41 protein-coding genes, 1 rRNA gene and 1 riboswitch are annotated in these 43269 nt (G+C 44.0%); of the genes, 11 read left to right on the top strand and 31 right to left on the bottom strand.

Features of this window, described 5'->3' with window-relative positions; all coding sequences use genetic code 11:
• Positions 1-275 precede the first annotated feature (275 nt).
• From V6C11_RS07720 to V6C11_RS07605, 24 genes are all read right to left on the bottom strand, one after another.
• The gene (locus V6C11_RS07720; RefSeq protein WP_333530559.1) at positions 276-1376 is read right to left on the bottom strand and encodes a TolC family protein; all 1101 of its coding nucleotides are present in this window, start codon (positions 1374-1376) and stop codon (positions 276-278) included.
• A 12-nt stretch (positions 1377-1388) separates the two neighbouring features.
• The gene (locus tag V6C11_RS07715) at positions 1389-2663 is read right to left on the bottom strand and encodes an ABC transporter permease (RefSeq protein WP_333530558.1); all 1275 of its coding nucleotides are present in this window, start codon (positions 2661-2663) and stop codon (positions 1389-1391) included.
• A complete protein-coding gene (locus V6C11_RS07710; RefSeq protein ID WP_333530557.1) occupies positions 2581-3819 on the bottom strand; it encodes an efflux RND transporter periplasmic adaptor subunit in 1239 nt (412 codons plus the stop codon). Before V6C11_RS07710 ends, V6C11_RS07715 begins: the two co-directional genes overlap by 83 nt.
• Positions 3806-4489: an ABC transporter ATP-binding protein gene (locus V6C11_RS07705; protein ID WP_333530560.1), complete on the bottom strand. Its 684-nt coding sequence runs from the start codon at positions 4487-4489 to the stop codon at positions 3806-3808. Before V6C11_RS07705 ends, V6C11_RS07710 begins: the two co-directional genes overlap by 14 nt.
• A gap of 4 nt (positions 4490-4493) precedes the next feature.
• Positions 4494-5123, bottom strand: coding sequence for a hypothetical protein (locus V6C11_RS07700; protein ID WP_333530556.1), 630 nt, complete (start codon positions 5121-5123; stop codon positions 4494-4496).
• 134 nt (positions 5124-5257) lie between these two features.
• Positions 5258-6106 carry a CheR family methyltransferase gene (locus tag V6C11_RS07695; protein ID WP_333530555.1) on the bottom strand — a complete coding sequence of 283 codons (849 nt, stop codon included), beginning with the start codon at positions 6104-6106 and terminating at the stop codon, positions 5258-5260.
• A 159-nt stretch (positions 6107-6265) separates the two neighbouring features.
• Positions 6266-6829 (bottom strand): hypothetical protein, encoded by a 564-nt coding sequence (locus V6C11_RS07690; protein WP_333530554.1) that lies wholly within the window; start codon positions 6827-6829, stop codon positions 6266-6268.
• A 58-nt stretch (positions 6830-6887) separates the two neighbouring features.
• Entirely contained in the window at positions 6888-7085 is a 198-nt protein-coding gene (locus V6C11_RS07685) for a hypothetical protein (RefSeq protein WP_333530553.1), read from the bottom strand.
• Positions 7086-7107: 22 nt separating this feature from the next.
• Positions 7108-8145 (bottom strand): s-methyl-5-thioribose-1-phosphate isomerase, encoded by a 1038-nt coding sequence (locus V6C11_RS07680; protein WP_333530552.1) that lies wholly within the window; start codon positions 8143-8145, stop codon positions 7108-7110.
• A gap of 28 nt (positions 8146-8173) precedes the next feature.
• On the bottom strand, positions 8174-8581 hold the full coding sequence (locus V6C11_RS07675) for a cobalamin B12-binding domain-containing protein (protein WP_333530551.1): 408 nt from the start codon (positions 8579-8581) through the stop codon (positions 8174-8176).
• A gap of 84 nt (positions 8582-8665) precedes the next feature.
• A complete protein-coding gene (gene meaB, locus V6C11_RS07670; RefSeq protein WP_333530550.1) occupies positions 8666-9631 on the bottom strand; it encodes a methylmalonyl Co-A mutase-associated GTPase MeaB in 966 nt (321 codons plus the stop codon).
• A gap of 5 nt (positions 9632-9636) precedes the next feature.
• The gene (locus tag V6C11_RS07665) at positions 9637-10041 is read right to left on the bottom strand and encodes a cobalamin B12-binding domain-containing protein (RefSeq protein ID WP_333530549.1); all 405 of its coding nucleotides are present in this window, start codon (positions 10039-10041) and stop codon (positions 9637-9639) included.
• Positions 10042-10076: 35 nt separating this feature from the next.
• Positions 10077-11759: a methylmalonyl-CoA mutase family protein gene (locus tag V6C11_RS07660; RefSeq protein ID WP_333530548.1), complete on the bottom strand. Its 1683-nt coding sequence runs from the start codon at positions 11757-11759 to the stop codon at positions 10077-10079.
• 36 nt (positions 11760-11795) lie between these two features.
• Positions 11796-12347 (bottom strand): cob(I)yrinic acid a,c-diamide adenosyltransferase, encoded by a 552-nt coding sequence (gene cobO / locus V6C11_RS07655; protein WP_333530547.1) that lies wholly within the window; start codon positions 12345-12347, stop codon positions 11796-11798.
• A 404-nt stretch (positions 12348-12751) separates the two neighbouring features.
• A complete protein-coding gene (locus V6C11_RS07650) occupies positions 12752-13465 on the bottom strand; it encodes an ECF transporter S component (RefSeq protein WP_333530546.1) in 714 nt (237 codons plus the stop codon).
• The gene (locus tag V6C11_RS07645; protein WP_333530545.1) at positions 13466-15145 is read right to left on the bottom strand and encodes an ABC transporter ATP-binding protein; all 1680 of its coding nucleotides are present in this window, start codon (positions 15143-15145) and stop codon (positions 13466-13468) included.
• Entirely contained in the window at positions 15118-16047 is a 930-nt protein-coding gene (locus V6C11_RS07640) for an energy-coupling factor transporter transmembrane component T (protein ID WP_333530544.1), read from the bottom strand. Before V6C11_RS07640 ends, V6C11_RS07645 begins: the two co-directional genes overlap by 28 nt.
• 44 nt (positions 16048-16091) lie before the next feature.
• Positions 16092-17090: a prenyltransferase/squalene oxidase repeat-containing protein gene (locus tag V6C11_RS07635; protein WP_333530543.1), complete on the bottom strand. Its 999-nt coding sequence runs from the start codon at positions 17088-17090 to the stop codon at positions 16092-16094.
• An 18-nt stretch (positions 17091-17108) separates the two neighbouring features.
• Positions 17109-17855, bottom strand: a complete 747-nt coding sequence (locus tag V6C11_RS07630) for a DUF4430 domain-containing protein (protein WP_333530542.1) — start codon at positions 17853-17855, stop codon at positions 17109-17111.
• Positions 17856-17877: 22 nt separating this feature from the next.
• Positions 17878-21825 (bottom strand): S-layer homology domain-containing protein, encoded by a 3948-nt coding sequence (locus tag V6C11_RS07625; protein WP_333530541.1) that lies wholly within the window; start codon positions 21823-21825, stop codon positions 17878-17880.
• A gap of 157 nt (positions 21826-21982) precedes the next feature.
• A riboswitch (cobalamin riboswitch) is annotated at positions 21983-22172 on the bottom strand.
• Between the two features lie 24 nt (positions 22173-22196).
• Positions 22197-22949 (bottom strand): DUF6125 family protein, encoded by a 753-nt coding sequence (locus tag V6C11_RS07620; protein ID WP_333530540.1) that lies wholly within the window; start codon positions 22947-22949, stop codon positions 22197-22199.
• A gap of 15 nt (positions 22950-22964) precedes the next feature.
• The gene (locus V6C11_RS07615) at positions 22965-24158 is read right to left on the bottom strand and encodes a M24 family metallopeptidase (RefSeq protein WP_333530539.1); all 1194 of its coding nucleotides are present in this window, start codon (positions 24156-24158) and stop codon (positions 22965-22967) included.
• Between the two features lie 54 nt (positions 24159-24212).
• Entirely contained in the window at positions 24213-24422 is a 210-nt protein-coding gene (locus tag V6C11_RS07610) for an AbrB/MazE/SpoVT family DNA-binding domain-containing protein (RefSeq protein WP_333530538.1), read from the bottom strand.
• A 230-nt stretch (positions 24423-24652) separates the two neighbouring features.
• Complete coding sequence (locus V6C11_RS07605; RefSeq protein ID WP_333530537.1) at positions 24653-26767, bottom strand: sigma 54-interacting transcriptional regulator; 2115 nt, start codon at positions 26765-26767, stop codon at positions 24653-24655.
• Between the two features lie 710 nt (positions 26768-27477).
• On the opposite strand from V6C11_RS07605, the gene V6C11_RS07600 reads away from it, so the two are divergent.
• The 6 genes from V6C11_RS07600 (at position 27478) to V6C11_RS07575 (ending at position 32677) form a co-directional block, all read left to right on the top strand.
• Complete coding sequence (locus tag V6C11_RS07600; protein ID WP_333530536.1) at positions 27478-27927, top strand: C-GCAxxG-C-C family (seleno)protein; 450 nt, start codon at positions 27478-27480, stop codon at positions 27925-27927.
• A gap of 211 nt (positions 27928-28138) precedes the next feature.
• Positions 28139-28384, top strand: coding sequence for a DUF1540 domain-containing protein (locus V6C11_RS07595; protein WP_333530535.1), 246 nt, complete (start codon positions 28139-28141; stop codon positions 28382-28384).
• Between the two features lie 55 nt (positions 28385-28439).
• Positions 28440-30773 (top strand): xanthine dehydrogenase family protein molybdopterin-binding subunit, encoded by a 2334-nt coding sequence (locus V6C11_RS07590; RefSeq protein ID WP_333530534.1) that lies wholly within the window; start codon positions 28440-28442, stop codon positions 30771-30773.
• Positions 30770-31621 (top strand): FAD binding domain-containing protein, encoded by an 852-nt coding sequence (locus V6C11_RS07585; protein ID WP_333530533.1) that lies wholly within the window; start codon positions 30770-30772, stop codon positions 31619-31621. Before V6C11_RS07590 ends, V6C11_RS07585 begins: the two co-directional genes overlap by 4 nt.
• A 1-nt stretch (position 31622) precedes the next feature.
• Positions 31623-32105, top strand: coding sequence for a (2Fe-2S)-binding protein (locus V6C11_RS07580; RefSeq protein ID WP_333530532.1), 483 nt, complete (start codon positions 31623-31625; stop codon positions 32103-32105).
• A 41-nt stretch (positions 32106-32146) separates the two neighbouring features.
• Positions 32147-32677, top strand: coding sequence for a DUF3189 family protein (locus tag V6C11_RS07575; RefSeq protein ID WP_333530531.1), 531 nt, complete (start codon positions 32147-32149; stop codon positions 32675-32677).
• Between the two features lie 68 nt (positions 32678-32745).
• Here the strand turns inward: V6C11_RS07575 and V6C11_RS07570 are convergent, their stop codons facing one another.
• The 4 genes from V6C11_RS07570 to V6C11_RS07555 all read right to left on the bottom strand — a co-directional run bounded on the left by V6C11_RS07570 (position 32746) and on the right by V6C11_RS07555 (position 36956).
• Positions 32746-33717 (bottom strand): sulfite exporter TauE/SafE family protein, encoded by a 972-nt coding sequence (locus tag V6C11_RS07570; RefSeq protein ID WP_333530530.1) that lies wholly within the window; start codon positions 33715-33717, stop codon positions 32746-32748.
• 116 nt (positions 33718-33833) lie between these two features.
• On the bottom strand, positions 33834-34475 hold the full coding sequence (locus V6C11_RS07565) for an alpha/beta fold hydrolase (RefSeq protein ID WP_333530529.1): 642 nt from the start codon (positions 34473-34475) through the stop codon (positions 33834-33836).
• A 340-nt stretch (positions 34476-34815) separates the two neighbouring features.
• On the bottom strand, positions 34816-36270 hold the full coding sequence (locus V6C11_RS07560; protein ID WP_333530528.1) for a sensor histidine kinase: 1455 nt from the start codon (positions 36268-36270) through the stop codon (positions 34816-34818).
• Positions 36267-36956, bottom strand: a complete 690-nt coding sequence (locus V6C11_RS07555) for a response regulator transcription factor (RefSeq protein ID WP_333530527.1) — start codon at positions 36954-36956, stop codon at positions 36267-36269. Before V6C11_RS07555 ends, V6C11_RS07560 begins: the two co-directional genes overlap by 4 nt.
• Before the next feature lie 218 nt (positions 36957-37174).
• Between V6C11_RS07555 and V6C11_RS07550 the strand changes: the two genes are divergently transcribed.
• The 3 genes from V6C11_RS07550 to V6C11_RS07545 all read left to right on the top strand — a co-directional run bounded on the left by V6C11_RS07550 (position 37175) and on the right by V6C11_RS07545 (position 38911).
• Positions 37175-37537 (top strand): hypothetical protein, encoded by a 363-nt coding sequence (locus tag V6C11_RS07550; RefSeq protein WP_333530526.1) that lies wholly within the window; start codon positions 37175-37177, stop codon positions 37535-37537.
• Between the two features lie 16 nt (positions 37538-37553).
• Positions 37554-37646 (top strand): iron hydrogenase small subunit, encoded by a 93-nt coding sequence (locus tag V6C11_RS18685; protein WP_442886052.1) that lies wholly within the window; start codon positions 37554-37556, stop codon positions 37644-37646.
• Positions 37647-37789: 143 nt separating this feature from the next.
• Complete coding sequence (locus V6C11_RS07545) at positions 37790-38911, top strand: hypothetical protein (RefSeq protein WP_333530525.1); 1122 nt, start codon at positions 37790-37792, stop codon at positions 38909-38911.
• 83 nt (positions 38912-38994) lie between these two features.
• On the opposite strand, the gene V6C11_RS07540 is transcribed toward V6C11_RS07545, so the two are convergent.
• Complete coding sequence (locus V6C11_RS07540) at positions 38995-39852, bottom strand: CBS domain-containing protein (protein ID WP_333530524.1); 858 nt, start codon at positions 39850-39852, stop codon at positions 38995-38997.
• Positions 39852-40223 (bottom strand): hypothetical protein, encoded by a 372-nt coding sequence (locus V6C11_RS07535; protein ID WP_333530523.1) that lies wholly within the window; start codon positions 40221-40223, stop codon positions 39852-39854. Before V6C11_RS07535 ends, V6C11_RS07540 begins: the two co-directional genes overlap by 1 nt.
• Before the next feature lie 669 nt (positions 40224-40892).
• On the opposite strand from V6C11_RS07535, the gene pdxR reads away from it, so the two are divergent.
• Both pdxR and V6C11_RS07525 read left to right on the top strand, forming a co-directional pair.
• A complete protein-coding gene (pdxR, locus tag V6C11_RS07530; protein WP_333530522.1) occupies positions 40893-42302 on the top strand; it encodes a MocR-like pyridoxine biosynthesis transcription factor PdxR in 1410 nt (469 codons plus the stop codon).
• 103 nt (positions 42303-42405) lie between these two features.
• Positions 42406-42879, top strand: a complete 474-nt coding sequence (locus tag V6C11_RS07525) for a pyridoxamine 5'-phosphate oxidase family protein (RefSeq protein WP_333530521.1) — start codon at positions 42406-42408, stop codon at positions 42877-42879.
• Positions 42880-43185: 306 nt separating this feature from the next.
• Here V6C11_RS07525 and rrf read toward each other — a convergent pair.
• Positions 43186-43269: ribosomal RNA gene (rrf, locus tag V6C11_RS07520) — 5S ribosomal RNA — on the bottom strand; the annotation flags it as partial.

The following is a 43269-nucleotide window of genomic DNA, read 5'->3' as shown; positions in this document are numbered from 1 at the left end:
CATTTTGAAGTACCTCCTGTGTGATTAAATTAGGGGTCGGTCGCCTAGACAGCTCGACACCCAGTATATTACAGGAGGTGCTTTTCTTTTTCAAAGGTCATTTTATTTCCTTACAGGAATGCTCCTTGAATTTTTTCAGTGTGACCATGCTTATACGATAGGTCAAGAATGCAGCACAATTATCAAAGAACTGTGAAAAATTGTGTAAAAAACATTTCTTGTCAAAACCAGCAGACTGCTTATGCCTGGTCTGACGTTTGGAGCATCCGGGTTAATTAATTCATCACAATACCCTCTGCCGCCAATTTTAAAGAATGCTGGCTCAAATAAAAGCTATAGCCGGCTGTAACCTTTTGATTTTTTACGTTTAGATAGTTTAGCTCGCTCTCCAACAGAGCTAACTTGGAAAGCTGCCCCATTTCGTAGCGTTTTTGGGCCCACTCATAGGATCTTTGGGCATTGGTGTAATTGGTTAATGCCACTTGATAGTCCTGTTGTTTGGAAGTTACATCTGTCAGCAGATTATTGACCACTTCGTTTAAACTATTTTTTTCGTCAACCAATTCTAATTCCTTGGCCTTTATTTCTTGCCTTAAAACCAAATATTTGTAATAGTCAAAGTCATCTTCATCGTCCAAGTCGTCCTCCATGTCCCTCAGATCCCTTTGCAGTCGGGAAAGGGTGCTATAGGCAGAGCTGACATCGGACAGTAACGTTGTGTACTCAGGTAGTTCAACCTTTTGCGAAGTCTCAAAGGGGACCAACTGCAGCTCAGCGTCATAATCCCTGCCCAGCAAATCGTTAAACTGACCCTTCTTCGTTTTGATACTATTCGTTTGATCCATGACCTTTGTCTTTAGGGTCGTAACACTGGCAGCCAATTCATCTACCTTATATTGACTGCTGCTGCCTAAAGTAAGTTTTTTTCTTTCCAGTCCGAGCTGATATTGTTTCAGTTCCTGCTCCTTATGTAAACTGTTTAAGGAGTCCTCCTGGTTTAAAAGGGAAGTATAGATTTCTTCCACAATGTAATCCATTTGTTTACGATAATTTTCTTCATCCTGCACAGCATCATGATAATTATTCTCTGCATTTTGAATATTACTGGAAGCTGATTTTATTCTTTCATAGTCTTCGCCATTATATTTGTCAATGGCCTCATAATATTGGTAATTGGCTTGCTGTTGCTGGTACTTTGTTCTGTCTGCATTAATTTCATACTTCTTTAGGCTGCGGCTGTTTTCTTTGACCAACCCCTTAGCTTGTTCCAAGGTAATAACCTCTGTCTGGCTAACCGCTTCCGTATCCGCAAAACAGAGGGAAGCACTGCCCAGCACAAAGAACATGGCCAATAGAAGGATTCGCATTTTGCCCATAGCTATCACCCCTTATTCATAACGTAATGCTTCCAGGGGACTAAGTTCCGCAGCCTTCCAGGCCGGGTAAAAACCAAAGAACACCCCTGTCACAACCGAAAAGGTTAATCCTAGGAGAACCCCACTGATTGAAGGAAGGGCCGCCAGCTCAAAGTATTGTAATATTGGTACCGTCATAAAGCCCACGCAGACACCAATCAGGCCCCCTACTAAGCTGATAATCACCGCCTCAATCAAAAACTGGCTTAATATCTCCTTTTTTTTGGCTCCAATGGCCTTCAAGGTGCCGATCTCCTTGGTTCTCTCCTTGACCGTGACGAACATGACATTCATAATGCCGATGCCGCTCACCACCAAAACCACCACGGCCACCGCCAATAACAGCAACGACATGGATCTGGCCGTCTCTTGGGCCGCAGCCAATCTGCTGCCGGCATCCATAATGCGGAATTGATCGGCCCCACCTGCCCGGTGATTTTCATTGAGACTATTGGTAATATCCTCAATGGCGGACTGAACGGTCTCTAGGCTGGTGGCCTGCACATTAATGGTGGGGTTCGCCCTGGTTCCTAATAAAAACCTTTCTCCCACCGTATAGGGCACAAAGGCGGCATCATCATAACTCTGGCCGGAGCCGGTATCGCCCACCCGATCGTAGATACCGATTACCTCAAACCGCCTGCCACTGATGCTGATACTTTGGCCAACAATTTCTGCTGAGTTACCATCCGTCAGGGTATTGGCAAGTTCCGCACCCACCACAGCAACCCGGTTCTTTTTCGTTTCGTCTTCTTCCTCGATGGCCCGACCAGTTTCTACCATTAGGTTGTTACTGGTCTGAAAATCTGGTTGAATTGCCATAAAGGTTCCAGAAGTAGAATAATTATTGAAGTTAATATCTCCATTGCCGCGCAATAATGGATAGGCCTGGGCAATGTTTTCGCTGGCTAAAAATAGTTCGGCATCTTGTTTGGTAAGGGGATCGGCCACCCTTCCCCTTTGGGCGGGCATAACGATAATCGTGCCGACATTCAGCTTGGAGTATTGCTCATTGACCTGGGCTTCACCACCGTTACCAATGGCTACCACCAGGAAAATGGTGGCGGTTCCCACGATCACACCCAGGGTTGTCAAAAAGGTCCGCACTTTGTTTTGGGTGATATTGGTAAAGACTAATTTAAGCAGTTGTTTTAATTTCAAAGCATCACCTGCTTCTTTGGCTAAAGTTTGTCTGGGTGGCAGTGGTTGTTTTGCCTGTGCTGGCCCGTTGGTAAACAACCGTTTCATTGCCCCGCAGGCCTTCTATGACCTCTACGCTGGTGCCATCCGTAAAGCCTGTCTTGATTTGTTTTTCCACCTGTTGCCCCTGTCCATCAAGTACCTTCACCACTTGTTTACCCTGCACCAGCTTCACAGCCTGGTAGGGAACAATTAAACAGTCCTTAACCTCTTTAATGACAAAGGATACCGAACAGGTCATCCCATCCTTAAGTTCTAGCCCGGGATCATGAAGGGTCACTTCCGCCGCATAGTTAACCAAACCGTTGGACCCTTCACTGGGTAAGGCATTGACCTTGGTCACTTGACCAGTAAATTTTTTGTCTGGTACAGCTTCCACCGTTGCATAGACCCGTTGTCCCACTTTGATTTGGCCAATATCATACTCAATCACATTCGTAATGGCCTTGATGGTATTGTTTTCATGGATCGTGGCAAAGTCTTGTTCATCCGTAAGACTTTCCCCAACCTTGTTAGCAAAGTCCAAAACAACACCGGAAACCGGGGCATATAAGATCGTATCTTCTAAATTTTCTTTGGCCATTTTGACCTCTAATTCATTTTGGTCTAAGCCCCTGGCCCTTTGCAGCTCAAACTTTTGCTGCAGATTGCCATATTCTGACTCTTTGTTAGCCAGCTCTAATTTTTTTAGTTTTAACTCATTGGCTGCATAGGCATCCGCAATGGTTTCCATCTCTGTATATTCATCCCGTAATTTTTCCAATTCAGCCTCTGCTTTTTTGAGGGTCAGTTCATTGTCTAACTGATTCGTTATGTTTTGGTCCTGGGCCTCCTGCAGCTTGGCTAAGGCCAGTTGGTATTGGTCTTGATAATCCCTGTCATCTAATTTGGCGATCACATCTCCCTTTTTGACCTGATCACCTTCCTTGACTAGAATTTCAGCAATGGTCCCCCTGACATCAAAACGTAGGGTTACTTTCGAAAAATCAATGGTTCCATCCGAATCCAAACCAACCAGAATGTCACCTCTTTGCACCTGAGCCTGCTGGATTTGAACCTCTGTACTTGGCTGGCTGCCTTGTCTTTGCCACCAGTAGCCAGTGCCGCCGATCAAAACAAGGACCGTTAACAAAACAATCCAAAATGATTTTTTCGTTTTTAGTTTAGCTAAATTCTTCAACCTCTGTTCACTAATGATTTTCATATAACTTACCATCCCGTATATAAACTAACTTTTTGACCTGATCAGCCACTTCAACATCATGGGTAATAATGACAATGGTATTTCCTTGTTCATTAAGCTCCTTAAATATTTGCATGGCATCTTCACTGGATTTGCTGTCCAGGTTCCCGGTGGGTTCATCCGCCAATAACAACTTAGGGTTGCCCACAATGGCCCTGGCGATGGCCACCCTTTGCTGCTGACCGCCGGAGAGCTCATTGGGTCGATGACCCAGCCTTGCTTCTAAGCCTAATAGCGTTAGTTTTTCTCTGGCCAGGGCCAGAGCCTCTGCCTCAGGCTGCCCACGATAGAGCAAAGGGAGCATAACATTTTGCAGTGCCGTTAATCGAGGCAACAGGTTAAATTTTTGAAAGATAAAGCCTATTTCTTTGTTGCGAATCTCCGCCAATTCATTTTCTGTGGCTTTTAAAACATCGAACCCATCCAACGAGTATTGGCCGGAGGTGGGAACATCCAGACAACCCAGTATATTCATCAATGTAGATTTTCCCGAACCGGAAGGCCCCAGAACAGCCATGAAATCACCGGCAAGCACCTTGATACTGACATCATCCAGCACCTTAAGTTCCTCGGTGCCATTTTGATAGATCTTTACCAGGTTCGCAGCATCAATTACGCATTTTCCTTCCATTATATTACATCCCCGGCGGCGGGCCACCCATGCCACCCATTCCACCAGCACCACGTTGGAAGCCACTGTTCTGGTCGTTGCCCGTCCTTTCTCTTGTAGTTCTTGTAGCACTACCTCCCATCACCTGAACAAAGGAAATCTCACCATTGGTTTCCCAAATGCGTAATAGGGTATCCTTTTTAATCTGGGAAAGTCCTACCTCCGTTACCTCTTGGCTCCCCCGCTGCATACTTACAATGGGAACCCCAACCGGTATCAGCAAGGTCTCGGCTTCTTCACTGAAACTCATTCCCGGCCCTCCCTGATTACCCCTTGCCCCGGAATTTGCTGGTTGGCTACCGGCTTGATTGGCTGGCTGCTGGTTTTGGCTTTGTGGCTGGTTTGCCGGTGCTCCTTGGGGTACCTCCCCATTTGGATCTATTTCCGCTTTAAAAATAGTTGCCTCATTACCGACAATCTCCTTCACTTTCCCCATAAAGGCCGGCCTATCCTCTGGCATGGTAACTTTCTGAGTTCCTGAAGTCTCCGACTGCACCGCTTTTTCATTCGTTGCTGTTCCACCGCCGCTGCAGCCAACCATGGCTACGGCAAGGAAGATGCCTAGAAAAATATGTACTCCTTTTTTAAAACACATAACCTCCACCCCATCTGCTTCTTTTGGTAAAACTTTACTTCTGAATGCAAGTGTACAAAATAATTATGGGCAAAGTATGGCCAAATTGTGGGAAATTGTGAAATCCGCTAAATAGGGGTCAGGCTTGACCCTATTTAGCGGATTTTACGGTATAGCCTTTCCTTTGCATCAATCTCATGATAGCAGTGTGCTAATTCTGAGAGAGCAAGGGTCTCCTTATTGCCCAAGCCAAGAAATCCATGGGTACTCAGACTGTCATGAAATAATCGATATACTTTTTGTTGGAGGATTTTATCAAAATAAATCATCACGTTGCGGCAAATAATTACATCAAATTCATTAAAGGACCCATCCGTTACCAAATTATGTTGAGCAAACAACACCCTTTTGGAAAGGTATGGTTCAAAAATCGCATTCTCCCCGATAACCTTATAATAGTCGGAAAAGGCCCTAGCCCCCCCGGCCTTAATATAATTCTTGGTGTAAACCTGCATTTTGGAGATTGGGAAAATTCCTTGTTTAGCCCTATTTATTACCTCATCATTTATATCCGTAGCATAAATATTAGTTTTATCAAACAAACCCTCCTCATTTAAAAGAATAGCCATGGAATATACCTCTTCCCCAGTGGAGCATCCTGCATGCCAAATCCGAATCTGAGGTTTGTTGATTAACAATGGCAATATCTTTGTTCTAAACGCTAAGAAAAAAAGAGGGTCCCTAAACATTTCTGTCACACGGATACACAAATCATCTAATAACCTCTTCATCGATCCCGTGTCATGCAAAACCTTTTCTTGTAAACCAGATATGCTTTTTACATCTTCAGCCCAAATCCTATGCCATATTCTTCTACGAACAGAGGGATAAACATAATTCCTAAAGTCAAAGCCATAAAGCTGGAAAATTCCCTCCAGTAGAAGACTTATTTCAAGCTTCTCCAATTGACTATCATAATCTTTTTCTTTATCCTCTCTGCCCATCGTCTGCACCTAGCTTCTCGTTCCCTTCAAATGACTATAAATATGTAATAATATTTTTTCGATGGCAAACCATGGTTTCCTCTTACAAAATATTTTAATTTAGGTATTTTTTCACTATTTGTATCATAAAAAAATGCCCCCGGAGTAAACCCTGGGGCATCAAATATTTTTCTGATGTATATAATAGCCAGATTTTTTATATATCTTGTTTAACAAAGAGGCGATATCCTTTTGTTCTGGCCAGGGCAAGTCTAGTTCCTGAAAGATCAGCTTTACAAATTCAAAACCCCGTTGCACTTCTTCCTCTGTCAAGGCCTTCGATAACGCCTCTTCTGCCACTTCAAAATGGCCAAGTATAGATAGATCTAGATTATACCCTGCTTCATCAGCCAGGGAATAAAAACCATTTACACCATTAATAAGCTGCAAGCCATGGCTCAGCCCACCGGATTTTATGGGCAGGGATACTTCTGCCACCTGAACCTCTAATTGGTGGTTATTTAAGAGATAGCCCTTTAATTTCCCTATTTCAGCCTCGGTAAAAAGTTCATTTAATAATAATTGATCACACCAGGCCTCCTGATCTTGTTCATCGTAATTCTCAATTAGTTCCTCATAGGAACCCACAGGAATTTGCCTGCCTACTGCGAACCAGTCAAACTTCACCCGATCTTGTCCCCTATAATGATCAACCACTGACCAAGCTCTAAATAACCGCACCATCGTTTCTATCCCCCTACCTAGCCTTGTGCAAATACTGATTATACCAGCAGCGGACTGGCTACTCTTTTGTTTTGATCGTAACCTTGATACTTCTGCAACAATGATCATTTTGTACAATAATGCACTCTGGTTTATCAATCACCTTATATCCGCCATTGGATTCAATAACTAAATCTTCTACCTTTAGATCCCCTTGTTTGGGAATAAATAAGGGACGATTAAGCGGAATGATTACCGAATCTTTTATAATAGCCATTTATAAACCCCCATTCTAATTTTTAAACGATTGGATTTGGTAATGACCAATAGGTATAAAAATCCCCGGGAGAAAAAATTCCCCGGTCTGTGATTATTCCCGTAAGTAAATGGGGCGGTGTGATATCAAAGGCAGGATAAAAACCCTCTACCTTTTCACCACTGATCTTTGTCCCATTAAAAAATAAGATTTCCTTGGGATTCCGTTGTTCAATTGGTATGTCCTGGCCCCTTAGACATTTTTTATCCGGTCCCCCATAGCCCAAAATATAAAAGGGCAATTGATGGTATTGGGCGGCAATGGCCAATTGAAAGGTACCTACTTTGTTAGCCACCGCTCCATCCAAGGCTATTCGGTCAGCAGCAGTAAAAACCTTTGTTATCATACCCTGGCTCATACAATAGGCTGCCATATTATCGCTTATTAAGGTTACTGATACGCCCAGTTCGGAAGCCGACCAAGCCGTAAGCCGGGCACCCTGCAGATAAGGTCTGGTTTCGTTGGTGATTAGTTTTATTTTTTTGCCATGCTCCAGTGCCAGCCGCAGCATATATAAAAGGGCTGGGCCGGGAAAGCAGTGGGTCAGGAGGCAGTCTCCGTCTTGCAGCAAAGTCTCAGCCCATTGGCCCGTTAACCGAGAACGTACATCTGATTTTTTATTGATTGCGGTAAGGCGATTTAATATCTGTCCTGACCAGTTATCATCTTGCCAAATTACTTTATCTAACAATCTTTCCAAGAGAACCTTGATATGAAAACCAGTGGGACGGGTATTAACCAAGCGATCCTTGACCATTAATAAGTTTTTCCGGGCTTCTTCAATACCGATGCCCAGAGACTCCTGCCGACGCGCTGCCAAATAAAGTCCATAGCCAGCTGTAATGGCAATATCCCCTGCCCCTTGTACTACCATAGCTTCAATACTCTTGGCTACTTCTTCATAGTTATGACAAACCACCTCTAAAATTTGCTGAGGAAAATGACGGCGATCTAAAAGTACCAGACAATCATCCCTTAGATAAACATTGTGATCGATGTTCATTAACAAAGGTTCTGCCAAATAGCTTCCTCCCCTCTAAGCTATAGGATTAAAGGTTCAGATTATTATTATTAAGCCAAGCGATAATCTTACTGACGGGGGTACCTGGTTCGAATATTTCATCCACCGCGCCTGAGGCCTTTAGCTCCTGCCTATGCTGCTCAGGAATCATTCCTCCCCCAAAAACCAGGATATGGCTTGCTTTTTGGGCAGCGAGCAATTCCTTCAGCCGGGGAAACAACTCCCGATGGGAACCATTGTGTACGCTCAACCCAACAAAATGCACCTTATCCTGCACGGCTGTTTGAACAATTTCTTCCAGTGTACCATATAAACCAGTATAAATAACTTCCATGCCACCTTGATCCCTTAAACCACGAGCCAATAAACGGATTTCTTTATTTTGATGATCTAAGCCAACCTTTGCCAGCAAAACCTTAATGGTCTTCTTTTCCATATTTAACACCCTTTATACTAAATAATATTCGATGATGGGTTCGTTAATTTAACTACCCATCATCGAATCTAGGTTTAAATGGCCTTATTTAACATACTTACTGGCTATTTGATCCGCTAATGTATAGGGATCTATTTCCTTTTTCAATACCTGCTCAACCATTTTTTCAATCTCGCCATCTTTTTCCAGATTGTTTAATACTGGCTGAAGGATTGCTCCCCAGAGGGCTTCATTAATCTCCGCTGCGGTCTTACGGCGCATACGTTCGACCAGCAGGTTATTATCAACCAGATATTGATAATGCTCCTCCACCTTTTCCCGAATAGCATCAACACTTTCGGCAAATTTGTGGGGTTCAAGGACACTTTCAACCAATAGTACCGGTATATTCCAACTATTATCTGCAGCAGCACCCTTAGACATGTGTACCATATTTAAGGTTTCCTTATATAATTTGCCGGCCCCATCACGGTCCGCCTTATTAATAACAAAGATATCTGCCACTTCCATTAAGCCAGCCTTGAGGGCTTGTATTTCGTCCCCCATACCAGGTACCAGTACAACGATTACAGTATGGGCATGATTGATAATTTCTACCTCTTGCTGTCCGACACCGCAAGTTTCAACAATTATTTTCTCCTTGCCCAGGGCATCCATGACATGGATACCTTCACCAACGGCCTTGGATAGGCCACCCATCGAACATCTGGTGGCTAGGCTCCGGACAAATACTTTTTTGTCCTCAGCATGTCTCAGCATGCGGATTCTATCACCCAAAAGGGCTCCCCCGGTAAAGGGGCTGGTGGGGTCAACTGCTAATACTCCCACACTTTTATCCTTTTGACGAAAGGCATAAATAAACTCATCCGTAAGGGTACTCTTGCCGGCACCGGGTGCCCCGGTGATTCCTATGACATGGGCATTACCGGTATTATTAAAGATTTCCTGCATGGCTATATGGGTATTGGGGATTTGGTCTTCCAGATTTCTGATGAGGCGGGAGGCAGCACGGATGTCTCCGGCTAAAACCTTTTTGCCCAGTTCTTTCATGTTACTCACGCCCTCGGAGTTATGTTTTTATTAATCCACTCAACTAATGAATCAAGAGTGGCTCCCGGAGTAAAAATAGCCTTAAGTCCTGCCTCATACAGAGCATCCATATCCTGCTCTGGTATAATCCCCCCACCAATAACCACGATATCCTCGGCGCCTTCATCCTTTAGGAGTTTGGCTACTTGGGGAAATAGGTACTTATGAGCACCTGATAAGCAGCTTAAACCAACAACGTCAACGTCTTCCTGTAGGGCGGCAGCAGCTATCTGCTCTGGGGTTTGGTGACAACCAGTATAGATTACCTCAAAACCGGCATCCCGGAAGCATCTAGCCAATACTTTAGCACCACGATCATGGCCATCCAACCCGGGTTTAGCGAGTAATATGCGAATTCTTCTCTCCGACATCACGTTACCTCCTTTAGGGATTTAAAAAGATTTAATTAATAAATGCCAGGGTCACGGTATTCACCGAATACTTCTCTATAAACATCGCAAATTTCTTGCACGGTGGCATAGCTCTTAACTGCTTCAATGCAATAAGGCATCACATTGTCGCCTCTTCTGCAGGCATTTTCCAAATCCTTCAAGGTCTCAGCCACTCTGCGGCCATCACGCTTTCTCTTAACCGCAGCAAGACGCGCTAACTGTTCGTTTTCAACAGCATCGTCGATTTCCAGGAAGGGAATGTCAACCTGTTCATCGGCTTCTACATACTTGTTGACACCGATCATAACCTTTTCCTGGGCATCAATTTGCTGTTGGAACTTATAGGCCGCATCGGAGATTTCCAGTTGTGGGAAACCTTTATCGATGGCTGCAATCATGCCGCCCATTTCATCAATCTTATGGATGTATTCCCAAGCCTTTTCTTCCATTTCGTTGGTCAGTGCCTCTACGAAATAGGAACCGGCTAATGGATCAATGGTGTTAGCAGCACCGGTTTCTTCGGCAATAATCTGCTGGGTTCTTAAAGCAATTTGAACGGCATGGTCCGAAGGCAGGCACAAAACTTCATCCAGCGAGTTGGTGTGCAGGGACTGCGTTCCTCCCAGAACAGCAGCCAAAGCCTGTGTGGCGGTTCTGACAACGTTGTTGTAAGGCTGCTGAGCAGTTAGTGAACAGCCGGCTGTCTGGGTGTGGAATCTCATCCACCAGGAACGTGGGTCCTTAGAGTCATAACGGTCACGCATGGCCTTCGCCCAGATGCGACGGGCAGCTCTTAGCTTAGCAATTTCCTCAAAGAAATCGATGTGTGAGTTAAAGAAGAAGGATAATCTGGGAGCAAACTCATCTACATGCAAGCCCTTACGCCGAATGGCGTCCTCCACATATTCCATCCCATCCCTTAAGGTGAAGGCCAATTCCTGAACGGCAGTGGCTCCGGCTTCTCGAATGTGATAGCCGCTGATACTGATGGTATTCCACTTGGGAACATATTTGGTGCCAAATTCAACGGTATCACTGATTAATTTTACCGATGGCTCGGGCGGGCACATAAAGGTTTTCTGGGCAATAAATTCTTTTAACATATCATTCTGAATGGTCCCGCCGATTTTGGTAAGGGGAATTCCCTGCTCCTGTGCCGATGCACAGTACATGGCCCATAATGCCGTGGCCGGCGGGTTAATGGTCATGGATGTTGTGATTTTATCCAGGGGGACGCCTTTAATCAGATCTCTAAAGTCATCAATGGTATCGATGGCTACACCACACTTGCCGCACTCACCCTTAGCTTTGGGGGAATCCGTGTCATAACCCATCAAGGTGGGAAAATCAAAGGCGGTGCTTAGGCCGGTTTGGCCAGTTTTTAAGAGGTAATGCCAGCGGTTATTCGTCTCTACGGCAGTACCCATACCTGCAAACATTCGGAAGGTCCAATATTTTCCACGATAACCAGTTGCTTGGTTCCCTCTTAAATAGGGGAATTGTCCGGGGTAAGCAATGTCTCTTTCAAAATCCATATCCTTGATGTCTTCAGGTCCATATATCCTTTTAATTTCCAGATCAGAAACAGTGGTCCATTTTTCCTTTTGGTCAGCGCGCTTAGCAATGGTTTTCTTGACTTCATCTTCCCACTTTTGCCTTAAACTACTTGCTTGATTCAATAATTCTTCAGTAAACAAAAGGTATTCCCTCCTAACGTATATTTTGTGATAAGGCTAATACTCTATGCCCGCCCTATCTTTAATCCCTGCATTGTAGTGATGTTTTATTTCCGTAACTTCACTTACTAAATCAGCTATATCCCTGAGTTTCTCTGAAGCATATCGACCTGTTAAAACCAGATCCAATTCAGTTGGTTTGTTTTTGGCCAGGTTTAAAACGTCTTCCTCGGGAATTAAATTAAAGTCAACTGCAACATTAATCTCATCTAAAATAACCATGTCATATTGACCACTGGCAATGATCTCTTTGACCTTTTCGAAACCCTGCCTAGCCAAATCAACATCCACCGGTGCAGGATTATCTCTCATAACAAAACTGTCCAGGCCAAATTGGTGAATCTTAAGATCCGGCAGATATTTTTCAGCGGCTAAAACTTCCCCATATTTTCTCCCCTTCATAAACTGAACCAAACACACCTGATAACCTTGCCCAACTGCCCGTAAAGCCTGCCCAAAGGCAGAGGTTGTTTTACCCTTTCCATTACCTGTGATTACCATTACCAGGCCTCGTTTGGCTATGCTGGCGGTGGATTTCATCTCCCCCAACTTTTCACCCCCTATTAATTGTCCATGTGTCTAAATAAGCAATATTTTGTATCTAAAAATTCTGAATGTTTAATCTTTTAATAGCAACTTTCATGCCAGTATTAAATAATCTATTTCTGAGCAATAACTGTTTTATTCAGAACATAATTGCTCCTACCTAAGCAGCAGAGCAACACCTTTGGTTTGCAAGAGCTGTTGCATTGTTTTTCGGAATACTCCTAATCTTATGTAATCGCCTACATCTACTGTTGTTTTTTGACAATTTCTCGCAAAGAAAGGAATAGTCCCTCAGACTATTCCTTTCAATTTGGTTTTTTGTGGTTTTAACCTGTTGCTGTCTAACAACATTTGGCCTAAAAACATGCTGTTGCACATTTGGTGCACTGTTGTTGTAAAGCAATGCTTTAAGGACTCGGATCATCAATGCTGCTGACTCTTAGTTTTCTTTGAAAACGTTTTAAAATTTTAACAAAATTTGCCCCAAACAATAAACAAAAAACAATATTCCCCACAGCATGAAAAGTATCAAACCAGAAGCTGGCAGCATAGGTAAGGACAAAGGATTGCCAATTTAGAGGTTGAATAAAGGCAGCCCATGACCATAGCGTCATGATGCAGCCAAAAAGATAGCCCCAGATAAAGTTAAAAAAAGCTAATCCCTTAATCCCTATATTGGGATAAACCCCTTTGAGCAGCCCCGCTGAGGCGCCGGCCAGTCCCCAGCTAAACATTTGCCACGGTGTCCACGGTCCCTGACCTAAAAAGAAATTTGATACCAAGGCTGCCGTTGATCCAATCATAAAACCAGCGTTAGGTCCTAAAACAAACCCAGAAATGATTACGATAAAGGTTGTTGGCGTAACACCGGGCAGAGCAGCAAAGGGTATGCGCCCCACCGCAGCAATGGCCACCATCACAGTAATAAAAGCTATTTCCCTGGCTGTATCCTCTCTCTGCTCAAAGCCCCAATAAAGAAAAATCAATGCTATCATCAGTATTTCAAAGGAAAGCATGCCCCAGCCTTGTTTGGCCACAAGATTATTATTATTTATACTGACTAGCAGTAACCCCAGCACAATCACTAAAAAAATCGGCAAAGCAAATCGACGTACTCTCACCTAAATCCCTCTTTCAGCACTGGTCTGATAGGTTTTTCTCTCCTGCATCAAGGGTTGGATCTTTTCATAGGCCTGTTGAACAGTCAGGATTCCTGGGCAGTATCCCCGGAAAAGTTTACCCATCTGTGTGGAATAATAGATTGATCCGGCAAAGGTTTCACAGGTTTTTCCGTTACTAACAATCCTTCCATCAAACATCATGATAACCCGGGAGGCATATTTGGCGGCAAATTCAATATCATGGGTAACCATGACCACACTTACCCCTTGCATCGTCTGGTTGATCAAGAAATTAGCTAACTCATCCTTTAAGCGATAGTCCAGTCCACGGGTCGGTTCATCAAGAACTAAAAATTCTGGTTTGGTTACCATGATCGAAGCCAATGCCACCCGCTGCCTTTCACCGCTGCTTAAATCCCGGGGATTTACTTGCCTGTTAACGCTTAGCTGCAGCTTCTCCAGCAGTTGGTTGACAATTTGCTCATCCCGGATCTTGAAATTTTTCAAGGTAAACCTTAATTCATCTTCTACTGTATCCTGAAAAAGATAGTCGTTGGGATTTTGAGAGAGGTAGGCCACCCGGCAGTCTTTATGATTAAATATCACCTTGCCTCGCCCTGGTTGAAGCAAACCCACTAAGCTCTTTAATAAAGTAGATTTGCCGGCCCCGTTTTCTCCTAATATAACAATAAATTCTCCCTGCCGGATGGTTATATTGATATCCCGCAGTGCCTCCCCGCCATCATCATAGGCATACCATAATTTCTTTACCTCCAACAAAGTTCCTTGTCCCAAGACTCTTTCGCTGCATTGTTTTTCCCCTTGCGGCAGGTTCGTTTCGGCAGAAGCAGACTTTACTTGGAATAATTTCTTTAACTGCTTTCTGCCCTCCTTTATCGTAATAGGCACTGAATAAAAGCCTAACCTAGAAAATAATTTAGCCACCGGCGGAATAATAGAAATACCTTTCATTGCTGCCCAACGGGCAACCTGTTCCGGTTGAGCGTCCTTTACCACTTTGCCCCTTTCCATCATGATTACGCGATCGGCCAAATGAAAACACCTTTCTAACCGCTGCTCTATGAGTACCACGGTAAATCCCAGTTCCTCGTTAAGCCGCTTGATCAGGTTTAACAATTCTTCCGCTGCCACAGGGTCTAACTGTGATGTTGGTTCATCCAGAATTAAGACACTTGGCTGCATGGCTAAAACAGAGGCCAGAGCGATTTTCTGTTTTTGCCCCCCGGATAGGTTCGCAACATCTTTCTGCTTAAGTGCTGTTAGATCCAGGAAGCCAATCACTTCTGACACCCTGCGAAACATCTCCTGTTGGGAAAAACCCAGGTTTTCCAGGCCGAAGGCAATCTCCGTTTCTAAACCCGTCATAACCAGTTGCTTTTCCGGGTCCTGAAAGACCATACCCACTTCCCCGGCCAATTGCCGCCGATCCATTTTACGTATGTCCTGTCCTTTGAAGTAAACCTTGCCACCAAAGCGACCGCCATAAAAATCCGGCAGCAAGCCAGCCAGCACCCGAGCCAGGGAAGATTTGCCGGAACCGGATTCCCCGGCCACCAGAATAAACTCCCCCTCTTCAATATTCAGTTGTATTTTATCTAAGGAAGCCTTTTCGCTTTCAGGATAAAAAAAGGTTAAATTTTGGATTTGATAAAGAGGCAATGCTGTCCCCCCCAACTCAACATCACTGGCATGGATAGACATAATAGTACCAACAGTAAAACAACCATGGATGCATTGCTACTAATCAAATAACCAATTAGGGGATAAAAGGTATAGGTACCATAGTCGTGGGCCAAACCCCAAAGACCTATCCCTAAACCTAAGCCGCAGCTAAAGATGCAGATAAAATCCCGGGGCCGTAATAAATTTCTTGCATAACTGGATCTGGGTCCACTGCCAAATCCCCTGGCTTGCATGGATTCAGCCATTTCCAGGGAATTTTCCAGAGAGGATAAAAGCAATATACTGACTACGGACGAATAGTTTTTCATTCTCTCCAGGAAGGTGCCCTTGTTAAAATCCACGCCCCGCATCCTTTGCACCGTCTTAATCCGTTCAAATTCTCTAACCATAATGGGAAACAGTCGCATGGACATATTGATAACCAACGCAGTTTTACCCGTAAACCTGGCAAAGAAACTTACGGCCTTATCTGGGTGGACCATTCGATTAAACAAGCAAAAAACACTTATTATTTCAATCAATCGGATACACATGGAAGCACTGTAATAGATTGCTTCCATTGAGATCGTCAATTGTCCCACCACCGGAACCTGGGGACCCAGCCAAATAATTGTTTTGCCATTTTGCCCCATTAGGCTATTGATCAACACAATGGGTATCGCTATAAACAAACTAAGTTTTAAGTATTTTTCCCAAACCATTAACCCATCTACGGACCAAATGGCCAGCAGCAGAACCAATAGCAAGCCAACTTGGTAAAGAGGGTTGTTAAAGCATAATGCCAATACAAACAATGTTCCCAAGTAAAACAAGGATGCCGCTGGGTGGAAACTTTGTAAGAACAGCCCCTTTTCTTTATACATCAACCAGTCTGTCATTTTAAAATACTCCCCGTCCTAAGCTTTTCAACCGCTTTGCGCGTTTACATGGAACCCTTTCGTGTAACAGCAGTCGGGTTCTTTGCTTCACGTAACCGTTGTTCAAAGGGTTTGCCGTAATATAGATCGGCTAATGCCATTAAAGCATGCTGGGTGGCCATCTCATTCGAATCGGTACCCGCCATATGGGAAAAGGAGCCATCCTTTAATTGAAAACTTAATAAGGCTGTCACAGGATTGCCACCTGGTTTGCTTAACTCGGCATCTAAGGGATTTATGCCTACGGCAAGAAGGCCCCGCATGGCAATGGCACAAGACTCAGCATTGACTGCCCCCCAAGAAGCATACTCCCCTTTCGTTCCCTGGACATTTTTTAAAAAGGTATAGGCCCTTTGGACCACCGGGCTATCTTTCTTCTCACCCAGGGCCCCTAAAGCCATTAAGGCCATGCCGGTTGAGTCCACATCCGACGTGTTATCCTTGGTATACCAATTGAAACCGCCATCCCGATGCTGTTGGTCGATTAGCCACCCTTTGGCTTTTGCTTCATCCGGGATGTCCGCCCCGGCAGCATATAGTGCCAGTATGGCCCAAATATGTGCATTCACCAGCACTTGGCAATTATTGTCGCCCTGTCCGCTGCGGTCACTATTATCAGCAAACTTGCCGTTAGGCAGTTGATTGGCCTGAATCTTTTTGATCAAGTTTTGTCCTTGGAAATTTGTCGGGTCATGGCCTGCGGCAAGCAAGGTTAAAATTAAGATGCTATCATCTGCGGTGGTCTGTGCTGAGGCCAATTGTTTTTGACAAACCTGCTTAACCGGGTAGCCGGCAAGATTTTGGCCTGCCGCAGCAAGGGCCAGATAATTCCAGGTGGCAAACTGTGCTTCCGGTTGTTTAACGCTAGCCGTAATTGCCTTTGTTGCTCGCTCCAGGGCCAGCTTGTGATCAACGGTGGGCTGGGCCAAGGCTTGCATCGGAAAAATCAACATGAAGACAAATAACCCAAGTAAATAGGCCATTGGTTTTTTTCTGTATCGCATAGACTTCTCCCCCCAATATTATTTTTGCATTAACTGCTCCCACTGAGGAGGTGGTACACGAATGCTTTGGCTATACCACCAAATAACGGTATCTCCCTTTTTTACTGCCATTTTGCTGGCACCCTGCATCGGACTTTGATCATTAATTTTATACATCCAACCTCCTTGCCCTCTGTTGCGCTGGCTAACAATGGACTCTACCAGGCCGGGATAACGGCTGGACATGGTATACTCTATGCCAGATGCATCCAATACTTCTAATACGGTGATGACCCCCTGATTCGGTTGCGACACGGTAACACTGCTAGGCCCGTAAAGCAGTTCACCATTCATGCCTACCACTGCCAGATTAATGAGCAACTGATTTTCCTCTGTCTCAGATGTTATATTTCCCTGGCTTTGGGCTGTCACGGAAGCACTGCCGCCCGTGACAGCAGCAGCTTCCGTGACAACAGCCTGAGATACCGGCGGGGCTTTTTCCTGATTTGTATTATTTTGGGGGATTATTTCACCTTGCTGGTTGTTTGTTGGCACAGCATTGGCTGAAGTTTTATCCTCCGTCTCTTTTTTTACTTCAGGCATGTTTTTCGTGATACTTTCGTCCTTTGCCGCAACCTCCGTTTCCAGCACATTATTAAGGGGGGTAGCTTGGGAGCTAACCTTTGTCTGGTCAACGCTGCTGATTTTATTGCTGTAAACAGCGGGTCCCAAAAGAAAGGCCAATATTACAAAAAGCAAAAGAATAACCTTCGTTTTCCCTTTCATTAAACACACTCCAATAAAGGAATTACATACCTGCCAACAGGCGGTAAATCAGCACCGCACATTCTGCCCGGCTGGTGGTACGATCTGGCCGAAATGTTTCATCGGGAAAGCCTTTAACGAGTCCTCTTTCGGTAACGGCCAACACACTGTCTCTGGCCCAGTCTTTCACATGATCACGATCCGCAAAGGGCAATTTTTGTTCGGAGGGCTGCAACTCCAAGGCCCGGGCCAAAATAGCAGCCACTTCTTCTCGGGTAATGGTATTGTCAGGACAGAAGTAACGATCTTTATATCCCTTAATCAATCCTGCTTCATAGGCAGTTGCCAGATCTCCGGCATACCATTCGCCGGCTTTTACATCTTTAAAATGGTCAGCCGCATCGGCCTTGGTCTGTAGGACTAACGCTTTGACTAACATACTGGTAAACTCTGCCCTGGTTACCGGCCTTAGGGGCTCAAAATTAGTACCATCTACGCCAGCCAAAAGATTTGCTCCAGCTAGCACTTCGATGGGGTCTTTGGCCCAACCGCAGGAGCCAGCGTTAACGTCAGCAAAGGATTTTACGGTTTCTTTGGCAAAAATGGCATATTTACTAAAATGTTGGATTCTGGCCCAAATTACACCCTTGTTAAGATCCACTACCGAAGGGATGATCACCCAATTGCCGGCATTTGGATCATACCAGGCCAGATATAGGTTATCTGGTTTTACCAGGGGAGGAATAACCACCTGGATGGCTAGGGTTGCCGGTACGGTAAAATTCGTTCCAGCGGGACCAAATTCATAGGTGGCAGACAATTGTTGATAGCCAGGGGGTAAGGTTGTGTTATCCATATCCAGTTTATTTACGGTTATTTCTATATCCTTGGTCAGGGACTCAGCCGGGATAAGCAAGCCTAATTGGCCCCCTTCCTCTACCACTGCCGCACCCTTAGCTGCTTCAACCTTCTGTTGCAATTGCAACTGTCTCTGCAGCATACCTCTTTGGAAAGCCAAGTCCGTCCTATTTATCGGCTGTCTGTCACCCACGACAATCACCGCTTGACCCCCTTGGCCAAGGATACCCAATTCAAATGTATTTCCCTGTAAGCCAAGGATTTGGCTAATATTTTCCAGGGCTGCCAGAGTATCCTCTGAGGCCCGTAATGACTCAGGCAGGTTTTTGTTTTGTTCCTCAAGGTTTGGTGATAAAACAGGCTCCGGCAGTACCTCCCCCTTGGAGACACTATCCCAGGAAGGACCGGGATTACTCACATCACTGCTGTACCACCAAATAATCTGATCTCCCTCTTTAACGGTTTTATCGGAGGCTGCAATGGCCGGTGAACTTCCATTTACCTTATACATCCACCCCTTCAAACCCTCGTTTCTTTGGCCGTCAATACTTGTGATCAGTCCACCCGACTCCGTGTAGCCCAGCCCAGTGGCTTCCAACGCGCCTAGTACCGTGAGTTTTCCCTTGCTATCTTTACTTACCACAACACTGCTAGGTCCGAAAAGTGCTTCACCGTTCTTACCCACTATAGCAATTTCAACACTGCACTGATCCAACTCTGGGTCTGTGGGAAGATTCCCACCGCCGCCAGGAGTTCCTTCACCTGTGACCAATCGGTAAGCAGCTAATGCCTCCGTGGCACCTGGAACATTTTTCAAAGTACCAAAGCTGCCGTCGGGATTCATGGTATTGTTCAGAAGGTAATCGAATGGTGTTAAACCATTGGTATGTTTCCATGCGGCGCTTGCCGGATCGATACCCAGTTTATTCAGGGTGACGATCACGCCGGAATTATCCATTGCCGGGTCGTCCCAGGTAGCATAAACGCCGCCATCCATTTGCTGCAAACCCTTTAAGTAGTTTAAACCACTGACAATGGCCGACTGAAGCTCTTGATCCGCAGCAGCATTCGGCAGGTAAGTAAGTGACCGGATAGCCTGGGTGGTCGAGAGAAAATCAGGGTAATAATAGCTGTCAAAGGTTTCCCCCCAAGAACCGTCTGCCTTATTTTGTTTGGACAGGATATATTCCTTAACATCAATAGCATTTAAGCTGCCCAGCGTTCCCGCTTCACCGAGGGCAATATAGGCCAACATATCACTATAAACACTATTTTCAAAGGATTCCTTGCCGGCGTGCCGCTTTACTAACTGATCAGCTAATTTTTCCTTTTGGGGGGTATCATTCCATTGGTTAAGGGCCAGTAAACACTTTGCCAGCGTATTTGTTCTAGATTTTTTTGTCCAGGCTGAACCGGAACCGGCATACTCATCATAGGATCTTTTCAGGGCCTTTAGGGCAATCAATGTTTCAGCCGTGTTATAGGTACTATCCCAGCTATTAATAGCGATGGCAGCCCTATCCGGGTCTTGCACATCCCTAAGATAGCTCAGACCGTCCTGGATAGTCTCATTTACATCCTTTGTTGCATCAAAATAACTAAGGGCAGTCATAACCTGGGCAGTGGTGTCTGCTTCCTCCGGTGTCCATTCAGATCCCCAGGCTACCCCGGCGTCATAACCAAAAATATCTTTGTGAATCTTTTTTAAACCATCAATATAGGCAAGGGCCTTTTCTTGGTCAATGCCCTCCAGCAGGCCTGCTTTACCCAATGCATGAAGCACGGTCACATGATCATAGATACTTGTTCCAAAGCTGCCATCTGCTGCCTGTTGTTGGGCAATCGAATTCGCTAGGTCAGCTGCATCCGGTGCCTTATATTTTTTTTCATGAATTGGGGCCATGCTATCTGTGGGAGGTAAGGTCTGCTCAACTTCAACTACGTTTAAATTAATTTCGGTAACAATGTCTGAGTATACTTCATCCGTAACAGATAATTCCCTTGCAACGTTTTCGTTTAACGCAACCTCATTGTTCATTTCCTCCGTTGTTTCCTCTATGCTTGGGGTTGATTTAGCCTCAAACGTTACTTCTGTTACTTCTGCTTCAATTTCTGTCGTTACTTCTAATTTAGGTTCATCAATTGCTTCCTCGGATGTAATCTCAATTGCTGAAAATGATTCGGCCTCAACGAATGTTTCTGTTTCAATTTCTGGGGCTGCTTCTAACTCGGTTTCATTTGTTGTTTCTTCTGATATAACCTCGCTAGCCGGGGTTTCCCTCACTTCAGCGATTGTTTCTGTTTCTGTTTCAATCTCTGTGGCTTCGTCTAACTCAACATTATTTGCTGCATCCAAACCAATTGCTGCGGCCAGGGTGGGTGCTTCTGCATTGGCTGAGTATGCTTGCACTGCATCAAGGGCTGCCAATTCTTTAGCCAATTCCACCGCTGTGGCTGCTGGGTTGGCGGCAGTAACAGCGGCAGAAGCAAGCACAGCATCCCGGAGAGAGGTTCCTTGGTATATCCACCCGTCTGCTGAAAGGTCTTCGCCTGCCTTGACCAAGGCTTCGATACAGCGATAATCAAGGCTAAAACCTTGTGCATCATAGGTAATGGTACCGCTTTGATATTTCTCTTGGAAGTAATGAATGGCTTTATGAATGGCATCCTCTACCTGCTGCCTTTCTACTCCAGGCACCAGATCATTTTTAATGGATGCTAAGGCCAGTAAGGGGCCTTTCGTTCCATATTCATTGCCTAAAGGTCCAAAGCTGCCATCGTCATTCTGGGTGTTGCATATATAACTGATTAAGGTAAGATGATCCCCCAGCAAATTGGACAATTCTTTGATTTCTTGTTTTAATGTTTTGCCATTATTGGTCCATTTTTCAGACCCCAGATCCTCGCCGCCTAGGGCTAATACGTAGGCCGTATAGCCATCGATTTTTTCACCGGCCTGATATTGCTTATGTATAAATTCAATGGCTTTTTGGGATAACTGACTGGCGGTATAGGTCTTACCCGGTTCACTGGCCACTGCCAGGTTGGGAATCGTTAAAAATGTCGTATTCAAAATAAAACAAAGGGTGATTAGTATTGAAGTAATCCTTAAGCAAATTCTTTTTTTCCTCATTCCGATACTCACCTTTTTCATTCATGTAATTGCGATTTGTTTGTATCCTAGTTGGGCAAATTAAAAACCCCGGTTCTACAAATGTACCGGGGTTTTATGACGGTGCCAGGAAACAGCACATACACCATGAAGCCACCTCCTATACATCCGTAGGGATAGTGGTAACCTGGCATAGGCAGATTTCCTGGCTTCGGATCATCGGAACCCCACACCTTCCCAGGTTTTTTCCCAGTGGTATTTTGTGGGGCTCCTCCTCATTACAGTGGCGGTACCGCGTCGGCCTTGCACCGACTTCCCTTTTAAGCTTTACCTTTTCAGAGTAAAGCACCTATTCCAGCAACTAAAGTATTAAGTTAATCTAGCAAGTGGCACTAAGCTTCCTCAACTAAGATAAAACGCCAAGCACAGAACCACTCTTCAGGGTGGGCGTCCGGTGGGCAGCCGATACATTCGGTCTTAATTCTCGAATCAATGGTCCTGGCAAATGTTGCATACTCAACCAGACCGGCAGATTTACAGGGGTAATCATCTAAACCTTGGCGTTTCCGGGCAGACTGCACCCGGCAATCATTCATCTGAAAGACAATACTATTGGGACTTTCATCAATAATGGATTGTACATTGATCCTGGCATACATTCTAAACTGCAGGGCTTTCTTAAGGCCTTCCAGACCTGGTTTTTCCTCTAAGCCTAAGAAACGTTTAATTGAATCTGCCTCGAAGGGTGAAAATTTTCCCCAGCAGGAATCATTGCAGCGTTTAGCATCATTCATGCCATGTTTGAATTCAACAGCCTGGAACCACACTCCATCATTGGCCAGCCAGTTAACTGCTGTATCGTTAAGCAGGGCCAAAAGTTTTTCCCTAGGCATCGCTAAAAAGGGTTTTGGTACACCATTTTCCATTTCAAAGCCAAAGAATTTACCAAAACGCTTCATTTGAATATTAAAGCTCTTCTGGTAGGCTGCATCCAAAATCTTCAGTGCCTCAGGAAAACCCAGCTGATGCTGGACTTCATTAAACCATAAGGCATGATGAATGACAATACGATGAAACATCTCCATGGACAATTTAGCTAATTGCTCATTGCTAAGGTTTTCGTCCCACATTACTTTCTTTTCCATTATTTCCCCTCCTAATTATTTTATATAGGTAATCACATTGGGTGTCATACTTAAATAATCTGGACCATGCTCGGTCATTACAAAACTGTTTTCAATACCAATGGCGCCCTCAGCAAAGATAAATTTAGGTTCCAGGGCAAAGGTCATGCCAGGTAATATGGGGGTCTTCAACCCCTTGGCAAAGATCGGCAATTCATCCACTTCCAAACCTATACCATGCCCGATAAATTTAACCTTATCCTCCTGATAGCCCATAAAATTATCCTTTAGACCCATTTCCTCTGCCAATTTCATGGCCAATAAATAAGGTTCCTCTGCGGGGGTGCCTGGCTTAATTGCTTTGATAATTTCCGACTCAATAAATAAAGCAGCTTCAAAGGCCTTAACCATCCGAGAACTTAATTCACCTATGCAAAAAATTCTGGTTTGATCCGAGGTATAACCATTTACCACACAGGTATAATCAATATAGACAGCTTCATTGCGGCTAATCTTTTTCCATCCGGCACCGTGGGGATGGGTTACAGAAACTCCCGTGCCGCCAATTGGCCCATCTAAGAAACTTGGTGCGGTGGCACTATACCCTGAACAGGTATTTCCTAAAAATAAATCCTGATTAAAGGATCTCATTTTGCAGCAACCGGAATACCCTCTTTTACGCATTTCTGCCTCAAAGAGTGCAGCCAACTCAATCTCCAACATCCCCTCACGTAAAAATGACGGTACCGCTAAATGGGCTTTTCCTATTACGCTTGCGGAATCCCTAATCAATTCTATTTCATAGGGTGATTTAATGGCTCGAATCGTTTTTATAGTTGGTGAAATATCGATAAACTCTGCCTTGGGGAAAATTTTCTGATACCTTTGATACAGGTTTACCGGCAATACATCTAATTCCCAGCCAATTTTTTCAAACTTCGTATAGCCAAATGCACCGAGAATGGAGGGAATTTCCTTAGGACTTCCAAAAGGAACAATATGCTTTAGGGGTGACTCGTTTTTACCCCGTTGCAAGCTCTTTTTAATCGCTAATACCGGTTCACCGCTGGCCGGTACAAACAAAAATGCGTTCTGTACCGTACCCGTAAAATAAAAGAGATCACTATTAAGTAAAATAATTGCTCCATCTAACAACTGTTCCGTTATTTTTTCTTGAAACCGAGAAACCCTTCGGTCAATTTCCGATTTTGGGGTCAATTTCAACGCCATCCGCATTACCCCCTTTCTCTAAAAAACTAACTGCAAATTGAATATTTCAAATTTTTACTTTATATCAATTAATATTCCCTCATGAATGAGGTTGTCTAGTATTTTCTCAACACCGTCTTCCTTCGTTTCAATATTTTCAAGTGTCAGCAAGATATAATTTGATTCAATGGTTACTTTTAGCAAATCGTCGTTTTGCAGGTTAAGTAATTTGCCGACTTCTAAAGGCAGCAGTAATTGACCGTGCTCATTAATTCTTGAATCCATCTTTCCAACTCCTTTATAATAAATTTTTATAGTGTGATAACCTGTTCAAAATTAGGTTGTGAAATTAAAGGAACATATTTAGCCTCTCGATTCCTTAATCTAACATTTATATAAGCAACTACTGTGCCAGAAGCCTTCAAATCTAGAATTTAATTATTTTAATTCCCTTTGAAGTATAGAAAGTGGGATGATATCACCCATTACCATCCCCCTTTTTATTCACCGACTATTTATCTGTCTGTGGTTAAATCCTTAGAAACTTGGTATTTTGCCGCCTTTCTGACGATGGTAGAAGCATTTACCTGTAGTTCTTTAGCCATTTGTCTGGTACTTTGATGTTTGGCATAAACCTTTTCAATTAACTGTTTCTCAACACTTTCTATGGCTTCTTTTAGTGGAATTATGCCGGATACCATAATATAGGAGGAACTAAGACCTACTGTATTATCCCTCATGTGGAAAGGCAGGTCTTCGTTCGTTATGATATCCTTAATGGTAATAACAACCATTCTCTCAATCAGGTTTTCCAACTCTCTGATATTTCCCGGCCAGTCATGTTGCATGATAATATCCACTACTTCCGGGGATATACTCTTGTTTCTATTATATTTGCGATTAAATAACTGCATAAAATGTGCCACCAAGGCAGGTATGTCCTCTTTCCTATCACGCAAGGGTGGTATATGAACCGGCACTACATTTAATCGGTAATAAAGGTCTTCTCGAAACTGCTTTTTCTGCACCATGTCCCAAAGGTCTCGATTCGTGGCGGCTACGATGCGCACATCGACGTTAATATAATTTTTACCTCCCACCCTAATAATTTCCTTGCATTGTATAAAGCGAAGAAGTTTTACCTGTAAGTTTAAGGGCATTTCACCAATCTCATCCAAAAACAAAGTGCCTCCGGAAGCCATTTCAATATATCCTGGTTTACCCTCTTTTTTAGCCCCGGTAAAGGCTCCGCCATCATAACCAAACAACTCTGACTCCAATAAATTCTCGGGAATAGCCCCACAGTTCACCTTAATAAAGGGCTTTTTGGAACGCAAACTATTACTATGAATAATTTCTGCGATTAATTCCTTTCCGGTACCCGACTCACCATTTACTAATACCGTTGAATCAACGGATGCTAATCTAACAACCATATCAATTAGATTTCTCATCTTGGCAGATGTAGCAATAATTTTCTCAGACCCGGCGTACTTTAATTTTAAAGTACGAAGTTCATTTTCATAGTGTTGACTCAGAACTTTAGCCTGTTCCAACTTGTGTTTCAATATATTTAGCTCCGTTATATCCCTTACATTACAGACAACCCTGATTATTTCGCCATCTGTATCCGTTACCGGATTTCCGGTAGTTAGTGTGAGTTTGCCGCTTCTGCTCTTTTGCATCATCGTAATCGATTTCTTTTGTTCCAACACATGGCAGGTTACTGGTTCAGAAATAATACCGTCCTTTTTAATATCCTCGACGCTCCGGCCCAGATATTCATGGAGATCTATACCGGTTAGTTGTCCAAAGGCCTTATTGTAACGTAAAACGATTCCTTGGCCATCTGTTATGAATAATCCATCGTAGGATGATTCGACAATAGCATCTAGTTCTTCATTTAATTCCTTGACATAGCATAGCTCGGTTGACATTTTCTCTATTTCGGATATATCTTGTAAAACTGCCACAGCACCAATAATTTTGCCATCCTTAATCATTGGCGAACGGTTCGAAATAAAGGTACGTTTATTAAATACTACTTTCTTTAGTGTATCAACTTCCCCAGTCTCAATAACATCCATCAGGTCACTGTTTGGAAGTACATCTAATATATGTTTACCTACAGCGTCTTCGGCCTTCACATCAAGAAATTTTTCAGCTGACAAATTCCAGACCTTAATAATTCCCTTATCATCAATTGAAACAATTAAGTTATGGGTAGAATTAATAATTGTATCTAGTTCCAGGGCTATGTTGCGATGCAAATAAAAAAATTTCTTTGCTATATCCCCACGGGTGACGATCCCCACAACCCGTCCCTTTTCATCAATCACGGGTAGTCGGGGTACCGTTGCGTTTATTACATCACTAAACTCATCATCTGGATGACCGGTTAGAAGCTGTCTGGTCATTAAATCTTTCACTTTGGTTTTATTTAGGTCCATACCATTATTGATAACGCGGTAAATATGACTTTTTGTGAAAAGTCCTATTAATTTACCAGTTTTATCCGTCACCGGTGCACCATCAATTTTATTGCCACTAAAAATGGTGACTACCTCACTGACTTTTTGGTTAGGGCTTAAGGTTAAGACAGGCGATGTCATTATTTCCCATACTTTCATGTAGATCACTCCTGGTCAGTGAATTTTTCAAAGGACTATTCTGTCTCTTCCCTCTTGATTTCAAGTTCACTTCGTAAAACTTGGCTTATTTGTGCCCTAAAATAATTTGTCACTACCACAGTTGCCAGTTGCGCCATATAATTTATATTTTACACGTAGCAATTGGTTTGAAAAAGTAAAATTCACAAAATTAATCCAATATTTAGACTAATTTTTTTGTTGAAAATAGTTTTGGGTTGTAAAATGCTCAACCTGTGCGGCAGAACAACAGTCAAACCAAATCCGCAACAGAGTAATTAAATCAAAGTGTTGGCTCTGTGCAACAGCTTTTTCCGAATAGTCAGTAAATAATCGCGGGAAGCAATCACCTTTTGTGTAGAAATAGGTCAGAAATGTTAATTATTTCGTTGTTTTTTAGACCTAAGAAAAAAACAACCGGGTCTATTCAAAAAGATGCAACAGTGGTTACAGATCAGCAGTGTTGCAGCGGTGCCTTTTGGTATCTTCTTATTTTAAGTTAATACTGGCATGAATGTTGCTATTATTTTAGTAAATAAGATTTGATTATGAATACCGAAGGGAGGAGGAAAAACTTAATACTTCTTTTGCTTTACTGTAATATACCATATATTTATACTAGTTAGTATACTTGTCAACACAGGTAGGTATGCAAATTTTGTACGAAATAAAAATAAATGGGAGGGCGTATAATGAGTCAAGAATTAATTACGGAAGCTCGTAATAAAGCAGGTGGTAATTTCAAGGAAGGTTATAACTGTGCAGAAGCCATCTTTTTGGCCTTTCGGGAGTATTTGGCCCCAGAAATAAGCCCGGAAACAGTGAAGCTGATCACTGGTTTTGGCGGTGGCCTGGGACATGCCGGCTGTATGTGTGGCGCTTTAACAGGCTCCATCTTTGCCTTAAATACAGTTAAAGGTAGAACTTCCAAGGAAGAATCACGCAATCCTGCCTACGAAACAGCCCGTGAATTCCATGACCGTTTTCTCCAACAGTTTGGTTCCACCTGCTGCCGGGTATTAAACGAACATCCCTTTGACAGCAAAGAACACCTCAAAAATTGTTTAAAACTCACTGGTAACACAGGTAAATTACTGATGGAGTTCCTTCTTGAAAAAGGCTATTATAAGGCTGGTGAATAACCCTCTGGTTTTAATTGATTAATTATCGGGTGGATCAAAGGATTTGCCCTGAAAGTTTTGCTACGTACTCATCTATATTTTTCCCTGGGCAGTTGCCTGCCCAGGGATTTTTTTATTGCCTCTAAATTATCCACATGATCCCCCTAATGAATTTTCTAGTTGCTTTGGTGAATAATACAAAGGAGCATAACTTTCACTAGGAGAGGGATACATGACTGCTAATATTCGTTGCAGTATTAATAACTGCCACTACTGGGGTCGGGGAAACAGGTGTCACGCCTCAGAAATATTAATTACCTCCGATATAATGGCCCAGAACCTGCCGGACATGGTTGATGCCCCCTATGCAACCCAAGTCACGGAAACTCCGGTAGCAAAATGCATTGAATCCTGTTGTAAGACCTTTGTGCTAAAGACCGACTATGAGCAAAACTTTGATGGGGTTTTCAAGCAATAATACGCCCCGTCTTCAATGTGTTTCGTCATTATCAATCGTACCGGGAGGGAACCTCGTGCAAACCGTTGGCATTGGTGTCAGTGTCCCTAGAAAGGAATCCCAAGACAAGGTTACTGGTATAGCAAAATATAATACCGATTACCTTTCACCAAAATTACTCTATGCCTGGTTGGTAACCAGCCTCTACGCCCATGCAGAAATTAAGTCCATCGATACCTCGGAGGCCTTGCAGGTTTCAGGCGTCCAGGCTGTGATCACCGGCAATTCATATAATCTGCTCTGTGGCTCAATTATTGAGGATCGTCCCCCCCTGGCCAAGGAAAAGGTCCGATATTTTGGTGAACCCCTGGCAGTTGTCATTGCCAATCGTGAGGCAGAGGCAAAGGAGGCTGCGGGTAAGGTAAAAGTTGAATATAACCCCCTGCCGGTGGTCAATTCCCCCAGTGCCGCTTTGGCAACGGGTGCCCCTTTGCTACATGAAAAACTAGCCTTCTATAAAAGGGTAAAGCCAAGTGAAATATTTCCTCTGCCGGGAACCAACATTGCCCAACATATTAAGATCCGCAAGGGTGATCTGGAAAAGGGTTGGCAACAAAGCGAGGTCATTGTGGAATCATCCTTCTCCCTTCCCCAGTCCAACCATATTGCTATGGAACCCAGAAATGCCATTGCCGAGATTAAACCGGACGGTAAAGTAATCATCCATACCTCCACCCAGGCACCCTTTGATGTTCAAAAGATGCTCAGTCTCTATTTTAAACTGGATGAAACGCAAGTTATTGTGCATACTCCCCTGGTGGGAGGAGGATTTGGGGGAAAAACCGCTGTTCAATTGGAAATAATCGCTTACCTTGCTTCCCAGGCAGTGGCTGGCAGGCCCGTTAAACTTGTTGCATCCAGAGAGCAGGATATGACCAGTTCACCCGGTCATTTGGGACTGGATGCCCAGGTGAAAGTGGGGGCAACCAAGGCCGGCATTATCAAAGCGATGGAAATTACCTATCAGGTAGATATTGGTGCCTATGTTGATTCCGGTTCGCAAATGACCCGGGCCATCTCAGCAGATTGTACAGGTCCCTATAAGATCGATCACGTTTGGTGCGATGCCTATAGCGTATATACCAATCATACGTATGTCACGGCCTTTCGAGGTTTTGGTCGTTTATCCTATGTCTTTGCCATTGAAAGAACCTTGGATAAGCTGGCCTTTGCCCTAGGCATGGACCCCTTCGAACTGCGATTAAAGAATGCCTTAACACCGGATGCCACAACCCCAACCATGGTTCGGTTGAATAAAAGCAATCTCGGGGATCTGCCCGCCTGTCTGACCAAAATAAAAGACCTGATCAACTGGGATGAAGGTGTAAGAAGGGAAATTGGCCCTAAAGTTATCGCCAAAGGCATCAGCTGCCTTTGGAAAACTTCCAGCAGCCCGCCCAATGCCGGTTCCGGAGCCATTATCACCATTAATGTGGACGGTACATTGAATTTAAATGTAGGTACGGTGGAAATTGGCTCCGGCTCCAAAACCAGCCTGGCCCAAATCCTGGCCGAAAAGTTAAAAATGGACGTCAGCAAGATCAATGTAGTTATGGAAGTGAATACCGAAATCAGCCCCAAACACTGGAAAACGGTGGCTAGCATGACCAATTTCATGGTTGGCAATGCGGTTTTGGATGCAGCGGAGGATTTAGTACACCAGCTTACTAATATTGCTGGCATCGTCCTGCGCTGCCCCCCAGAAGTGCTTGAGGTTGGCGGTGGCAGGGTCTATTTAAAAGAGGACCCGGACATTTACATCGAAATCAAAGAAATCGGCAATGGCTATCAATACCCCGGGGGCAATTCCATTGGCGGGCAAATCATCGGGCGGGGTAATTTTATCATGCAACACATCGTCAATATGGACAAGGACACAGGTAAAGGTAGACTTGGACCGGCCTGGGCTGTTGGAGCACAGGCGGTGGAGGTGGCGTTTGATCCCGTAAATTACACCTATCAGATACTTAAGGCAGCAACTGTCATTGATGCCGGCAAAGTTCTTAATCCCAAGGGGGCCAGAGGTGTAATTATAGGAGGCATGTGCATGGGCCTGGGCTATGGCAGCAGGGAGCATTGTCTATATGGTGCAGGGGGCAAAAGGGAAAACCCCCAGTTAAGAACCTATCACCTGATGCGGTTTGGGGAAAACCCCACTTATTTGGTAGACTTTGTGGAAACTCCCCATATTATTGCCCCCTACGGCTTACGGGGCATTGCCGAACACGGTATCATTGGAATACCCGCCGCCCTGGCCAATGCTTTGTCTGCCGCTGCACAGGTTGAATTAAACCAGACTCCCCTGACACCGGAAGCCATTTGGCGAGCCAAAAAGGGGGTTAGCCAATGATTCCCTTTGATTTCGAATACCATAAACCCACCTCCCTGGCAGAAGCGATCGAACTTTTTGCGCAGCTTACGGAACAGGGCAAGGAACCTCTGTATTATGGTGGGGGGACGGAAACAATTAGCTTTTCCAGGCTTTACCAGCTCTTCCCCCGGGCCGTCATCGATATAAAAGGAATCCCGGAATGTAACACCCTGGCATATCGGGAAGGTAAGCTAGTGATTGGGGCAGCGGCCACCCTCAGCCAAATCCAGGCATCCAATATGTTTCCCCTGCTAAGCTGGTGCGGCGGGCGGGTGGCTGACCATACCATTCGGAATAAAATTACTCTGGGAGGAAATATTTGTTCCAGGATCCCCTACCGTGAGGCAATATTGGCCCTGCTGGTCAGTGATTGTGAATTAATAATCTGGGGCCAACAGGGTCAAAGAAGGGTCCCTATCGGCCAGGCCTATAACCAAGCCTTGCTTTTGGAACAGGGTGAGCTGCTGGTACAGATTGTCCTGGATCAGGAAATTACTAAAATGCCCTTTGTTAGTATGAAAAAGACCGCTGATGGCCTTGTAAATTACCCCCAGGATAGGATTGGCTACCCTGTTGTATCTGCCGCCGCACTAAAAAAGGATGACCAAATAAGTTTTGCCTTTAGCGGCCTATGCAGTTTTCCCTTCCGGTCAAGGGAACTGGAGACCTTGCTTAATCACCCCAGTCTTTCTTTGCCAGAAAGAGTTAAGCGGGCCGTCCAATGCCTACCCTCAAATATCCTCACTGATATGTCAGGGTCTGCGGCCTACCGTGAATTTGTTTGGCAGAATATGCTTACCGCTATGCTACAAGACCTGGAGGGTTAGGATGCTTAACATCGTCAAAAAGAGTCTCATTGAGCTTAACATTAATGGAGAAAAGAAACTTGTGGTGGCTAGACCTGCCGATACCCTTTTACATGTCCTGCGAGAACAGTTGGGGTTAACCGGGGCCAAACCTAGCTGCAAAAACGGTGACTGTGGGGCTTGTACCGTACTTATTGACGGCAAACCCATCAAATCTTGCCTAATGCTGGCGGCTGAGGCCATCGGGCATGAAATTACTACGGTTGAGGGGCTGAGAAATTCCCCTATTCAGCAGGCCTTTGTGGAAAAGTTTGCTTTCCAATGCGGCTATTGCACCTCGGGTTTTATTATGAACTGCCATGCCCTCTCCGTTCACCAGCCTAATGCCAAGGATGAAACAATCAGGGAGTGGCTGCAATCAAATTTATGTCGTTGTACAGGCTATGAGGAAATAACCGAGGCTATCAAAAGTGTTTTAGCCCAAAAATCTGAATCAGCTCCTTAAAATAATGGGGAGATTCGTGGTCTATGGAATGAGGTGAATAAATGCACATTATTTATTATGATGTTGGCGGGGCCCATTCGGTACAGACAGCCGCAGGTATCCATCTAAATATCCTGCCTCAAGCAGGGACACCGCAACCGGGAGATCTCTTTAAGATGAAAAAGTTTGATAATATCACCAAGTCCGATTACGGTAGGATTATTTTTATTGGCACAGACGAGCAGGGAAATAGGGTTTATACCCTTAGTTGCCAATATGCCAGCCCAATCGTGGTGCCAGCTATCAAGGATATGCATCGGATTGCGGGAGGTAACCCACAGGAGTTACTGCTGGTCAGCACCTTGGGAACCATTAATCTTCTGATGAAAATAGGTGGTTTTACCTCCCGGCGTCTCAAATGGGTTTCTTTCGGACGGCCCATTGTTGTTAAGGGAACCCTACAGGCATATCCCCAAATTGCTAAATTGGTTAAAGAGGTTAAGGCAATGCTGCCTAAACTACAGGAAGAAAAAGCCTGGTCAAACCAGGGAACACCCGTTTTCAAATCCCCCCGGCCTAGGTGGAGTAACTAAGCATGGCTAATAGCAATAAGCCATTAGCCATGCAACAGGTACTCAATGAATGGGCTTCACGGGGATCATTAGCTAAGGAAATACTGGCCGATGTAGCTAAAAGCCAGGAATAGAATTAAACAGGTAAGAATGATTTTAATCACCTTATCCGGCAGGAACTTTTGGATACTGGCACCAACATAAGTACCCAGCAGGCCGCCAACACCAAAGAGTGCCCCCAACAGCCAATCCGGGGTCACAGCGGTCTGGCTGGCGATGCTGGAAGCAGCCAAAATATGATAATAGGTTACACCGGCAATGGAAGTAATAAAAGTACCAGCCATTGCTGCCCCGGCCACTGTATAGATCGGCAAACCCAGCACCGCCACACAGAAGGGGGAAATGAAAGCTCCGCCACCTATACCGTAAATACCACCAATTAAACCAACCACCAGGGAGAGGCTGAAAATAGCCACCGTACTAAAGGAGTAGGTTTCACCCCAAAATTCATACTCAATTTTTTTCCAGGAGATGGATTTCGTTTTGACCACTGCCTCAGCAGGCAAACCGGCTGCTAAACGACTGGCGTTTTCCCCCTTTAGCTTTGCTGCCTGTTCGGCAAACTTTTTCTGCATCATTTTGTTTTGCCCTTTGACCCCCTTATTCCAGCCCAACACCTCTGACAACAGCCTATAACCCAGAAACAGGAGCACCAAGCCCACAAAAAGCTTGAAGGACTTCGGATCTGGCAGATAGAGAATACGTACCCAAGCCCCAAAGAAAACCCCCGGCAGAGTACCGATAACCACCGCCCAGGTCAGCGGCCAAGCCATACGTCCCTCTTTAATATAACGATATAAACCGCCGGGTATGGCCACGATGTTATAAATCAAATTAGTGGGACTTACCGATGGACTTGTGTAATGCAGTGCACTAACCTGAAATGGCAGCAAGAGAAAGGCCCCGGAAACACCGGCAGAAGCAGTTAATGCAGAAACCAAAAAGGCCACCAATGGTGGTATAAAGGGGAGTACATCAACACCGGAAACAGGAAAATGCATAAGGTTTCCCCCTTAAAGCATATTTCAACTAATTAATTGACTCCCCATAAGTGCACGTTGCATATAGGGTTAGAATAATAATATGTTGTGCACAAAATATTGTCAATACCGGCATGTTAAAATTTTCCCAAACTCAAAAACTGAGCAACTCGCTGAGCCGTGCTAAACTCTTTATGGATCTCCATATGACCAAAGGGTAAAATAACAAAATCCGTTAATCCCGCCAGTCGCACAGATTCCACTGTCACCCGGCCATCATTTTCTCCCTTTAGTAAGCGTCCCAGCAGAAGATTATTTTTATTGCCTGCGATGGCACCTATTTCCCCAGGGCATTTGCTTAGACCTGGCAATTTCCTTACCTGGGAACTTTGTAAGGATGCTAGGGTTTTGCAAATGGCAGGCAATACCCCGAAATACTTGCCTGCCAAATCAGCCAGTTCGCTGCCTTGGTTTGGTGTGGCCAATAAAACACTTCTATTTATTTTACTTCCATGCTTTGATTGGGCCAGCCAACTTCTGATCACTAATCCTCCTGTACTATGTCCCACCAGATATATTTTTTCCTGCTCCTTTAGATTTAAAATAAGATCGTTTAAACTATCTTCAAGCACCCACACACTATGCTCCAGCCGTTTATAGGTAAGTGGTAAATTAACCAGCATCCCTTCATATCCCAATATCTCCAGGTTCTTTTTTAAAGGAAGCATATCCCGGCAATCTCTCATAAAGCCGTGTATAAGAACAACTTTATTATTCACCGCTGCACCTTCCTTTCAAAAAGCAAACAGCTTTTACCCGTTGCTCTGAACACTTCCAAGGCTGGAGAGTACTTTGCCTTTATACCATAGGCCCTGCAACCATTGGGAAATCGGGCATCCCAGGTAATATAAAAATGCCTGCACCTTGGGCAGACTGGTTTTTGATCCGTCATCGTGATGCGCCTCTTTCAAGGTTAGATTAGATGAATCTTATTCATCACTTAGATTCTTTTTACCTGCAATTTCTACTCTAAAGAATAGAAAGGCCCCTGGAAACCTGCTTATTGGTACAATGCTTACGGGACAGGTATCCAGGGGCCTACTAACTTTAGGGTTGGTTTTAAGGTTGATCAAGAGGTAGTACGATATTAAAAGTGGTTCCTGCCTTTCGTTTACTCTCTACATTAATTTGACCCCCGTGGCCTTCGACAATCTTCTTAACGATGGCCAGTCCCAAACCCGTGCCGCCCTGGGTTCTGGTGCGGGACTTGTCCCCTTTATAGAAACGCTCCCAAATCATCGACAAATCCTCCGGCGCAATACCCTCACCCGTATCACTTATACGCAGGTACACCTGATTTGCTTTCGTGGTTGCAGACAAGGATATTTTACCTCCGGTGGGGGTATGTCTGATGGCATTGGCCATTAGGTTTATTAACACTCTTTCAATGCGATCACGATTGCATGTAATAAAAGGAAGCTTTTTTTCGATGTTAGCCTCCAGGTAAATACCTTTTTCAATGGCTATTTGGCTGAACTTCCGCTGTACGCCATTGATTATCGCCCCTAAGTCACAGGGTTCTTGATCAAAATTAAAATTCCCCCCTTCCATGCGCTTTAGGTCTAACAATTCATTAACCAACCGTTTTAGGCGATTAATCTCATCCAAAATATTGTGTAAATATTCTTCCCGTTGCTGCTCCGTCTTTGCCAAGCCATCAATCATCGTCTCGGTAAAGCCCTGCATAACTGCCAAGGGGGTTTTTATTTCGTGGGCTACATTGGTTACAAATTCCTGGCGAATTTGCTCCTGCTGGTCCAGTTGGCTAATTTTTTCCTGAAGCCGGGAGGCCAGGGTATTAAGGGAGTTGGCCAACAAACCGATTTCATCATTGGTATCAATATCTATTCGCTGTTGGTAATTGCCACTGGCCATGGCCATGGCCGCCTTATTCATTTTCACCAGAGGTTTAGAAAGAAGTCTTGAAAAAAGCAGACTTAACAAGGCGGCTAAAAGAATACCACCCACAGCCGTGTAGATGGCAAGTCTTTGTAATCTTTTTAACCCTTCTGCCAGTGGTTCCAGGGGAGCATGGATCATGACCGCCCGCTTTATATTGTTTGGGTCTTTAAACGGAATGCCCACGGACAATACATCCGTATGAAAGTAGGGGTTATTTCCTCTTTGTACTACCGTCTGCCCTTGGTATAGTTTCCTTATATCAGCCATTCTCATGGGTCCGTGGTGGTGTCCGTTCCTATGCATGGGCATATTTTTGCCACTCATACCCATTCCTTGGCACTGGGTAATGTTACCCGTTTCATTTAGTATCATCACATTGGCATTATACAGGCTGGCGATGAGTGCCACTTTCTGCTCCAAGGCAACGGGATCTTGCTCCCCTAGGGCAATGTCGGCTACCTTATTGCCCAGGACCCTTAGTTGCTTGGCCTGCTGTTCATAATAAAGGTCTGCCATAAAGCTAGTCTGAGCCGCGCCAGCGGTGCCGATCACCAACAGTACCAAAATGGTCATAATTAGCCAAAGTTTGGTGACAAAATTGTTGATCCTCATGCTACCACCTCAAATTTATAACCCACCCCCCAAACGGTTTTAATATAGGAGGGAACATCATCAACCCTTAGTTTATCCCGAAGACGGTTAATATGGGTATCCACCGTCCTTGCATCGCCGTAGTAGTCAAAACCCCAAACCTCCTCTAAAAGTTGTTCCCGGCTGTAGGAACGTCCGACGGATCGCGCCAATAAAGCCAGTAGGTCAAATTCCTTTGGTGTCAAAGTGATTGGCTTTTCCTTTATAAATACTTCCCGACTAATTAAATCGATACTCAGACCGGGAAACTCTAGAAGATGTCCTTCCTTTACCTGCCTGGTGCCCACCCGGCGCATCACTGCTTTAATGCGGGCCACCAGTTCCCGTGGGCTAAAGGGCTTGCCCATATAATCGTCGGCGCCAAACTCCAAGCCTAAAATTCGGTCCACCTCATCATTTTTGGCCGTCAACATGATGATGGGTACCTTGGAAACCTTGCGGATTTCCCGACACACTGTTATTCCATCCAGCTTGGGCATCATCACATCCAAAACAATGAAATCCCAGGCTTCGGAGCGAAATTTTTCCATGGCTTCCTGACCATCTACTGCTTCCCCCACTTGGTATCCCTCATTGGTTAAATAAATGCCAATTACCTGGCGAATTTTATCTTCATCATCTACCACTAGAACCCGCAACTGATTCATGGTAAAACCCCCTTCATTAAGCCCAGCGGTTTAATGTTTCTATCGTAAAGCTATTCTATACCTCTGTCAAAGGGCGCAAAGAATTATCACAAAAATGTTAAACTTTCGAGAAAGTTTTGTGACATTTATTTATTATGATTAACCTATAGCACGGGCAGTAAAAACAGGTGGTTCTTGAAACTGCCCCACCGATTATACAGAATATAGGAGGAATGCAGATGAAACGTAAAATTTCTGCCGTTATTGTAACCCTGGCCTTAGGAGCCCTGCTGGTGCCTGCTGCTTTCGCTGCGGTTGATAACAATCAAGCGGCACCTACCCAAAACCAGCAATTTTTTAATCAAATGTATGAACAGCAAAAAAACTGGTTGGACAATGCTGTTAAAAACAATCAACTTACCGAGGAACAAGCCAAAGCCTGGAGCCAGCATTTCGACCAAATGAAAGAATTTCACAGCCAAAACGGCATGGGACCTGGCATGATGGGCCGAATGATGGGCAATGACCAAGGAAGATGCCCCGGTTTTAACAACGCCAATGGCAATGGATTTGGCCCCGGCATGATGGGTAATTTCAGATAGCTTTAATGGGGTCTAAATCGAGCTTTATAAGAATTACTTAGGAGAACCCTTTGGCCAAAAGGCCCCTGCGCTTCTCCGTACTCATTTTGAAGTAAGGGAAAGAATGTAGCTTGACAATCCAAGCAAATATATTAACAAAACCCGCTGGTGCAATGCAGCGGGTTTTGTTAATATAATTAATGTCAAACATTTGGACGTAATATTAAGAAGAAAGAATGTCTGCAGTAGAAAGTGAAAAGGGGCGTGGTTCTAATGTTAAGAATATTGCTCATCCTGTTTATGGTGCTGCTTTTTCCCGCAGCATCTTTTGCGGCAGGCTGGAATAATTACTGGGTGAATGGCTGGCATGATGATCATTCCAATTACGATGTCTATAATTTAAGCCCAGCCAATGAGAAGGTAAAAGACCGGACGGTGATTTTGCATAACCTGGATCAGGATGAATGGGTGCTTCTGGAAGAAAGAGTTCAGAGCCTTTGGCAGCCAAATGAGCCAAACGATGTCAAATTTCCCGAAGCCTGGGTCTTGGAGAAAGGGAAGGCATTCAACCCATATGAAAATTATTATTATGACATCGATAATAACCGATTGATCTTAGGAAAACAGTATAACAACTCACCAAATGAAAAGTGGGGTATTCAGTATAATGAATACTATGATTCAAAGAGTAAAATCAAAAGTTTCCTGCTGAAAAACTTGGAGAATGGTACGATCGAAGAATGGTTAACAACGCGAAACAGCACCTGGTATTACTGGCTTCCAGATAATACGGTATTGTTTTGTACATATAGTCAAAATGAGAAGCAGAATGTAATTTATGTCTTTTACCCTGAGACAAAGAAATATGAAAAATTAGTTTCGGGTAGCTTAGATGCTTATGCTAGGGATAAAAATCAAATTCTCTTTACGAAAAATGAACCCACGCGGCAAACCTGGGTTATGGATCTTGCCACCCGAATGGAGAAACAGGAAATGAATAGGACAAGGTTTTATCCTACCCCTGATGATGCGGCAAAAGTACCTCTGCTTCCCGGGGATTTGAATATTGATAGTTTAAGGGTAGTAGCTCCGGAAAAGAGTGTCCAGTATGAACACCAAATCGGGATAGGTGATCAGGTTATTCCCGTACCTTACATTTTCCAAAGAGAAAACCAGGAATTTATTCCGCTGCGTCCTTTAATGGAGCCATTTGATATCAAAATTAACATAAATCAGTTAGACAGTAATGTTAAGGAGTATCAGGTTTCTTACCAGGAAAAGAAGTTTACCCTTTTAGAGGGCGAATATATTAACTATAGATGGCAGTTATTTGTTACTTCGGAAGTGTTAAAGAAAATAGGGCTGCGGGAATTTACGATCAAACCAATAAATTAAGGAGTAAACAAGGGGACGGCAGACTGTGCGATCCGTATTCACACAGTCTGCCGTCCCCTTGTCACCCAACTTCACCACAACTATTAGCCCCGCAACTCTACCCGTCCGTACACCTCTATAGAAGTTTTCTCTCTTTTGGCCGTTGTCGAAGCAAGGCTTGCCATGTTGATAAGGTCAGAAACTGAGTATGTTCTGCTGTCATTGGAATTCGTGAACCACCTCACCCCCCCGGCAACCCCCACGGACCCGCTGACCTTAATCCCCTGGGGCCATTCCTCCAAAGAAAGGGCTTCAATAATGCGTTGTGCAAAATGTTGGGCATCCTCCCAAGGTCTTATGGTTACGATAGCAAACTCATCCCCGCCATAACGGCAAAGACCATCCATATTTTCACGAATTACACCTTTTAATACCTTCGTCGTCTGACACAGAATTGAATCTCCTACTACATGGCCAAACTGCTTATCAATCTTGCCAAAATTATCTAGGTCTAAAAAAATAATAGTAATTTCTTGTACTCTCTGCAAAAATTCCAATGCTTTAACATGTAGAAAATCTGCCCGATTAAGACCTGTAAGACCGTCGATATGCTTTCCTAATTCAGTAATAAGATTGGTTTTTGTTAATAATCCAACGATATATCCGTCTTTAGCCACTGCCAAACGTTCAATACGATACTGTTCCATAAGTTCTTTCGCCTGCCACAGGGAAAAATGAGGTAACGCCACTATAACCTCCTTACTCATAGCATCAGCCACCAAGCGATTCAAATGCGCTCTCCTCACATCCCGGGAGGTAATAATGCCCACAAGTTGTCCATTTTCCAATACGGGTAATCCTCCGATTCTATACTTGTCCATTAAATCAACCGCTAGTTTGACAGAATCGTCCGGAGTAATGGTAATCAATTCTTTTTCCATTATTTGTTCCACACAAATCATTACAAATCTACTCCCCGGTTTACTTGAATCACAATATTAACCTGAGCCTTTAATAACGTATTATCCGATGACATAAGCTCCCCTTCTTCTAGAATAATAGGTAATAACTTTTCTTTGGGAATTAGCTTCATTATAGACTTCCTTAGGACAACTGCTTCAAATACCGGATGATTAATACGAATTATCTCATACTGCTCCGGGGATAGTGCATCAACCATACGACGTACTGCATCCGGTCCTATGGGTGCTTTTTTTCCTACCAACAATACATCCCTCATTGGGGGGAGTTCAAACTCGGATAATCGAATAAAGAGTTCCGCCTTTCGAACAGGTTCGGCCGAACGGGGGGGAATTTCAAAATCACTGGACAATTCTATTATCACCCTTTTTCACTTTATATTAATAGCTATTCTATCTGACCATGCTTTGCATAAGTAAAAATTATAAATATATTTCCTTTCAAATTATCTGTCTAAAATTAAGACTTTTTACCTATTTACCTATATTGATTTCTAACCTTTCCTTATATTTCCTGCTTATCATATTTTTTTTCTAATATTTATATGTATCTATTGCTATTCTACAATCATTCTACCAAAATCAACTGATTCGTTCCAAACTTCAGCCCCGGGTCCCTTATGGTTCTTTTCCTTTTTATCATCCCATTCTGCAACCACTTCCTGCACTTACCTGCTGACAAAATAAAAAACCAGCAGTTATCGTAAACTGTTGGGTTTTCTCTAAAATTACTCTGGCGACGACCTACTCTCTCAGGAGCGTGAGGGTGTACCCCCTCTGGTATCGCCACCAGAAACTTATGCTATTGGGTAGTCTTATGTGTTCTTTGAAAACTAAACTGCTTTGAAGCATTGTGTCTTTTTCTTGGTCAAGGTTAAACACGGGGGGGTTCTCTTGTCTACCCATGTCTATATGTTTAACTATATGATAGTATACCCATACAGTAGCGTGTTGTATATGGCCGATTCTCCGATTTTTATAGGTATACTTGTGGCAGATATCAGTGAATGGGGGAAGTGTGAATGCTGCACATTGAGCATGAAAACCAAAAACCAATCTATCAGCAAATATATGAACAAATAAAACATGATATTCTTATGGGAAATTTGCCTATCGGCACACGGATAATATCCACGAGGGCATTGGCAAGAGAATTACAAATTGGAAGGAATACTGTCGAAAACGCTTACGCGCAACTCGTGCTGGAGGGCTACATTACAAGCGTGGCAAGCTCTGGCTATGTGGTCAACAATTTGCAATTTAATCTTAACCAGAAAGCAACGGATCGATTAACAACCAGTGAGGCGGTGGTGGTTGCTGCCAAGCGTGGGATTGAAAATATCCGGTATAATTTTCAATACGGAAATCTCGATGCTGCGAGTTTTCCGTATAAGCTGTGGAGAAAGTATATGGCTGATGTATTGGATGGACCGGAGGCACAAGAAGTCCACAGCGACTGTGACGTAAAAGGAGACATCGATTTGCGAATCCAACTCATGGAATATTTGTATCACAGCCGTGGAACCAACTGCAAACCGGAACAGCTTGTAATTTGTAGCGGCACACAATCAGCCCTTGAAATTATGATAAAAATATTTCCCTACGCGAAAAAAAAAGTTGCCATGGAGGAGCCCTGCTATAATGGTGCCAGTGTCATCTTCCGAAGTAATGGATTCAATATTTCGCCGATACCAATTTATGAAGATGGGATTGGATTAAACGAGCTTGCCGCATCATCCGCAAAAGTGGTTCACATTGCACCATCTCACCAGTTTCCAATGGGCGCCGTTATGCCAATCCATAAGCGAATCGAAATATTGAACTGGGCACGAGAACATGACAATATCATTATCGAGGATGACTATGATAGCGAGTTTCGCTATAATGGGCGGCCAATTCCATCTCTCCAATCCATTGATCAATATGAACGTGTAATCTATGTTGGCACATTCTCCAAAGCACTTTCTCCCGGCCTTCGGATGGCCTATATGATCTTGCCGATATGGTTGCTACCGGCATATCAAGAGAGGTTTACAGGCTACCAATGTACGGTACCATTGATAGAACAAAAAATTCTGGCCCGGTTTATGGCGGATGGGCATTGGGAAAAGCATATACGGAAGATTTGTTTATCTCAAAAAAAGAAACACGATATTTTGATTGATGCAATCAAACAAAATATCGGAAATAAGGTGCGAATCCATGGTCACCAAGCTGGATTGCATATTCTTCTGGAGTTTTTGGATGGACAGCAGGAAGCTGAACTTGTCCGAAAAGCACTTGAATACAAAATCAAGGTATGTCCTGTATCCCCTTTCTGGCTGAACAAACAGAATTATAGGAATAATGCCCTTGTCTTGGGATATGGCATGATGTCAGAAAAGGATATCCCGAGGGCTGTGGAGATTCTATCTTGGGCTTGGTTCAGTTAATCCAACTGTATCCTATGAAATTATCAAAACCGGCTCTTATAATGGTGACGGTTTTGCAGTATAGTAAAGGAAATAAGGAACCGTATAATAAGGAGGCTATCTTATGCAACACCGCATGAAAACACACCCTTTGACCGAACAACAGATCAACCAGTTGCTTCAACGAGCACAAACCGGCAGCTTGGTGACACTGAATCCAGATGGCACACCGTACAGCACCCCAATCCATTTTGTCTATTGCGGTGATGCCATCTTTGTCCATGGGTTGCCCAAGGGCAAAAAGCTCGACAATATTGCCCACGATTCCAGAGTTGGATTTTCTGTTTATGAAATGGATAAACTGCTGTTGGACCCGCATGGAAAACCATGCGATACCAATACAAAATACGAAAGTGTAATTATTTCCGGTACTGCCAAACTTGTGAACGATATGGAGGAAAAAAGAAATGTGCTGAAAAAAATCGCAGAAAAATATACACCTCATTTGATAAACACTGAAATTCCAAACAATATGGTTAAAGGTACAGCGGTGATACGAATTGCTGTGACAGAAATGACCGGAAAATACTATTTATAGTCAACGCAGAACGTCCATTTGAGAAGCCACGAACTTCTCAAATGCTGTAAGAACCGCGGCATGGTGCGGGTGTTCAAACGCCGCCTTTCGAGACAAAAAGACGTCGTTTTTGTATAAATACAATAAAGCAATCATCCTTACATGTTGTTTCCTAACTTTTGAGCAAAAAATAAGCCCAGGCGTATTGTTAAATAACTCCTGGGCTTTTGTCCCACCGTGTACACAATCTATTGATTGTGCATTTTACGCCTCTATTATCCAAAAACAAAACCCTACAGTCATTATAACTGTAGGGTTTTAAAAATACTCTGGCAACGACCTACTCTCCCAGGAGCGTGAGCTCCAAGTACCATCGGCCCTGAAGGGCTTAACTGCTGTGTTCGGGATGGG

This window comes from Desulfotomaculum sp. 1211_IL3151 (genome assembly GCF_036763075.1).
Classification (GTDB): Bacteria; Bacillota; Desulfotomaculia; order Desulfotomaculales; family Desulfotomaculaceae; genus Desulfotomaculum.
The sequence above is the reverse complement of the archived record's forward strand: the minus strand, read 5'-3'. Positions and strand labels throughout refer to the sequence as shown.

What these genes read in the sequence shown, in the direction of transcription:
- V6C11_RS07635 (WP_333530543.1), bottom strand. Translation starts at nt 17,090, where the DNA reads ATGCGATACAGAAAAAAACCAATGGCCTATTTACTTGGGTTATTTGTC.
- V6C11_RS07615 (WP_333530539.1), bottom strand. Translation starts at nt 24,158, where the DNA reads ATGGCGTTGAAATTGACCCCAAAATCGGAAATTGACCGAAGGGTTTCT.
- V6C11_RS07545 (WP_333530525.1), top strand. Translation starts at nt 37,790, where the DNA reads ATGTTAAGAATATTGCTCATCCTGTTTATGGTGCTGCTTTTTCCCGCA.
- V6C11_RS07695 (WP_333530555.1), bottom strand. Translation starts at nt 6,106, where the DNA reads ATGGGCAGAGAGGATAAAGAAAAAGATTATGATAGTCAATTGGAGAAG.
- V6C11_RS07620 (WP_333530540.1), bottom strand. Translation starts at nt 22,949, where the DNA reads ATGGAAAAGAAAGTAATGTGGGACGAAAACCTTAGCAATGAGCAATTA.
- V6C11_RS07525 (WP_333530521.1), top strand. Translation starts at nt 42,406, where the DNA reads ATGCAACACCGCATGAAAACACACCCTTTGACCGAACAACAGATCAAC.
- V6C11_RS07700 (WP_333530556.1), bottom strand. Translation starts at nt 5,123, where the DNA reads ATGTGTTTTAAAAAAGGAGTACATATTTTTCTAGGCATCTTCCTTGCC.
- V6C11_RS07560 (WP_333530528.1), bottom strand. Translation starts at nt 36,270, where the DNA reads ATGAGGATCAACAATTTTGTCACCAAACTTTGGCTAATTATGACCATT.
- V6C11_RS07570 (WP_333530530.1), bottom strand. Translation starts at nt 33,717, where the DNA reads ATGCATTTTCCTGTTTCCGGTGTTGATGTACTCCCCTTTATACCACCA.
- V6C11_RS07675 (WP_333530551.1), bottom strand. Translation starts at nt 8,581, where the DNA reads ATGGAAAAGAAGACCATTAAGGTTTTGCTGGCAAAGGTTGGCTTAGAT.
- V6C11_RS07690 (WP_333530554.1), bottom strand. Translation starts at nt 6,829, where the DNA reads ATGGTGCGGTTATTTAGAGCTTGGTCAGTGGTTGATCATTATAGGGGA.
- V6C11_RS07720 (WP_333530559.1), bottom strand. Translation starts at nt 1,376, where the DNA reads ATGGGCAAAATGCGAATCCTTCTATTGGCCATGTTCTTTGTGCTGGGC.
- meaB (WP_333530550.1), bottom strand. Translation starts at nt 9,631, where the DNA reads ATGAAAGAACTGGGCAAAAAGGTTTTAGCCGGAGACATCCGTGCTGCC.
- V6C11_RS07640 (WP_333530544.1), bottom strand. Translation starts at nt 16,047, where the DNA reads ATGACAGACTGGTTGATGTATAAAGAAAAGGGGCTGTTCTTACAAAGT.
- pdxR (WP_333530522.1), top strand. Translation starts at nt 40,893, where the DNA reads ATGCTGCACATTGAGCATGAAAACCAAAAACCAATCTATCAGCAAATA.
- V6C11_RS07630 (WP_333530542.1), bottom strand. Translation starts at nt 17,855, where the DNA reads ATGAAAGGGAAAACGAAGGTTATTCTTTTGCTTTTTGTAATATTGGCC.
- V6C11_RS07710 (WP_333530557.1), bottom strand. Translation starts at nt 3,819, where the DNA reads ATGAAAATCATTAGTGAACAGAGGTTGAAGAATTTAGCTAAACTAAAA.
- V6C11_RS07550 (WP_333530526.1), top strand. Translation starts at nt 37,175, where the DNA reads ATGAAACGTAAAATTTCTGCCGTTATTGTAACCCTGGCCTTAGGAGCC.
- V6C11_RS07585 (WP_333530533.1), top strand. Translation starts at nt 30,770, where the DNA reads ATGATTCCCTTTGATTTCGAATACCATAAACCCACCTCCCTGGCAGAA.
- V6C11_RS07555 (WP_333530527.1), bottom strand. Translation starts at nt 36,956, where the DNA reads ATGAATCAGTTGCGGGTTCTAGTGGTAGATGATGAAGATAAAATTCGC.
- V6C11_RS07610 (WP_333530538.1), bottom strand. Translation starts at nt 24,422, where the DNA reads ATGGATTCAAGAATTAATGAGCACGGTCAATTACTGCTGCCTTTAGAA.
- V6C11_RS07595 (WP_333530535.1), top strand. Translation starts at nt 28,139, where the DNA reads ATGACTGCTAATATTCGTTGCAGTATTAATAACTGCCACTACTGGGGT.
- V6C11_RS07540 (WP_333530524.1), bottom strand. Translation starts at nt 39,852, where the DNA reads ATGATTTGTGTGGAACAAATAATGGAAAAAGAATTGATTACCATTACT.
- V6C11_RS07600 (WP_333530536.1), top strand. Translation starts at nt 27,478, where the DNA reads ATGAGTCAAGAATTAATTACGGAAGCTCGTAATAAAGCAGGTGGTAAT.
- V6C11_RS07605 (WP_333530537.1), bottom strand. Translation starts at nt 26,767, where the DNA reads ATGAAAGTATGGGAAATAATGACATCGCCTGTCTTAACCTTAAGCCCT.
- V6C11_RS07715 (WP_333530558.1), bottom strand. Translation starts at nt 2,663, where the DNA reads ATGAAACGGTTGTTTACCAACGGGCCAGCACAGGCAAAACAACCACTG.
- V6C11_RS07575 (WP_333530531.1), top strand. Translation starts at nt 32,147, where the DNA reads ATGCACATTATTTATTATGATGTTGGCGGGGCCCATTCGGTACAGACA.
- V6C11_RS07705 (WP_333530560.1), bottom strand. Translation starts at nt 4,489, where the DNA reads ATGGAAGGAAAATGCGTAATTGATGCTGCGAACCTGGTAAAGATCTAT.
- V6C11_RS07625 (WP_333530541.1), bottom strand. Translation starts at nt 21,825, where the DNA reads ATGAGGAAAAAAAGAATTTGCTTAAGGATTACTTCAATACTAATCACC.
- V6C11_RS07685 (WP_333530553.1), bottom strand. Translation starts at nt 7,085, where the DNA reads ATGGCTATTATAAAAGATTCGGTAATCATTCCGCTTAATCGTCCCTTA.
- V6C11_RS07665 (WP_333530549.1), bottom strand. Translation starts at nt 10,041, where the DNA reads ATGTCGGAGAGAAGAATTCGCATATTACTCGCTAAACCCGGGTTGGAT.
- V6C11_RS07580 (WP_333530532.1), top strand. Translation starts at nt 31,623, where the DNA reads ATGCTTAACATCGTCAAAAAGAGTCTCATTGAGCTTAACATTAATGGA.